Source organism: Saccharothrix coeruleofusca (assembly GCF_014648515.1).
GTDB classification, from domain to species: domain Bacteria; phylum Actinomycetota; class Actinomycetes; order Mycobacteriales; family Pseudonocardiaceae; genus Actinosynnema; species Actinosynnema coeruleofuscum.
This window is the reverse complement of sequence record NZ_BMRG01000014.1, coordinates 57,516-115,186: the sequence shown is the minus strand read 5'-3', so window position 1 is coordinate 115,186 and position 57,671 is coordinate 57,516. Positions and strand designations below refer to the sequence as shown.

The following is a 57,671-nucleotide window of genomic DNA, read 5'->3' as shown; positions in this document are numbered from 1 at the left end:
CGACCTCGCGTCGGAACCGGCGGTGCGGGCGTGGCTGTTCGCCTCCGGACCCGAGTCGCACGTGTTCTTGCTGTCGATGCACCACATCCTGGTTGACGGCTGGTCGATGTCCGTGCTGTCGCGCGACCTCGTCCAGGCCTACACCGCGCGGTGCGCGGGTGCGGCACCGGAGTTCGCGCCGCTCGACCTGCGGTACGCGGACTACGCGCTGTGCCAGCGGGAAGCGCTGGGGTCGGAGGACGATCCGGACAGCGTGATCTCCGCTCAGCTGGCGCACTGGACGTCGAAGCTGCGCGACCTGCCTGCCGAGCTGCGCCTGCCGCTGGACCGGCCGCGTCCGGCGACCGCGTCCTACCGGGGCGCACAGGTGCACTTCACACTGCCCGCCGAAGTGCACGCCGGTCTCGCCGCGCTGGGCAGGTCCAGCGGTGCCAGCATGTTCATGGTGCTGCAGGCGGCGGTGGCCGCGGTGCTGAACAGGTTCGGCGCTGGCGTGGACGTGCCGATCGGCACGGTCGTGGCAGGCCGCACCGACGACGCGCTCAACGACCTGGTCGGGTTCTTCCTCAACACGCTGGTGCTGCGGACCGACGTCTCGGGCGATCCGTCGTTCGAGCAGCTGGTGGCACGGGTGCGCGAGACCGATCTCGACGCGTTCGACCACCAGGAGCTGCCGTTCGAGCGGCTGGTGGACGCGCTGGCACCGGAACGCTCCATGTCGCGGCACCCGCTGTTCCAGGTGTTGTTGTCGCTCAACAACACCACCGATCCGTCCCTGGCCGTGCCCGCGCTGCCGGACGTCGAGGTGGCGCCGTACGAGGCGGCGCTCGGGGTGGCGAAGTTCGACCTGATGTTCGCGTTCGACGAGCTGCCAGGGGGTGGTGTCGCGGGCACGATCGAGTACGCGACCGATCTGTTCGACCAGGGGACCGCGGCTCGGATCGCCGACGGGTTCGGGCGCATCGCCGCCGCGGTGGCCGCCGAGCCGTCGACGACGATCAGCGCGCTGGACTTGCTCGACGCGGACGTGCGCGCCTGGCTGGAGGCCAGCCCGGACGGCGCGCCCGACAGCACCGTGCTCGACCTGTTCGCGGCGCAGGTGGCGCGCACGCCGGACGACGTCGCGGTGTCCGGCGTGCGCGAGCTGACCTACCGGCAGCTCGACGCCGCGGCGAACGCCTTGGCCCGGCGCCTGCTGGCCGAAGGCGCCCGGCCCGACCGCCCGGTGGCGCTGCTGCTGCCGAGGTCGGTCGAGTACGTGGTGGCGGTGCTCGGCGTCCTCAAGGCCGGATCCGCCTACCTGCCGGTGGACGTCAGTGCACCGGAGGACCGCGTGCAGCGGATCCTCGCCGCCGCCGAGCCGGACGTCGTGGTCCGCGAGGTCGACGTGACCGCCGCGGCGGCGGCACCGGACGTGCTGGTCCTGCCCGATCAGCTGGCGTGCCTGATGTTCACCTCCGGATCGACCGGTGAGCCGAAGGGCGTCGGAGTCCGGCACCGCGACATCGCGGCACTGGCAACGGATTCACGGTTCGGCACGGCGCCCGACGTCGTTCCGCTGCACTCGCACGTCGCGTTCGACGCGTCGACCTACGAGCTGTGGGTGCCGTTGAGCCGTGGCGGCCGGGTCGTGGTGGTGCCGGGTGACCTCGATGCCGCCGCGATCGAAAGCCTCGACGTCACGGCGTTGTGGCTCACCGCGGGCCTGTTCCGGGTGATCGCGCAGGAATCTCCGGAATGCCTGCGCGGCGTGCGGGAGGTGTGGACCGGTGGTGACGTCGTGCCCGCCGCCGCGGTGCGGGCCGTGCGCGAGGCCTGTCCGGAGATCACGGTCGTCGACGGCTACGGGCCGACGGAGACCACGACGTTCGCGACGTCGTTCCGCATCGCGCCGGACGATGTCGTGCCGGACCGCGTCCCGATCGGCAAGCCGCTCGACGGCATGGTCACGTACGTGCTGGACGGCTCGCTCGGCGTGGTACCGATCGGTGTCGTCGGCGAGCTGTACGTCGCGGGTGCCGGCCTGGCTCGGGGCTACGTCGGCAAACCCGCCGCCACGGCGGAACGGTTCGTCGCTTCGCCGTTCGGTGGTCGGATGTACCGGACCGGTGACCTGGTGCGCTGGACCGCCGACGGACAGCTGGAGTTCCTGGGCCGTGCCGACGACCAGGTCAAGATCCGCGGGTTCCGGGTGGAACCGGGCGAGATCGAGACCGCGCTGCGGCAGCTGCCGGGGGTCGCGGAGGCGGCGGTCGTGGTCGGCACCGGCGAGCACAAGCGGCTCATCGGGTACGTCGTCGGTGACGTGGACGGGATCGAGACCAGGCAGGCCCTGGCGCGTGTCCTGCCCGGCTACCTGGTGCCGGCGGCGGTCGTCGTGCTGGAGGTCCTGCCGCTGACCGCCAACGGCAAACTCGACCGCAAGGCGTTGCCCGAGCCGAGCTTCACCGCGAAGGCGACCGCGCCGCGTAGCGAACGCGAGGAGCTGCTGTGCCGGCTGTTCGCCGAGGTGCTGGGCCTGGAGGAGGTCGGTGCCGACGACGAGTTCTTCGCGCTCGGCGGCGACAGCATCATGTCGATCCAGCTCGCCAGCCGGGCCCGCCGGGCCGGTCTCGCGCTGACGGCCAAGGACATCTTCGAGCACAACACCCCGCAGGCGCTCGCACTGGTCGCGGAGTCCACTGTGGAGGAGCTGATCGAGGAGCCTTGGTCCGGCGAGGTCGAGCTGACCCCGATCATGAGGCACTTCGTCGAGATCGGTGGTCCGATCGAAAAGCTCAGCCAGTGGCGGGTGGTGCAGGTGCCCGCCGGATGCACCGAGGAGAAGCTGACCAGGACGATCCAGGCCCTGGTCGACCACCACGAGGTGCTGCGGCTGCGGATCGGTCGGGACTGGCGCGCGGAGGTCGTGCCATCGCTGCCCGTGCGGATCACCCGCGTGGAGACCGACGATCCTCGCGAGATGGCCCGGCACGCCACCGCCGCGCGCGACCGGCTGGCACTGGACAACATGATGGAGGCCGTCTGGTTCGACCGAGGTGCCGAACCGGGACGGCTCTTCCTGATCCTGAGCCACTTCGCCGTGGACGGGGTGTCGTGGCGGATCCTGCTGCCGGACCTCGCCGAGGCGTGGGCCGCGATCGACCGCGGTGAGCAACCCGCGCTGCAGCCGGTGCGCACGTCGTTCCGAGGCTGGGCCAAGCGCCTCGCCGAGTGGGGCGCGCGCGTGCAGGACCAGGACTACTGGCGTGAGGTCGTGGCCGTGCCACCGCTGTTCGACCACACGGGCAGGGACACGATCGACGACGCGAAGTCGTTGTCGCTGACGCTGCCCGCCGACGTCACGGCGGCGCTGCTGACGACGGTTCCCGAGGCGTTCTCGGCGCGGATCAACGAGGTGCTGCTCGCGGGTCTCGCGATGGCCGTGCGCGACCTGCGGTCGGTGCCGAGCTTCCTCGTGGACCTCGAAGGCCACGGCCGCCACGACGAGCTCGTCGGCAAGGTCGACACCTCGCGGACGATGGGCTGGTTCACCAGCATGCATCCCGTTCGGCTCGATCCCGGTGTGTTCGACCACCGCGACGCGTGGGCGGGCGGGCCGGCCACCGGCCAGATCCTCAAGCGGGTCAAGGAGACCCTGCGCGGGGTGCCGGACCACGGACTCGGGTACGGGTTCGCCGGCGTGACCGGACGGGCCGAGATCGGGTTCAACTACCTGGGCCGGTTCTCCGAGTCGTCCACCGCGGACGCCGGCGACTGGTCGGTGCTCGGCGACCTGGCCGGAATCTGCGGCCAGGACCCAGGGCTGCGGATGCCGCACCCGATCGAGGTCGCCGCGGCGACCAGGGACCGCGCAGACGGCCCGGTGCTGGTCGCGGAGTGGGTGTGGTCGGGGCGACTGCTGACCGAGGACGAGATGCGCGCGCTCGCCACGAGGTGGTTCGACGCGCTGATGGCGATCGCCAAACACGCGGAGAACCCGGACGCCGGTGGCCACACCCCGTCCGACGTGGCACTGACCGAGCTGAGCCAGGCCGAGATCGATCTGCTCGAGGAGGAGTACTGACATGAGTGGGCTGCAGGACATCCTGCCGCTGTCCCCGCTGCAGGAAGGCATGCTCTTCCACCACGTCTACGACGGAGCCGGGCCGGACGTCTACGCCGTGCAGCTCGTCGTGGAACTCGCGGGCGGGCTGGACGAGACGGCGATGGAGGCGGCGCTGAACGCCCTGCTCGCGAGGCACGACAGCCTGCGCGCCGGGTTCCGGCACGAGGGGCTCAGCCGGCCGGTGCAGGTGATCCCCAACGCGGTCACCGTGCCTTGGCGGGTGGTGGACGTGCCGGACGAGGCCAAGGCGAAGGAGATCGCCGCCGAGGAGCTGGCGGAGCGGTTCGACCTCGCGAAGCCGCCGCTCTTCCGCAGCGCGCTGCTGCGGTTCGACGAGCGGACGCACCACCTGGTGCTGACCTTCCACCACATGCTGGTGGACGGCTGGTCCATGCCGATCGTGCTGCGCGACCTGGTCGCGCTGTACTCCGGCAGGGGTGACCTGCCGCCGGTCCCGGCGTTCCGCGGCTACCTGGAATGGCTGGGCAGGCAGCGCAAGGAGGACTCCGACGCCGTCTGGAGCGCCGCGCTGGACGGGGTCGAGCCGACGATCGTCGCACCGGAACCCGGCACCGCCGCACCGGTGCAGCTGCACCGGGAACTGACCGAGGACACCACGACGGCGTTGACGCGGTGGGCGCGGGCCCAGGGGCTGACGCTCAACACGGTCGTGCTCGGCGCGTGGGCGGTGGTGCTGTCCCGCCTGACCGGCCGCGACGACGTGGTCACCGGCATCACGACGTCGGGGCGTCCTGCCGAGATCCCCGGTGTGGAACGCATGGTCGGGTTGTTCATCAACACCATGCCGATGCGGGCCCGCACCCGCGGCAGGGACACAGTCGCCGAGTACCTGAACCGGTTGCAGGCGGGCCAGCTCGCGTTGCTGGCGCATCAGCACGTGAGCCTCGCCGACGTCCAGCGGCTCGCCGGGCACGGCACGTTGTTCGATACCGGGTTCGTCTTCGAGAACTACCCGACCGGCACCGGCGGCGGGTCCGCGCCGCGGGGCGAGCTGAGGGTGACGGACGTGCGGGGCCGCGACGCCACGCACTACCCTCTCGCGTTCGTGGGCGCGCCGGGCCGGAAGATGGCGCTGCGCCTGGACTACCGGCCGGATGTGTTCACCGCCGAGGCCGCGGAGGACGTGCTCGACCAGATCGAACGGGCGCTGCTCGCGTTCGCTGCGGACCCGGACCAGCGGCTTGCGGACGTGCAGCTGCTGAGCTCTCAGACGCTCGCGCGCTTGGCCGAGTGGGCACGCGGACCGCAGGCGGACGTCACCGCCGGCACGTTCGACCAGCTGTTCGCCGACGTCGTGCAGCGCACGCCGCACGCGCCCGCGGTGGACTTCGCCGGCGCCGTCACGTCGTACGCCGAACTGGACGCACAGGCGAACCAGGTGGCGCACCTGCTGCTCAGCCGCGGGGTGAGCGCGGACGACCTGGTCGCGGTCATGATGCCGAGGTCGACCGGTCGCGTTGTCGCGTCGCTGGGCGTGATGAAGGCCGGTGCGGCGTACGTGCCGGTCGACGGCGACTACCCGCAGAGCCGCATCGACTACATGCTGAACGACGCCCAGCCGCAGTGCGTGCTCACCGAGGCCGATCTCGACGAGGCGGCCTCCCTGCCTGCGACGCCCGTCGCCGTTCCGCAAAGGAGCGACGGACTCGCTTACGTCATCTACACGTCCGGGTCGACCGGGCAGCCCAAGGGCGTCGCGGTGACGCATCGGGGCATCGCGGCACTGGCCCACGCCCAGCACGCCCGGATGAGGACGGGGCAGGACAGCCGGGTGCTGCAGTTCGCCTCGCCCAGCTTCGACGCCGCGTTCTTCGAGATGACCGCCGCGCTGCTGAACGGCGGATGCCTGGTCGTGGGCACGGCTGAGCAGATCGCACCGGGCGAGCCCCTGTCCGAGTTCGTGCGCGAGCACCGGGTCACGCACCTCGTCCTGCCGCCGACCGCGCTGGCCGTGCTGCCGGAACTGCCGCACGGCACGACGATCCTCGTCGCCGGTGAGGCGCCGCCCCCCGGTGTGGTGGAGACGTGGTCACGCGACCACGTGCTGGAGAACGGGTACGGCCCGACCGAGACCACGGTCGCGGCCACCCTCAGCTCGCCGCTGTCCGGGCAGGACGTCCCGCCACCGCTCGGCCCGCCGGTCACCGGCACGACGCTGCACCTGCTGGACGCGAACCTGAAGCCGGTGGCGCCCGGTGTGATCGGTGAGCTGTACGTGTCCGGGCCGGGACTGGCCAGGGGCTACCTCGGTCGTCCCGGTCTGACCGCGCAACGGTTCGTGGCCACGGCGCACGGCCGCATGTACCGCACCGGCGACCTGGCTCGGTGGGACTGCGCCGGGCGGCTGTACTTCGCAGGAAGGGCTGACGACCAGGTCAAGATTCGCGGGTTCCGGGTGGAGCCGGGGGAGGTCGAGACAGCGCTCGGCCGGATCGTGCCGCAGCCCGTCGTGCTGGTGCGCGAGGACGTCCCCGGCGACAAGCGGCTGGTCGCGTACTACGTGGCAGCGGACGAGCCGGCCGAGGTGCGGGCCAGGCTCGCCGAAACGCTGCCACCGCACCTCGTGCCGGACGCGTTCATGCGACTGGCCGAGATGCCGCTGACCCCGAACGGCAAGGTGGACCGCAAGGCGCTACCGGCACCGGTGCGGGCAGCCACCGCGTCACGGACTCCGCGCAGCCCCAGGGAAGAGGCGCTGTGCGGGATGTTCGCGGACGTGCTGGGGGTCGGCCCGGTCGGTATCGACGAGAGCTTCTTCGACCTGGGGGGCCACTCGCTGCTGGCGACGAGGCTCGTCAGCCGGGTGCGGTCGACGCTCGACGCCGAGCTGTCCATCCGCCAGCTCTTCGAACGGCCGACCGTCGCCGCGTTGTCCGAACTGCTCGACCACGCCGGGCCGGGACGTCCCGCGCTCACGCGCCGCGAGCGGCCGGACCGGATCCCCCTGTCCTATGCCCAGCAACGGCTGTGGTTCCTCAACCAGGTGGAGGGCCCGAACCCGACCTACAACATCATCGTGCCGATGCGGTTGTCCGGCACGCTCGACGAGGACGCGTTGCGCGCCGCGCTGGTCGATGTGGCCAACCGGCACGAACCGTTGCGCACCGTGTTCGGAGAAGACGCCGAGGGACCGCACCAGGTCGTGCTGCCGGAGGCGGAGCCGAACCTCACCGTCGCCGACCTGACCGAGGCGGAACTGCCGCAACGCCTCGCGGAGATCGGTGCTCACCGGTTCGACCTCGTTGGGCAGAACCCGTTGCGCACCTACCTGTTGCGGCTCGGCGAACGGGACTTCGTGCTGGTGCTGCTGATGCACCACGTCGTCGGTGACGGCTGGTCGATGCCGTTGCTGGTGCGGGACCTCACGATCGCCTACGCCGCCCGCGTCGGCGGTGAACCCCCGGACTGGGCGCCGTTGCCGGTGCAGTACGCGGACTACACGCTGTGGCAACGGGATCTGCTCGGCACCGAGCTGGACCGGCAGCTGGAGCACTGGCGCACGGCGCTCGCGGGCCTGCCGGAGGAACTGCGGCTGCCCGCGGACCGGCCGCGGCCCGCGGTGTCGACCAACCGCGGCGGTCTGGTCGAGTTCGAAGTTCCCGCGCAGCTGCACACCGCGTTGCTGAACCTCGCCCGTGCGACGAAGGCGACGCCGTTCATGGTGTTGCAGGCCGGTCTGGCGGCCCTGCTGCACCGGTTGGGCGCCGGCACGGACATCCCGATCGGCACGCCGATCGCGGGCCGCACCGACGAGGCGCTGACCGATCTCATCGGCTTCTTCGTGAACTCCCTGGTGCTGCGCACGGACGTCTCGGGCGACCCGAGGTTCCGCGATCTGGTGGCACGGGCCCGCGGTGCGGCGCTCGGCGCCTACGCCAACCAGGACGTGCCGTTCGAGCGGCTCGTCGACACGCTGAACCCCGCGCGCTCGCTGTCGCGCCACCCGCTGTACCAGGTGCAGCTCACGGTCAACAACAACGACGATTCCGCGGCGACCCAGGCACACGGCAAACTCCCAGGGCTCACGGTGACCCGCGAGCAGACCGACCTCACCTCGGCGAAGTTCGACCTCGTGTTCTCGTTCGTCGAGCGACGTCGGGAGGGCAAGCCCGCCGGCATGCTCGCGGCCGTCGAGTACAGCCGCGACCTGTTCGACGAGAGCACCGTGCGGCAACTCGCGGAACGGCTGGTGCGGTTGCTGGACGCGGTGGTGAGCAACCCGAACGTGAAGGTCAGCGGCATCGACCTGCTGGGTACCAGGGAACGTCACCGGGTGCTGACCGAGTGGAACGACACCCGGCGCGACCTGCCGTGGCGTTCGGTGCCGGAGCTGTTCGAGGCCCAGGTGAAGCGGGATCCCGACCGGCTGGCGGTGATCTTCGGTGACACCAGCCTGACCTACGGCGAGGTGAACGCGCGAGCGAACCGGCTGGCGCGTCACCTCATCGCGCAGGGGCTGGGGCCGGAGGACTACGTCGCCGTGGCGTTGCCGCGGTCGCCGGAGCTGATCGTCACCGCACTGGCGGTGTTCAAGTCGGGTGCGGCGTACGTGCCGATCGACGTGAACTACCCGGCCGATCGCGTGCGGTACATGCTCTCCGACGCCAAGCCCGCGATCGTGCTCGACGCCGAACTGCTGGATGGCCTGCGACTCGATCAGCCCAGCGAGGACGTCACGGACGCCGAACGCACGGTGCCGCTGAGGCCGGAGCACCCGTTCTACGTCATCTACACCTCGGGATCGACCGGCAGGCCCAAGGCGGTCGTGCAGACCTCGCGCGGGCCGCTGAACCTGGTGATCTGGCAGGACGAGGTGATTCCCCGGCACGGCCGCAAGGTCACCGCGCAGTTCGCGCCGATCAGCTTCGACGGTTCGATCCAGGAGATCTGCTCGGCGCTGTTGTTCGGCAAGACGCTCGCGGAGTGCCCGGAGGAGACCCGGCGCGACTCCGAGCAGCTGGTGCGCTGGCTGGACCGGCACGGGGTGCAGGAGTTGTACGCGCCGAACCTCGTCGTGGACGCGGTCTGCGACGCGGCGAACGAACGCGGTCTGGTGCTGCCCGCGCTCGTGGACGTCGTGCAGTCCGGTGAGGCGCTGGTGCCGAGCGCGGCGATGCGGGAGTTCTTCGCGAAGGTCCCGCGCCGCCTGCACAACCAGTACGGCCCGACCGAGACGCACGTGATGACGGCCAGGATCCTGCCGGAGAGCCCAGCCTCGTGGCCGGTGCCGCCGCCCATCGGCGGACCCATCGCGAACGCCCGGCTGTACGTGCTTGATCCAGGGCTGAACCCGGTGCCACCCGGTGCGATCGGCGAGCTGTACATCGCGGGTGCCGGGCTGGCCCGCGGTTACCTGCGCAGGCCGGGCATGACCGCGGAACGGTTCGTGGCTTGTCCGTTCGGCGAAGGCCGCATGTACCGCACCGGCGACCTGGTGAGCTGGACGCCGGACGGTGAGCTCAGGTTCGCCGGTCGGGCCGATCACCAGGTCAAGATCCGCGGGTTCCGGATCGAGCCCGGCGAGATCGAGGCGACGATCGCGCGGCATCCGGACGTGGCCCAGGTCGCGGTGCTGGCGCGGGAGAAGCGGCTCGTCGCGTACGTCGTGCCGAAGGGCGATCGGGTCGACGGCCGGGCGCTGGCCAAGCACGTGGGGGAGAGCCTGCCCGACTACATGGTGCCTGCCGCGTTCGTCGCAGTGGAGTCGTTCCCGTTGACACCCAACGGGAAGCTGAACCGCGACCTGCTCCCGGACGCGGAGACCGAGACCACCCGCGGTCCCCGCACGCCGGAGGAAGAGGTCTTGTGCGGCCTGTTCACCGAGTTGCTCGGCCTGCCGGAGGTCGGGATCGACGACGACTTCTTCCGGCTGGGCGGGCACTCCTTCCTCGCGACGAGACTGGTGCGCCGTATCAGGGACGTCTTCGGCGCGGATCTTTCGGTGCGCAGCGTGTTCGAGGCGCCAACCGTGGCCGCGCTGGCCGCGGAACTGGGTTCGGACGTCGAACGAGATCCGTTCGAGTCCCCGTTGCCGCTGCGGCGCACCGGGGACGGCCCACCGCTGTTCTGCGTCCACCCCGGATCGGGCACGAGCTGGTGCTACGCGGGTCTGATGACCTTCGCCGACCAGCCGATGCACGGCCTGCAGGCGCGTGGCCTGGACGGCCGCGGCACGTTGCCGTCGTCGATCGGGGAGATGGCCGACGACTACGTGCGGCAAGTGCTCGCCGTGCAACCGGAAGGGCCCTACCAGCTGCTGGGCTGGTCGTTCGGCGGCCTGGTCGTGCACGCCATGGCGACCCGGCTGGAGCGGCTCGGCCACGAGGTGTCGCGGCTGGTGGTCGTCGACGCGTATCCGCCCGTCGCGGGCCACAGCGACGAGGACGTGCCGGAGCACGAGCTGTTCGCGAGCGCGTTCGTCGCGGACTTCGAGCTGGACCCGGCGGAGCTGCTGGTCGACGCCGATGCCGTCGTGACGCGGTACGTGCGGTATCTGACCGACCACAACCACCGGCTTGCGACACTCGGCGAGGAGCGCATTAAGTCGTCGATGAAGGTGTTCGCGAACAACCATCGGCTGATGCGAACGTTCAACCCGGAGACCTTTGGCGGAGACCTCGTGTTCTTCACCGCCACGCGGCCCACGCCGGGTGTCGTCGTGCCGGAGGAGGTGGCACGCCTCGCGACCGCCGAGGCCTGGCAGCCGCACGTGGCGGGTCACGTCCGCAACCACGACGTCGACGCGACCCACGGCGACATGCTGTCCGACCCGGCCGCGGTCGCCGCCATCGGGCGCGAGCTCGGCAACCACTGAACTGAAGGAGAAACTCCATGTCCACCAATCCGTTCGAGGACAACGACGGCATCTACCACGCGCTGATCAACGAGGAGGGCCAGTACTCCCTCTGGCCGTCGTTCGTGGACGTGCCCGCCGGGTGGACCATCGAACTCGAGTCCGTGTCCCGCCAGCAAGCCCTCGACCACATCGAGGAGAACTGGACCGACATGCGTCCCGCCAGTCTCGTCCGTGCGATGGCCGAAGCAGGCCGCAACTGACCTGGGCGCAGCACGCGAAGGCCGCCTCCGCTGACCGCGCGTCGTGGAGGCGGCCTGCCCGGCAGTCGGATCACACAGGGGAGAGGCAGGGGAATGAGGCGCGTTCTGAAGGTGTGCGCCGTGGTGGTCACGCTGGTCGCCGGGCTCGCAACACCTGTGCACGGCCGTCCGATCGGTACCACGATCCGTTACACCGAACACGGCATCCCGCACATCACCGCGAGCGACCACCTCGGCCTCGGCTACGGCTACGGCTACGCAAGCGCGCAGGACAACCTCTGCGTGCTCGCAGACACCTACCTGACGGTCGAGGGGAAGCGGTCACTCCACCTCGGACCGGACGGTCCGGTGAACTCCGGGGTGGGCTCGGTGAGCACCAACCTCAACAGCGACCTGTACTTCCAGCGGATCAACGGCAGCGGCGTGATCGACGGCTACGCCCGCTCCGTCTCCCCACCGGTGCGGGATCTCGTCCACGGCTACGTCCGCGGCTACAACCGCTACCTGGCCCAGAGCGGGCAAACCTGTAACGGCACGGCCCGGCCCATCGCGGAACGGGACGTCTACCGGCACGTCTACGCGATCACCCTCGTCTCCGGCAGCGGGGCGATGATCGACGGACTGGTGAGCGCCCAGCCACCCGCCGCGGTGACCGGCCAGGCGCCGGTCGAGGCGGCCGCACTGGTCCAGCGCCTCCAGCCCGACTTCAGCCTGGGCAGCAACGCCATCGCAGCCGGCTCGGAGGACGCGGCGAACGGCGGCAGCGTGCTGCTCGCCAACCCGCACTACCCGTGGCAGGGCGTGCGCCGGTTCTGGCAGGCCCACCTCACCATTCCCGGACGCCTCAACGTCTCCGGCGCGTCGCTGCTCGGCATCCCGGTCCTCGCGATCGGCCACAACGAGGATGTCGCGTGGAGCCACACGGTGTCGACCGCGGTGACCGCCGGGCTCTTCGAGGTCCCCACGGTGCCGGGCGCGCCCACCGAATACCTCGTGGACGGCGTGCGGAAGGAGATGACCTCGCAGGAGGTCGTGGTCGAGGTGCGGCGGCCGGACGGTTCGATCGGCGCGGTCACCAGGACGCTGTGGGCCACCGAGTACGGGCCGGTGCTCGCCGGGGTGTCGGGAGTGCCGTTGCCGTGGGGCGCAACCGTCTACGTGCTGCGGGACGCCAACGCGACGAACTTCCGGCTGCTCGACACCTGGGCCGGCCTCAACCGCGCGGGCAGCGTCGGTGACCTCCGCGAGACGCTGTCGAAGACGCTGGGCCTGCCGTGGGTCAACACGCTCGCCGTCGACCGTCGGGGAAACTCCCTGTACGCGGACATCCAGGTCGCGCCGCATGTCACCGACGAGCATGCGAAGAAGTGCAGCACCCCGCTCGGCGCCGTGGTCTTCCCGCAGAGTGGCACGTCCATCCTGGATGGATCACGCGGCGAGTGCGCCTGGGGCTCCGACCCGGATGCCAGGGAACCCGGCCTGCTCGGACCTGGCCGCCTGCCGGTGCTGATCCGCAGGGACACCGTGGCGAACGCGAACAACACCCCGTGGATCGCCAATCCGGACGCGCCGCTGACGGGCTACCCGCGGGTGCTCGGCACGACGGCGACCGAGCTGTCGATGCGCGCGCAGGAGTTGCAGCTCGAGGTTCGCCGGCGGGTCGGTGGAACGGACAGCCTGCCGGGCAGGGGGTTCACCAACGAGACCATGCGCTCGCTGTTGTTCGCCGACCGCAGTCGGGCCGCCGAGGTGGTGCTGGCAGACACCGTGCGGATGTGCGAGGCGTTTCCTGGTGGCAAGGCACCGTCGGGCGCAGGCCCGGTCGACGTCACGGCCGCCTGTGCCGCGCTCGCGCGATGGGACGGCACCTTCCGGCTCGACAGCAGTGGAGCGGCTTTCTTCAGCCGCTTCTGGCTGAGGGTGCGGTCCTCTCCGGGGCTGTGGAAGGTCCCGTTCGACCCGGCCGAGCCGCTCAGCACCCCGAACACACTCGCCGTCGACCTGGCCGAAATCCAGCAGGCGTTCGGTGACGCGGCACAGGAGCTGACCGCCGCAGGGGTCGCCCACGACGCGCCGCTGGGCGCGAGCCAGTACGTGACCCGTGCCGGGCAGCGGATCCCGATCCACGGGAGCCAGCACGAGCTCGGCGTGCTCAACGTGATCACGCCGGTCTGGGGCGACGGCGGCTACACCGACGTGGTCTACGGATCGAGCTTCGTGCAGGTCGTGGAGTTCCGGGCCGGCAGGCCCCCCGAGGCTCACTCGCTGATGACCTACTCGCAGTCCACCGATCCGTCATCACCGCACCACGCCGACCAGACGGCGTTGTTCTCCAGGGGTGACTGGGTGCGGGAACGGTTCACCGAGAAAGACATCCACTCCTCGCCGGCGCTGCGAATCGTCCGGCTCGTCGGAAACCTGAGGTGAGGCATGCCGTTCGCGCCGGTCAACGGGATCCACCTGCACTACAGCGACACCGGCGGCGGTGATCCGGTCCTGCTGCTCATGGGATCGGGCAGCCCCGGCCGGGTGTGGCACGCGCACCAGGTGCCGGCCCTGCTCTCCGCGGGTTACCGCGTGATCACCGTCGACAACCGCGGCATCGAGCCGTCATCGTGCCCGGACTCCTTCACCGTGCACGACATGGTCGGTGACGTCGTCGGGCTGATCGACCACCTCGGGCTCAGCGGCGTGCGGGTCGTCGGCACGTCGCTCGGCGCCTACGTGGCGCAGGAGCTCGCGCTGGCCCGGCCCGACCTCGTGCGCCAGGTGGTGCTGATGGCGAGCCGGGCGCGCAGCGACGCGTTCCGCACCGCCCTCGCCCGCGCCGAGATCGAGCTGTACGACTCCGGCGTGCGGGTCCCCGCCGCGTACCGTGCCGTGATCACCGCGCTGACCTCACTGTCCAGGTCTACATTGGACGACCATGGTGAGATCCGCGACTGGCTCGACCTGTTCGAGCTCGTGCTACCGGACGGACCCGGCGTGCGGGCCCAGCTCGCCCTCGAACCGATGCCGGACCGCACCCCGGCCTACGGCGGAATCCGGGTGCCTTGCCACGTGATCGCGTTCTCGGACGACGTCCTGACACCTCCCGCCCACGGAGAGGAGCTGGCCGGGATCATCCCAGGGGCGACGTTCGAGGTCGTCGCCGGCGCAGGCCACTACGGCTACCTGGAGAGGCCGGAAGCCGTCAACGACAGCATCGTCAAGTTCTTCCACGCATAGGAGCCGGCATGTCCCGATACCTGCTCGCACCCTTCCCACTGCACGGCCACGTGGTCCCGATGACCGCCCTGGCCGCGGAGCTGGTCGGCAGGGGCGGCCACGTCACCGTCGCGATCAGCGCCGCCTTCGCGGACGTCTTCCGCGACCTCGGCTGTGAGATCGTCGAGCTCGACATCATGCCGCGCTCCGCGGTGGCCGAGGAGAGGTCCGTCAAACGCAAGTTCGGCCGGCTGCGCTGGATGCGCGACGTGTACCGCGAACGCGTCCGACTCAGCTCGTTCCTCAAGGCCCGCATCGCAGAGCTGCGCCCGGACGTCGTGGTCACGGACATCATGTCGCTCTGGGGAGTGCACGCGGCCGAGGCGGCGGGCGTGCCCTGCGCGGCGTTCCACGTCACCTACGCGGTCAACGAACAGGTGCTGCTCGATGACGTGCGCCGCCTCGCGGGTCCCAAGATGGCGGCGTTCGTCAAGTGGTCGGGCTTCGCCAAGATCCAGCCGGGGCTTCGCCGCCGAGTGCACCGCAACGCCGCGCTGGCACTGGTGAACGTCATCGAGGAGTTGCAGCCTCACCGCGAGACGTTCGACGAGCGCTTCCACTTCGTGGGCCCCCTTCGTCCTGAGCCCGACAGGGGCGACTCGGATCTCCCCTGGGACCGGATCGAGAACGAGCGCACCCTCTACGTGTCGACCGGCACGTTCTTCACCCGCGGCGCGTGGTTCTTCCGGAAGGTGGCCGAAGCGTTCGCCGGCGACGACTGGTTCGTGGTGATGGCCACCTCGCACACCGACCCGGAGGAGATCGGCCACCTGCCCGCGAACGTGGTGGCGCGCAGGTACGTGCCGCAGTCGGCGGTGCTGGAACACTGCGAGGCGTTCCTGACCCACGCGGGCATGAACTCCGCGATGGAGGGTCTGTTGCTGGGGCTGCCCATGGTGATCGTGCCCAGGGCATCGGATCAGAAGGAGATCGCGCGCAAGCTCGTGGCTCTGGGCACCGGCGTCGTGGTCGATCACCAGGCCGGGCCGGAGGAGTTCCGCAATGCCCTGGACCACGTGGTGAACGACCCGGCGATCAGGACCGCGCTGGCGGAGAACGCGCAGCGGCTGCGGCAGTCCAACGGACCGGCGGCCGCGGCAGACCAACTGGAGAAGTTGATCGTCGGGGGAAGAGCGGCGTGAGGTCCCGGGTTCGCTGGGGCCTGAGCGCCGCCGTGGTGGCCGCGTTCCGCCTCGGAGTGACAGGGACGCCGGACGGCCACGGCTAGGGGATGCGCGGCTGTGGCACGACGGAGGACTGGCGTCGCGCTGCGTGGACTGGTCGCTGCCGTGAGAGTGGTTGGGGTGCGGGGATCTTGCGAGGAGTTGGCGACATGAAGACCTTCGGCCGCAGAACGTTCCTGCGCGGCGCTGCGCTGCTCGGCGCTACCGCGGTGGGAGGGAGCTGGTTGACCTCGACCGCGTCGGCCGGGCCGCCGATCGGGCCGCACGAGGCGATCGTGCGCGACGCCGCGATGGTGTGGCACGAGCTGCCGCTGGAGCAGTGGGCGGGGCCGTTGCTGGGCAACGGGTCGGTGACCACCCAGGTGTTCGGGGACCAGCGCGGCATCGCGTTCACCGACCTGGTCCGGCTCGACCTGGCAGGCACGCCGACCGGCGCACGCTGGCAGCTCGACTTGTGGAACGCCGAGCTGACCGGCACCGTCACCACCACCCGCGGCGCGGTCGAGCTGTCCGCGCTGGTGCACCGGCAGACCGGGGTGCTGATGGTGACCGTGACGCCGAGCGGGGGTGAGGTCGCCGCTCGGTGGGCGGGCAAGGTGGTGGGACGGCACGAGGTGTTCCTCGTCGGCGGCACCGGCGATCCGCAGCACTTGCTCACCACGCACCGCGCGTGGTGGAACCGGCTGTACACCAACAGCTTCGTCTCGTTGCCGGACACCTCTGTGCAGCGGTTCCACGTGATTCAGCAATATCACGCGGCCGCGACCGTGGCGCCCGGCACCGCGCTGTCGTCGGTGCCGTCCATGCTCGCGGGGGCGAACCAGGTGGCGTTGCTCGCGAACGTCGACACCGCGCCGCCGTTGTCGCCCGCCGCGATTCCCGGCACGGGCTCGAAGGGTGGTGCCGCCGAGAACTCCGTGATGGCGTGGAACCTGCCCGCCCTGTGGTCGTTGCACGAACATCGCGGCGACTCACCGGACGCCGCCATTCCCCTGCTGCGCAGGGCGGTCGACTTCTACCGGGCGTTCCTGGTACGGGGCAGCGACGGCTTCCTGCACCTGCCCGTCACGCACTCGCCCGGTCATGGCGACGTCGCGGACTGCACCTACGACCTGGCGCTACTGCGCTGGGCGGCCGGCCTCCTCGGCGAGCACGACCTCGTGCGCGACCTGGTGCCGTACCACATCGGGCCGTCAGGGCTGATGCTCGGCGCCGGTCGGCCGCTCACCCGCTCGCATCGCACGGCCGCTCACCTCGTCGGTCTGTTCCCGTTGCACGACAGCGGCATCTCGCGCGACGTGGCCCAGCGCAGCTACCGACACTGGGCGAGCATGCGCGAGGACTGGACGGTGGACTCCCACGTCGCCGCCGCGTCGCTCGCCGCCCGTGTGCGGGAGCCGAACGCCGCCGCCGGGCACCTGCGCCACGTGCTCGACCTCAACGCCTGGTCGGTGCCGTTCGGCGTCAGCCAGGCCGTGCTGGACCTCGTGGTGCACGGCCGATCCGGTGCCGTCGACGTCTTCCCGTCCATCCCGGACGGCTGGGACGAGGTCTCGGTGGAGTCGCTGCGGGTGCCCGGCGCGTGCCTGATCGACGCCTCGCGCAGCCGCGGCCGCACGGACTGGGTCAGGATCCGGGGGGCAAAGGGCCAGTCGCTGCTCGTCGGGCACGACATCGAGGACGTCCGGGTCACCGACCCGAACGGCACACCATTGCCTGCTGTGGCCGAGGAGGCCGGGATCCGAGTGACGCTGCCACCGTCGGGTGCGGTGGTGCTGAGCCGCCGTGGTCATGTGCCCGACCTCCTTCCTCGTGTCGTCTCGAGGTCACGGACGGCGGACGCCACGAGCAGCAAGGCCTAACCCGGCCACCAGCAACACCGAGCTGACCCCGAGCGCCGCGGCGAGTGCGGGCCACGCGGCTGCGCCGAGCGCGAACCCGCGGGCCGCGTCGACCGCGTAGGTCAGCGGGTTCACCACGGCGACCGCGCGCAACCAGCCAGGCAGGTTGCCCACCGGCACGAACGCGCTGGAGGCGAACATGAGCGGGAACATCGTGGCCATGCCGATGGTCTGCAGCAGTTCGCCGTTCTTCACCCACGCCGCGAGCGCCATGAACACCGCGCCGAGCCCGGTGCCGACGACCAGCGCGAGCACCAGCGCGCCGAGGCTGCCCAGCACCCCGCCCGGCGGGTGGAAGCCGAACAGCAGCATCGCGGCCACCAGCAGCGTCAGCAGTTGCAACGCGCTGCGCGTCAGGTCGAAGAGGCTGCGCGCGGCCACGACCGCGACCATGGTCACCGGCAGCGTCCGGAACCGGGCCAGCACACCGTTCTTGAGGTCGTTGGCCAAGCCGCCGCCCGCCCACACAGCGGCCTGCGCGCCGGTGGTCACCAGGATCGCGGGCATCAGGTAGTCGAGGTACTCGACGCCGGGCGGGAATCCGGGCGCGTCGGCCATGGTCCTGAAGACCTGGCTGAACAGCGTCAGCATGATCATCGGCTGGAGCAGGTTCATCACGATCATCCGCGGATCGCGCAGCCCCAGCAGGGAACGACCGGTCAGCACGCCGACCTGGACGAACGGGCTCGCCGGCATCGTCGTCACTGGAGCACTCCTCGTGGTTGCGCGGCGAGGGCGAGGTAGACGTCGTCCAGGCTCGGCTCGGTGACGGTCAGCGCGGCCAGGTCGACGTCCGCGTCCGTGAGCAGCCGCACGACGACGGCCACCTCGCGGGTCGCGGACACCGGCACGTGCACGGCGTCCAGCTCGCGGCCCACCTCGAACCCGTTGCGGGACAACACCTCGGAGGCGAGTGCCGGATCGGACGGCGTGATGGTGACCGTGCGCCGGCCGAGTCCGGCCTTCAGCTCACCTGCCGTGCCGGACGCGACGACGCGGCCATGCGAGAGCACCGTGATCGCATCGGCCAGCCGGTCGGCCTCCTCCATGTACTGCGTGGTCAGCAGCACCGTCGTGCCCTCCTCGCGGGTGAGCCGTTCGACGGTCTCCCACAGTGCGATCCGGCTCGTCGGGTCGAGACCGGTGGTCGGCTCGTCCAGGAACACCACGTGCGGCCGACCGACCAGGCTCACCGCGAGGTCCAGCCGTCGTTTCATGCCACCGGAGAACTTGCCTGCCTTGCGGTCGGCCGCGTCCACGAGGCCGAACGACTCGAGCAGCTCGGCGGCGTGCCTGCGGGCGTCGCGGGACGAGAGGCCGAGCAGCCGGGCGATCATCACCAGGTTCTGCCTGCCGGTCAGGTCCTCGTCGACCAACGTGTACTGGCCGGTCAGACCGATGCTCGAACGAACCTGGGCGCCCTCGGCGACCACGTCGAAGCCCGCCACCGAGGCCGTGCCGCCATCGGGCGGCAGCACGGTCGTGAGCACGTTGATCAGCGTGGTCTTGCCTGCGCCGTTGTGGCCCAGCAGGCCGAGAACGGTGCCTCGCGGCACCCGCAGCGTCACCCCGTCCAGCGCGGTGTGCGTGCCGAAGGACTTCACGACGTCCTCGGCGTGGATCATCAGGTCAGTTGGCACGATCCCCCCACCACAGGTCCTCCGCCGACACCGCGCCGGCCGAGTACTTCCCGAGCGCGCTGACGAGCAGGCGCAGCTCCAGTTCCAGGCACCGCACGAGGTTCTCGAGCCCGTGCACGGGATCCGTGTCCGCCGCGAGCAGTGCCGCCCGGCCGAGACCGGCCGCCCGCGCGCCCAGCGCCAGGCACTTCACCACTCGGGTGCCCTCCCACATCCGCCCGGAGACGAGCAGGTCGCCCGCGGATTCGCCGAGGCGGCGCAGGCATTCGGCGAGCGGCAGGCCGACGTGGGCGAGGAACCCGGTCGGTGCCCAGCCCGTCCCGCCCTCGGCGCCGTCGACCGCCACCGCATCCGCACCGGCCTCCCACGCGGTCCGCGCTGCGTCGGCCACGTCCCTCGCAGGTGGCAGCTTCACCCACACCTTGGCGCGGGGGTAGTTGTTGCGCATCAGGCGGATCTGCTGCCTCAGGATCTCCTGCGTGAACGTGCCGGGGCTGGCGCAGCGCAGCACCTCGTCCGTGCCGAAGACCGTGTCGACGTGGAACCGGTCGGCCACCGCCGAGGTGCTGTCCAGCACCGACATCCCGCCCAGGCCGGGCTTCGCACCCTGGCCGGTCTTCAGCTCCAGGCCCAGCCGCCCGGTGTCGAGCAGCGGCTGGGTGGCCGGGTCGCTGTAGACGAGGTTCCACACCTCCGCGTCGGCGTCCTCCGTGGACTGCTGCACGACGACGCCACCGCTGTGCTCGCCCAGTTCCTCACCATAGGCGCGAATCCGGGCCAGCAATGACTTCTCGGTGGCGCCATCGATCCGGCCGTAGCCGTTGACGGGCACGACGTTCTCACCGATCACCAGCGGGATCCCGAGTCGTCCCGCCTGCCTCGCCGCGGCCACACCGAGATCGTCCGACGCCACCCTGGTGGAGCCGAACGCCGAGACGTAGAGCGGCAGTGCGGACTGGAAGCCGCCGACGGACGTGGTGAGGTCCACCGCGTCGTACATCGGTTCGCGGCCCAGTTCGATGAGCTTCTCCAGCCGCCGCGGCATGAAGGACGGCGGCACCAGCCGTGCGGAGTCCAGCCGGTCACCGGACTCCGCGACCGCGCCGAACAACGTGGTCCCGTACTCCGTCAACTCGGGGAAGATCGCGGCCGGGCCGTGGGTGGCCCGCACGCGCACGTCCTGCTCGGGGAAACCCGGCGCTCGCAGCGTCACGGCGACGCCACCCCCGGCAGTTTGGGGTAGGCCGATGCCTGCCAGACGTTCTCCAAGCCGCACAGGTAGCGGGTGAGCCGCTCCAGCCCGATCCCGAACCCGGCGCTGCTCGGGATGCCTTCGCGGACCATGTCGAGGTACCAGCCGTACTTGACCGGGTTCTCCCCGGTCTCCCGCATCCGGGTGACGATCTCGGCGTACCGGTGTTCGCGCTCGCTGCCGCTGCACAGCTCACCGAAGCCCTCCGGCGCGATCAGGTCGAAGTTGCGCAGCACACCGGGATTCTCGGCGGACTCGCGGTCGTAGAAGCCGCGCGAACCCTTGGGGTAGGAGGTGATGAAGAACGGCTGCGTGGCGCGCGAGGACAGCAGCACCTCGGCCTGCCAGTCGATCTCGCCGTCCGGATTCTGCTCGTGCCCCAGCGAGTGCAGTTCGGTGACGACCGACGCGTGCGTCCGGCGCCCGAACGCGCCGTTCGGCACCGCGTTCAGCGTGTCGACGTCCCGGCGGAGGAGGACCAGCTCCGGCATCGTGACCACGGACTTCACCACGTGCGGCAGGAGGTTCTCAGCCAGGTCCATGGCCTCGCCCACGCCCGCACCGGCGATCTCCACGTCGATCTGGTGGAACTCGGCGAGGTGTCGGGCGGTGGTCGAGGTCTCCGGTGGCTCGAGTCGCACGTTCGGCGCGATGCAGAAGATCCGGTCGAACGCGGTCAGCGATGCCTGCTTGTACAGGATCGCGCTCGTCATCAGCTTGTAGCGGTGGCCGTAGTAGTCCACGTCGACCTGTTTGGCACCGCGCGCACCCGGATCGGTGACCGGGCCGATGACGGGCGGCAGCAGTTCGGTGAAACCCTGCGCCGACAAGAACTCCCTGGTCGCGGCGAGTACCGCGTTCTGCACCCGCAGCACCGCCCTGGTGACTGGTGAGCTCAGATGTTCCCTGGGACTGGACGGTGTGCTGTCCAACGCGATCCTCCTCAATTCGTGTCGCACCGTCGCTCCATGTAGGACAATGCGGCCAGCAGGTCGGATGAGGTCATGTCCCGGCGGTGCGCCGAGGGTCCGCCGATGGGTAACGAACCGGTGGCGGACCAGCGCAGCTGGCCGTCCTGGTCGAGGTAGCTGCGGGCCCGGCCCGCGTTGTCCGGGTGCAGGCAGAACGGCACATCCAGGTAGCCCGCGGAGAAGCCCTTGTCGAGCGCGATGCCGACGTCCGCGTCGAGGTCCAGGACGGCGTCGATCATCGCCCGCGCCTCCGCGTAGGTCTCGGTGTCACGGCCGTCGGCGGGAGCGGGCGTGCACAACGCGGCGACGTCGCCCGCGTGCTCCAGCGCCGCCACGTTCTCCGCCACGGACGGGATGCGGTGCACCTCGGCCTCGGTCTTGACGATCAGCCGCGCCGCGCCGGTCGTGACCGCGAGCCGTGCGGCTTCGGCCATCAGCCGCCGGGCGCCCGCCGGGGTGCGGGGGAAGACGCCCATGTACGCGTAGATCACCACATGCCAGTCCACATCGGGTAGTAGTTCGCCCGCCAGGCTCGTCAGCGCGGCCACGGCCTCGACGTCCTGCGCCGGGCTGGTCTGCTGCGCGTAGCTCAGCGAGATGCTGCGCAACCCGCGCTGACGGAAGAACAACGCCTCCAGCACGGTGATCGCGACCAGCACGCTCGGCGGGCACAGCTGACCCATCATGCAGCCGCCGAACGTCTCCATGTGGTGGTCCGGCACCGCGGCCAGCCGTTCGGACGCGCGAGTCCAGTTCTCCACCGAGTCGCGCAACGGGAGCCGGCTGTACGGCAGGCAGTACGACACCGGCCCGCCCTCCGTCGCGTGCATCCCCGCTGCGACCAGCGCGGACACGATGTCGCCTGGCATCGCGGAGCCGTGCCGCACCTGGACCGGGAACCCCAGACCGTGCAGCACCCGGCGGGTTGTTCGCCTGCTGTGCGCTGTGATCGGGTAGCCGTTCATCGCCGAGCCGCGGGCCAGGGCCAGCGCCGCGCCGGTGTTGTCACCGACGCGGGTGTAGCTGTCGACGGTGATCGTGCCCACCGTGGTCGCCGCCGCGTCGCGGGTCGCGAGCAGTCCGGCGCGCATCGTCGCCGGGTCGCTCATCCCCATCCGCGGTTGCACGACGAGCCGGCCTCGGGCTCTGGCCGCGCGGACGAAGCCGCCGAACGAGATCATCGGCGCACCAGGACCAGTGAGTCGAGGAACCCGCGGAACCTGGCCAGCTCCGGATCGTCCTCGAACAGGGCGTCGTACCCCGCTTCGAGCAGCTCGCCGTGCACCCCGGCGGTGCCGCAGATGCCGAGCTTGCCGCCGATGACCACCGGCAGTCCGCGCAGGTCGTCGCACGAGCGCAGCGCGGTGATCAACCGCAGGCCGTCGGTGAACCCGTGCCCGTTGACACTGCTGACGACCAGCAGGTCGGGCCGCCGCCTCAGGCACTCGTCGACGACCTCGTCGTCGGGCACGCAAGCACCGAGGTTGTGGACCCGGTGCCCGGCCTCTTCGATCGTGAGCTGCAGGTACACCAGGTTCCACGTGTGGGAGTCCGACGCCGTGCTGGTCACCACGACGTCGAGCTGCTCAGGAGACCGAGCGGCGCGCATCAGGCGTCTCCCCGGTCGCGTTCGGCTCGATGCCCCTGCTGTTCAACAGCGCGAGCCCCAGCGGAGTCAGCGAGTGCAGCACGGTGTTCTGCTTGCGCCGCGTGATGATCAGACCGGCTTCGCGCAGCACGGCGGTGTGCTGGCTCGCGGCCGCTGCCGAAACGCCGACCCGCAGGCCGAGCTCACCGGTGTTGTGGCTGTCGACCAGAGTGCGCAGCACCTTCGCCCGCGTCCGGCCGACCAGCGCTCCCAGCGCCTTGTCGGTTGAGGGAGCCAGCTGCCACAACGAGTTCGCCGTCGTGCCGTTGACCGGCACCGGGTAGACGAGCACCGGGGGGGCGTCGGGCCGCGACGCCGGCGGCTTGATGACGGTGACCTGGTCGAACAGGAACAGCGAGGGCACGATCAACAAACCCCGGTTGTTCAGGTGGATCTCCGGTCCGGTGGGGCTCGCGGTCTCCAGGACCGGTGCGTTCCAGGTGATCATGGGTTGCAGGCTGCGCAGCATGCCCTCGACACCGTCGTTGAGGATGACGCGGCCCCGGTAGGAGCGCTCGGCCTCGAGGTAGCCGCGAATCCCGTTCCAGTACGGCACGATCGCGAGCGGGTAGAAGTGGTTGGTGATGTAGGCGATGTCCTCGCGCTGGTAACCCGCCTTGACCAGGGACAGCCCGAAGTGGCCACCGGCTGCGCTGGAGGTGAAGAAGTCCGAGGAGAGTTGGGCTGAGCGGAACAACCGCTGCTGTGCGGAAGGTGGCGCTCCGAGCCGGCTGCGCACCGCCGTCTGCCACCTGCGGAACGACTGACCTCCTCCACCGTTGCCGAGCAGCCTCATCGCGAGCAGGGTTTCCGCGGTGGGCGTGTCCACGGTGCAGAACTTTGTTCGCGCCAGGTCCTCTACCGAAAAATGAATGCGTGTCACTTGCTCCCCCATGGAGTGGGCACGATGCGACCCAGAAGACGAATCCGGTGAGCGGAAGGGATGCCGACGGCCCCTCACGAGACCGGGAAGACCTTCGACGAGCGACCGGCTGGTGCCGGTGCGGTGAACGACGGCCGACGCCGCCCAGCACGGGGCAACGCTGCCGGTCACGGCACTAGAAGCGCAGGCCGGGGGATTGGAAGGCGGGACCGAGCACGGCGTCCGCCTCGGTCGGGGCCGGAGTGTCGTACAGGGCCTTGGCCTGCAACTGGATCTGGTACATCAGGCCGACCGTGTTGTCGAACTCCTCCGGGTGGCCGTTGAACAACCGGTTGAGCGCGGTGAGCAGGTTCGTGTACGACTCGTCGCAGGCCTCGGACGCCCGGCGCGGCTGGCCGCCCGCCGGGAGCCGGAACGTGTCGGCGTCGTCCACCACCTGGTAGACGCCCTCGGGGTCGAACGGGATCTCCGGCCCCTCGTACTTCCACTCCCCGCTGGGGGTGCGCACGAGCTGACGGCCCTCGACGATCTCGGCGAACCGGTAGTAGTGGCCCAGTTCGTCCGGATCGGCGAGGTCGTCGCCGTCGAGGTCGTGCGGGCTGCCCTCGCCCTGCTCGACGATCTGGTAGATCGCGAGCAGCGCGGACCTCTTGTCCGTGACGCGGTAGAGCACGCCCGGCGCGTCCGGCCAGCTCACCTGCAGGTTCGGGTCACCGGTGAAGAGCTGGCCCTCGCGGTCCAGCTTCGAGATGCCGCGTGCGATCCGGTCGTAGAACCAGCCGATCGTCATCGGCGTGTACTCGGCCTTGTTGAACCAGTCCTCAAGCGCGCGGATGTCACTCGCGGGCACCGATTTCACGTTTCCCGCGTTGTCTAGCTGGACGTTCTCCGGCTTGATGACCGCGCCCTTGAACTCCTTGCCGTCGACGGTCGGGTGGTCGGGCTGCTCGATCGCCATGAAGCAGTTGCGGACGTGCTCGATCGACAGGCGGCGCAACCGCACGACGACGTCCGGCATGACCGGTCCAGGCAGCTTGCCGGGGTAGGTCGGCACGAGCGCCGGCCTGCCGATCTGCGGCTTGCCGCCGACCGCGTTGAGGATGTTGCACACCTGGGCCAGGTGCTGCATCTCCTCGATCACGACACCGCGGATCAGCTCGGCGATCTTCACGTTATGGCCGGGTTTGATCGAAAACAGCGTCGCGAGGTACGGTGGGATCGTCGCCAGCTCCACCAGCAGCGCCTGCTGCAGCGCGCCGCGGAGGTCCTCGACGGTCTCGATCTCGAGGATCGGTGGAGCCGGCTTGGTGTCCAGCCACTCGACGATCATGTCACGCCTTCCTGGTGAGAGATCACGCGTGACCGGCATGTGGTTCGGCGATTCCGGTGGTGCCAGCATGGTCCGCCGGATGTAGGTCTGGTGCCGGATGACGTGGTTGTAGTTGCCGAGATCCAGGATGGCGTTCATGGAGGGGTAGAGGTTCGAGTACTGCTGGAGGATCGGTTGAACGTCGCGAACCCAGGTCGGCTTCGCCGGGCGCGGGCACGGGTCGAAGATGCGCACCGCGAGCTGCCCCTCCGGCTCCTGTCCGTTGGCCGTGAAGCCGTAGGGGCACTCGACGGCCACGCCGTCGACCCATTTGCGCGGGTTGCCGGGGTCCTCGCCGCTCAACGAGATCAGCGCTCTGCCGTCGGCCCCGGTCGTCACCTTCTCCGGGTAGCCGAACGCTGCGGGCTCCTTGCCTGTGCCCAGGAATACCTCGACCCCGGCGGCGGGTCCGCCGAACTTCGTGGCGTGCACGACGGTGGTGGCGGTCGCCTGCGACTTGCCGGGGTGCAAGCGGAAGACGACCTGCTCGCAGCGCAGGTAGGTCGCGTCGGCGTTCTCGGCGAGCAGGGTCTCGCCGGTGCCCGCCTTGCGGATCGCGAGAGGGGTCTTCTTCGCGATCTCGAGCTGTTCTCGAGTGAGCTTGGCGACCGCGATGCCCGCGGTGCGCTCGTACGCGGCCGGTTCGGTGCCGGTCAGCGGCGCCAGCACCACCGGGTCTCCACCCCGTGCCACGAGATTGAGCGGGCCCAGGTCGACGAGCGGTCCGCCGCGCGCAGTCGTCGGGGTGCTGTTGCCCAGATCGACGAACACCGCCGACGCGGCCTCGTCCACCCGGCACGGGGCGGGGTTGAGCGGGCTGCCGGCGGTCTTGCGCAGGCGCCGTCCGGCGACGAACTGGCAGGGTTCACCGGCCAGGTGCGGGCCGATCGAACCGACGAGCCTGCCGTAGGTCACGTTGTCCGGCCAGTGCTCGACGCCGTCCTCGACGCTGTCCATGACGAGTTTGACGGACAGCACGTCGTCGGTGGTCGTTGCGCGGATCGCCTGCAGGGCGGGTGATCGGACCTCGCCCCACACCAGCCCGGTGAGGACGGACTGGTAGCTGCCCGAGGGGTCGCCGCGGCCGGACGGAAGCCGGGCTCGCAACCACACGTCATCCACGGGGGAGGGGGCGAAGTCGCCGCGCAGCACCTCGTTGCCCTCGCTGTCGAGGATGCGCATCCGCAGGCCGTACAGCTCGGACACCATCTGGTTCTGCGGGTCGAGGTCGACGAACTTGCCGTGCGCGCGCAGGTCGTCGTCGGTGACTCGGCAGCCGACGAGGGGGTCCTGCGCCCTGGTGGTCAGCAGCGTCCCGTCCGGCAGACTGCCGCTGGTGATCCGCAGGTCGGTCAGTCTGATCGCGTTGCTGCCCTTGGGATGCCACAGGCCGTTGTAGTCGGGCATGCTCATCCGCCACTGGAACCGCGGCTCGAACATGTTGTTGTCGTAGTACGGCGGGATGTTGTTCACCGTGCAGATGTCGGACTGGAACGTGCCGGCGAAGTTGAGCCGCGGAAAACCCAGATAGGACACGAGTGCTCCCCCAGGCGGAACCTGACGTGGTCGATCGCGAGTTTGGCACCGGCTGACGGAGTTGATCCAGGTGTTAAAGAAGCCGTTCAACAGTCCGAAGTAGACGCACGATTCAGTTCGTGCTTAAACACGAAGGACCCGGCGCCGCGAGGAGGGGAGTCCTCCGCGGCGCCGGGTCCCGGTCGGTGAGCACCTCATGGGGGGTGAGGGTCACCTGGCCTCTCTGGCGGCCTGCAACGCGAGCCTGGCGGGCAGCACGCTGGCGATCAGTGCCAGCAGGAGGCAGATCGTGACCACTGAGAAGATCACACCCCACGGCATCGTCATGGAGACCGTCGTGCCGAGCTGCTGGGACAGTCCGGTCTTGATGCCGAACAGTGCGATCACCGCGACCGTCAAGCCCAGCAGGGTACCGATCCCGACGACCAGCACGGACTCCGCCGCGACGGTCTTCAGCACCTGCCTGTTGGTGGCACCGGTCAGGCGCAGCACCGCGAAGTCGCGCTTGCGGTCCGCCGTGGCCATCATCAGCGTGTTGGCGATCGCCAGTGCGGTGTAGCCGAGCGACATGCCGATGAGCATGATGATGAAGATCCGGACCAGCCGGTCCTCCTCGGCGTCGACCGCCGCGGCGTACGTGGCCATGTCCATCACCTCGGCGCCGAGCTCGGCACCGATCTGCGAGGGAGCCGATCCGACGATGTACACCGCCGAGGTGAGCGCGGACGGGTCGTGCTCGCGGACGGTCTGGCGGGGCAGCAGTGCCTGTGTGGCCGCCGAATTGTCCGTGATCACCGCGACCACCTTCAAGTCGACCGTCTTGCCGTCCTCGAACGTGAGCGGGGTGGATTGTCCGGTCTGGACGTTCAGCCGCTTCGCCGTGGACTCGTTGAGCACCACGCTCTCGCTGCCCTTGAGGTCGTCGAGGGAACCGGAGAGAACGGTGAGCCTGCTGCGTGCCTTGGTGAACTCCTCCGGCGTGACACCGATCGCGCCGAAGTGCGAAGCCTCCGGACCGTAGAGCTCGGTCGGCAGCAACGAGGTGCCGGGGATCGCCTGCACCGCCGCCGCGCTCAGGCCGGGCGTGCCCTGCGGGACCACCACGGAGTCGGCTCGCGTCGACACCGCCTCGTCCAGTGCGTACCCACTCGCCCTGGTCTCGAACATGCCGGCGATGAGCACCGCGAGGCCGACCGTGACCAGCACCGGAGCCGCAGTGGAGGCGGTGCGCCGCACCGCGGCCAGAGAACCCTCGCGGACCAGCATGCCGACCGCGCCGTCGCGCCTGGCGAGCGGCAGGGTGAACGTCCGGACGACCGGCGGGATGATCACCGGTGCGAGCAGGGTCATGCCCACGATCAGCGCCATCGCCGAGTAGAGCGCGTTGGTGATCATGTCCTCGGACGAGGACAGCATGGTGACCAGCAGCAGCAGGACACCGATGCCCGAGACCGCACCACCGGCGATCCAGCGAGCACGGGTCATCGGCTTCTTGTCGACCGCGGCCTCACGCAACGCTTCCAGCGGACGGATCTGCGAGGCGCGTCGACCCGCCGCCCAGACACCGGCGACAGCGACGGCCAGACCGGCGACGAACGATCCCAGCAGAGGAGCGGCCTGCGTCTTCACCGCGAAGTTCGCCGGCTGCAGACCCGCCGAGACCAGGAGGTTGCCCAGCAAAGGTGCCATGGCGGTGCCCAGGATCATACCCGCGATGCCCGCCACCACGCCGATGGCGATGGCCTCACCGAACATCATTCGCTTGACCTGCTTCGGCGTGGCGCCGATCGTGCGGAGCAACCCCAGTTCCCGGCGGCGCTGCACGACGCTGAACGCGAACGTCGAGGCGACGACGAAGATCGAGACGAAGCCGCCGAGGCTGCCCATCGCGACCAGGATCTGCTGCCCGATCCAGCGGACCCGCTCGTCACCCTTCAGTTCGAGTCCGGTGCGTGCGGCACCGGCGAGGACTCGGCCGTCCGTGCCCTGAGCGGCCTTGGCCGCGGATTCCACGGCAGCGAGGTCGGCGTCCGGTGCCGTCACGAGACCGATGATCCGCACACCGCTGGCCAGCTTGGCCGCGGTCGCGTCGGTGACGTAGAAACCAGGCGCGTCAACCGTTCCGGTGACGGTGAAGTCCTTCGGACCGTCGCCGGTGAGCAACGAGATCTTCGAGCCGGGGGAGACCCCCAGGGACTTCTCGACGACCACGTCGTCCTGCTTGCTCGGTGGGTTGCCCTCGCTGATCGAGTACGGCGCGAGTGCCGCGCTGGACCACGAGTGGCCCTGCGGGTTACCGGAGTCCTGGTCACCGACGGGCTTCCCGTCGATGACCGCCTGGGCGTAGAAGTTGCGGTCCGGCACGGCCTTCTGCACGCCGGGGATGGCTTCGAAGGCCTTGACCAGTTCGGCGGTCCGCTCCGGGGACCACGGCTTGGTGTCGGTGAACGTGCCGTCTTCCTGGCCGACGGCGGCGCTCTGGGCGTAGACCTGGGTGCCTGCGTACCGCTCGGGGATCTCCGGCTGGGCCGACATCAGCACCAGGCCGGTCATGGAAAGAATTGCCACGCCCAGGAAAACGGCGACGAAGGTGCCTGCGAAGCTGGTCCAGCGGGACTTGAGGGTGGCGATGCTCAGCACGGCTGCTCCTGACGGTTCGCCATGGCGGTGGCGATGGACTCGGCCGTGAACGGGCCGTAGAGCTCGTCGGTGACCCGCCCGTCGGCCATCAGCAGGACGCGGTCGGCGTACGCGGCGGCGGAGGGGTCGTGGGTCACCATGATCACGGTCTGCTGGTGGCGGTCGACGATGTTGCGCAGAAGCGCGAGGACGTCGCGGGAGGTCTTGGTGTCGAGCGCACCGGTCGGCTCGTCCGCGAACACGGCGGCGGGCCTGCTGATCAGGGCCCTGGCGACGGCGACGCGTTGCTGCTCACCGCCGGAGAGCTCGCTGGGCCGGTGGCCGCCGCGCCGGGCGAGACCGACCTCGGCGAGCGCGGCGTTGACCTGTTCGCGGCTGGGCGCCTTGCCTGCCAGGCGGCCCGGCAGCGCCACGTTCTGCTCCGCGGTCAGCGCCGAGACGAGGTTGAAGGACTGGAAGACGAACCCGATGCGATCGCGGCGCAGCAGGGTCAGCTGCGTCTCGTCGAGGGTGCTCAGGTCGACATCACCGACGAGGATCTTTCCGCTGGTGGGTCGGTCGAGGCCGGCGGCGCAGTGCAGCAGGGTCGACTTGCCCGAACCAGACGGCCCCATCACCGCGGTGAAGGTGCCTGCCCGGAAGGAGGTCGTCATGTTGTTCAGGGCAGTCACCGACTGCGCTCCGGAACCGTAAACCTTGGAGACTGACCACATTTGGACGCTGTCTGTCGTTGGCATGGCACAAATTCAACCGGCTGGCGGGGCCACCAGCAATCGTGCTGAAACGACATTCCGGGGTATACCCAGCACTACCGTCGTACGGCGCCGGGCCGCTACTGTCGATGCGTGTCCGATCGCACCGCGCTCACCGCGCTAGCCAAGAGACCACTGAGTTTCCTCACGTCAGGGTGGCCTTGGAGGTCCATCGCCTACCTGTTGTCGAGTGCCGTGCTGGGCTCCGTCGCGCTCACCGTGGTGGCCGCCGCGGTGGTCGATACCGCATTGCCCACCGGTGTCGCGGTCGGTGCCGCGGTGGTGTTCGCACTGTTGTTCTGCTGGCTCGTCGCTCCGCATTTCGAATTGTTCAGAACGCGGCTGGTGGATTTAGACCTGGCCGGTGATGCGCGCAGAATGCGCCACGGCCGCGTGACCGTTCGCGAACTCGGATATGCGCTCGGTTCGTTGCTGGCGCTGTGGTGGATGGACCTGGGCGTCGTGGCCGTCGCCCTGGGCGTGCCTGCCGCGTTGCTGACCGCGCCGCTGCAGCCGACCGTCGTGCCCGCGATCGCCTACACCTTCGCGGCGGGCGGCCTCATGCTCATTCCCGTCGCCGCCTACCCGATCACGGCGTGGGCGGGTGCACGGGCCGTGGTGGCCAGGGCGATCCTGGCGCCACCCAAGGTGACGCTCGGTGAAGTCGTGCAGTCCCGTGCGCGGCTCGTCGACGCGTTCGAGGCGGAACGGCGGCGCATCGAACGGGATCTGCACGACGGCGCGCAGCAACGGCTGGTGGCGCTCAGCATGAAGCTCGGTTTGGCCTCGATGGACGCGCCGGACGGACCGTTGCGCAGGGATCTGGAGGAGGCGCACGAGCTGGCGAAGCTCGCGTTGACGGAGCTGCGCGAACTGATTCGCGGCATCTACCCGCAGGTGCTGACCGACCGCGGCCTGGGCGCCGCCATCCGCGACGTGGCGGGCCGCTCGACCGTCCCCGTCGACGTTGATTTCGTCCTGGACGAACGATTTCCCGCCACCATCGAGGTCGCGGCATACTACGTCGTGTCCGAGGCGCTCACCAACGTCGCCAAGCACAGCGGTGCGGCTAAGGCCATGGTGCGCGGCTCGAAGTCCGGCGAACTGCTGGTGATCGAGATCGTCGACGACGGGGTCGGCGGCGCGGACATCAACGGCGGCAGCGGCCTGCAGGGGCTGGCCGACCGCCTCGCCGTCGTGGACGGCACACTGTCGATATCGAGTCCGGCCGGTGGGCCGACCCTGCTTCGAGTGGAGATCCCGTGCCTGCAGACCGTCACCTCCGAGTAGCCATCGCCGATGACGCGGTGCTACTGAGAGAAGGGCTTGTGGGCCTGCTGCAACGGTTCGGCCACACCGTGGTCGCCTCGGTGGGTGATCCGGACGCCCTGCTGGAGGCCGTGCCTCCGGGTTCTGCGGACATCGTGGTCACCGACGTGCGCATGCCGCCGACCTTCACCGACGAGGGCATGCAGGCGGCGCTGAAGCTGCGCCGCGCGCAGCCTGGCCTGCCGGTTCTCGTGCTGTCGCAGTACGTCGAGCAGACCTACGCCGCCGAACTGCTCGACTCCGACCGCGGCGCGGGCATCGGTTATCTGCTCAAGGACCGGGTCGGTGACGTGGCGCAGTTCGCCGACGCCGTGAGCCGGGTCGCGGAGGGCGGCACGGTGATCGACCCGGAAGTGGTGCGGCAGCTGGTGTCGCAGACGAAACAACCGCTGGACCGGCTGACGCCGAGGGAGCTCGAGGTGCTCGGGCTCATGGCGGAGGGCCGGGCCAACGGCGCGATCGCCGCGGCGATGTTCGTCAGCGAGGCAGCGGTGGCCAAGCACATCGCGTCGATCCTGACGAAGCTGGATCTGCCGCAGGGCAAGGACACCCACCGGCGCGTGCTCGCGGTGCTGGCCTACCTGCGCGACCCCCGCACCCGGTGACCCGTGGCCGGCGTGGCGTCCGGCGCCACGCCGGCAGTCGTCAGCCGCACGTCACGGGCAGGGTCTTGAGGAAGCGGAAGTTGATGCTGTCCATCCAGTCCGGATCGTCGTTGACGAGCTCCAGTCGCGGGTAGCGGGTGATCAGCTCGGACAGCGCGATCTCCATCTCGGCAACAGCCAGCGAGGCGCCCAGGCAGTAGTGGACGCCGTGCCCGAAGCTCAGGTGGTCGCTCGCCTTCCTGGTCACGTCGAGCCGGTCGGGATCGGGGTAGCGCAACGGGTCTCGGTTGCCCGCGCCGAGCACGAGCGTCACCGAGTCGCCCCGGCTGATCCGCTGCCCGGCCACGGTGAAGTCGTCGAGCGCCATCCTCGTCGTGAACTGCACTGAGCTGTCGTACCGGATCAGCTCGTCCACGGCGTTGCGCGTCAGCGAGGGATCGGCGCGCAGCAACGCGAGCTGCGCGGGGTCGCGCAGCAGGGCGAGCACGGCGTTGCCGATCATGTGCGTGGTGGTCGCCTGGCCTGCGTCGATCAGCAGCAGGAAGTTCGCGAACACCTCGTCGTCGGTGAATGAGTCGCGTTGCAGCTGGTCACTGATGATCTCGCTGAACAGGTCGTCGCTGGTGCCCGCGCGGCGCCGCCGCGAGTTCTCGTCGAACGCCTCGCGCAACTCCTGGATGCGCCGGGTCTGTGCGCTGGACTGCGTGAAGAACTCGTGCAGCAGGCCCTGCCAGTCCTCCAGCAGGTGCACGGCGTCGGGACCGACACCGGCGATGCGGGCGATCACAGTTCGGGACAGGGGTTCCGACAGGTCGCCGATCACGTCCAGGGCGGAACCGGCGCGGTCGAGCAGATCGGTGGTGACCGCGAGGATCTCCTCGCGCATCGACCGGATCAGCCTGGGGGTGAGACCGGGACGGATCAGCTTGCGCAGCCTGGTGTGCCGTGGCGGCTCGTTGAACAACATCATGTCCGCCAACGCCTTCGCGAGAGGCGCCATGCGGCCCTGGGACTCCGCAGGCAGCTGCCGGTGGAACTCGTCGATACGGGCGCCGGACAGCTGTTCGTGCTTGGACAGCGCGGCCACGTGCTCGTGGCTCAGCACCACCCAGGTGCGCATGTAGTCGTCCCACAGCACGGGACCGCGGTCACGCAGCACCCGATAGAGCGCATAGGGGTCGTTGGACCACTCCGGCTGGAAGAGATCGAGCAGGCTCGAGGGTTCCATGCAGCGGAGTGTGGCACGGGCGCGTGAGGGGGAGGAGTATCTGCAAGCTCGGCTAAAAAGGTCCTATGTGCACCTCGTAGTGTTTGCGCCACAACTGAATGAGGATGACCTCAGCAGCGGACGTTCCTAGCCTGAACTGGTCGGGTTGCTTCCGAGGCACGAGATGAGGACCCAGATGGCCGATGTGCTGACGCCACCACTGCTGGACATGAGCACCAACGCCTCGCCGATCTTCACGCTGTTCGAGAGCGAGGTCGTCGACGAGATCACGGCCGACCACCTCCTGCGACTCGCGTCGGGCGTGCTCGGCGCGGTGAGGGTGCGCGGCTTCGGCACGGCCGAGCAGTGCGCCCGGATCATGTCGGCGCTGGACGACCACCCGATGGGGGGCTATGACGAGGCGGTCGTCTATCCGCCGGTCGCGAAGCTCGGTCCGGCGGCGTACGACTTCTACGGCGCGCATGAGCTCAACGCGGACTACTGGCAGCAGGCCGCCGAGGCCGCGAGGATCCGTTCGACCCTGCTCGGCGGCGCGGACCCGCTCGATCACGCGATCAGCGAGCTGGGCAAGGCGTGGCGCGGACCGATGACGGCCGCGACCTCGGGCGGGCGACCGCTGTTCGCCGGCATGATCCGCGAGACCACGACCGGCATGAAGATGCACTTCGACGAGATCGAGCGGGAGCTGCCCGGCGCGCTCGACCTGCGGCCGGTCTGCCAGCTCGCGTTCAACTGGTACGTCTCGATGCCCGACGGCGGCGGCGACACGTTCGTCTACCGGCGCCGCTGGACGCCCTCCGACGAGGCGCACCGGGACGGTTACGGGTGGGCCGAGAGCATGGTCGACGGGGTGCCGTTCGCGACGGCGCGGCCGGAAACCGGCGATGTGATCATCTTCGACCCCCGCAACTACCACGTCGTGCGGCCCAACACGGGTGACGGCCGCCGAGTCAGCCTGTCCTTCTTCCTCGGCGTCACCGGCCGCGGGGAACTCGTCTACTGGTCGTGACCGACCACTGGAGGTATCAGCCGTGCGGCTCACCGAGCAACAGATCGACCAGTACCGCGGAGACGGTTACCTGGTCGTGGAGTCACTCTTCAGCCAGTCCGAGGTAGACGACCTGGTCGACGCGCTGCACCGCGACGCTGCCGATCCCGGCCCGCACCGCGTGCTGGAGGACGACGGGCGGTTGCGTGCGATCTACGCCTCGCACCAGCGCTCGGCGGAGTTCGCGGGCCTGGTCCGGTCGCCGCGCCTGCTCGACCCGGTGCGGCAGCTGCTCACCGACGACGTCTACGTCTACCAGTTCAAGATCAACGCCAAGCCGGCGTTCGGTGGCGGCAGGTGGGCGTGGCACCAGGACTACATCGCCTGGAAGATCGCGGACAACCTGCCCCACCCCGCGCTCGTGAACGTCGGCCTCTTCATCGACGACGTCACCGAGTTCAACGGCCCGCTCATCTTCGTGCCCGGATCGCACCGCTACGGCCAGTTCCGCGAGGACCGCGCCGACCAGGCGGCGTCCGAGCAGCACCTCGACCCGGACGACATCGCGCTCAAGCCTGCGCAGATGACCGCGCTGGTACACGAGCACGGCATGGTCTCGCCCAAGGCGAAGGCCGGCTCCGTCGTGTTCTTCCACCCCGAGATCGTGCACGGCTCGGCGCCGAACATGTCCCCGTTCCCGCGCCGGCTGCTGATCGCCACCTACAACGACGTGACCAACGAGCCGCGCCCGGTCGGTGACCCGCGACCGGAGTACGTCGTGGGCCGGGACACCACACCGCTGCGCCCGCTCGGCCCCGCACTCGAACAGGTGCCGGCATGACCACCGGCCGTGCCGTCGTGCTCGAACGGTTCGGCGCCCCGCTCGAGCTGCGGTCGTTCCCGGTGCCGGAGGCGGGACCGGGCGAGATGGTCGTCGCCTCGCGCTACGGCGGCATCTGCGGTACGGATCTCCACCTGCACCAGGGTCACCTGGACATCCCGACCCCGCTCGTGCTGGGCCACGAGGGTCTCGGTGTGGTCCACTCGCTCGGCGTCGGGACCGACTCCCAGGGCACGCCGCTGGAAGCAGGCGACACCGTCATGTGGGCCTCGTCCATCGCATGCGGACAGTGCGTGCCGTGCCGTGCCCACCGCGAACCGACGTTGTGCGAGAACCGGCAGACCTACGGCGTGAACCGCCCGGTCTCGGCCGGTCCGCCGCTGTCGGGCTCCTGGGCCGACTACATCGTGCTGCGGCCGGGAACCGTCGTGGTGAAGGTGCCTGCAGGCATCGACCCGCTGGCCGCGATGTCGCTCGCCTGCGCCGGTCCGACGATGATCCACGCGCTGTTCGAACGACGCCCGGTGCGCCTCGGTGAAACCGTTGTCGTGCAGGGTGCAGGCCCGGTCGGGCTGGCCGCCGCCGCACTGGCGCAGCTCTCCGGCGCCGCCAGGGTGGTCGTCGTCGGCGGCCCCGCCGACCGACTCGCGGCGGCGAAGGCGGCGGGCATCGGGGACGAGCACGTCGACATCGCCGAGGACGGCTTCCTCGACCGCGCGCAGGCGATCGGTGCCGACCTCGTGATCGAGTGCACCGGCGTGCCCGCGGCGGTCGCGCAGGGCGTGCGGTTGCCCAGGCGCGGCGGCTCCTACCTGATCGTCGGCCAGTACACCGATGCCGGTGACACGCCGATCAACCCGCACCAGATCGTGTACCGGCAGCTGGACATCGTCGGCTCCTGGGCGTTCACCGGGGCACACCTCGTCGAGTACGTGCGACTGCTGCCCGCACTGGTGCGCCGGTTCGACCTGAGGTCGCTGACCACGCCGTACCCGCTGGCGTCGTACGCCGTGGCCATGTCGGCGGTCGCGAACGGCGCGGTGCTGAAGGCCGTGCTGGTGAGTGCGTCGTGACGACCGGGGTCTGGCTGATCGGCGCTCGCGGTTCGCTCGCGACCACCGTCGCGTGTGGACTCCTGGGACTGCGGCGCGGGCTCGTCGCACCCACCGGCTGTACGACGTCGGCGCTCGACCTCGGTGAGGTGTTCCCGAACTGGGACGACCTGGTTCTGGGCGGGCACGACGTGGTGACCACACCGCTCGAGAAGCGAGCCGAGCAGCTCGTCGACGGCGGCGTGGTGCCGCAGCACGTGTTCGCCGCGGTGCGTGCGGAGCTGGCCGAGGTGGAACGCGCGCTGCGACCGGGCTACGACCCGCTGACCTGGCCGGGTTCGCAGGCGGACGCCGTCGCACGACTGGCGGCGGACATCGAGGGGTTCCGGGTGGAGCACGACCTGGACCGCGTGGTGGTCGTCAACGTGTCGTCCACGGAGGCCCCGGTCGTGCCACGCCCGGAGCACGCTGACCTGGCCGCGCTGGACCACCTGCTCGCCGACCCCGGCGAGCGGGTACTGCCACCGAGTTCGATCGCGGCGTACGCGGCCTTGCACGCAGGGTGCGCCTATGTCGACTTCACGCCGTCGACCGGCATCCGGATCCCGGCGCTCACCGATCTGGCTCTGCGCGAGGGACTGCCGTACGCCGGATCGGACGGCAAGACCGGGCAGACGCTCGTGCGCAGCGTGCTGGCCCCGATGTTCGAGGCCCGTGCGTTGCGGGTGCGATCCTGGGCGGGCACGAACCTGCTCGGCGGCGGCGATGGCGCGTCGCTCGCCGCACCGGACAGGGCCGCGGCGAAGCTCGCCTCCAAGTCGGGTGTGCTGGCGCCGGACATCGAGGCACCACTGCACATCGACAACGTGCCATCGCTGGGCGAACGCAAGATCGCTTGGGACCACGTGGCTTTCGAGGGGTTCCTCGGCGCGCGGATGAGCCTGCAGTTCACCTGGGAGGGCTACGACTCCGGGCTGGCCGCCCCGCTCGTGCTCGACCTCGCCCGGCTCGTGGCGGGTGCGCACGCGGCGGGCGAGGCGGGTCCGCTGAGCCGGCTGGGTTTCTTCTTCAAGGACCCGCTCGGCGGCACCGGGCACAACCTCTTCGCGCAGGCCCGTGAACTGGCGGAGTGGGCGGAATCGCTGGAAGGAGGGGGAGACAGGTGCTGAGGGCGGTGGCAGAACCGGCGCTCGGTGACACGGTCGCCGGTTCGGCCACCGCAGGCCTTCCGCTGGCGGGGCGGGCGGCTCGTGCTGCCGCTCGCCCCGGTGGCGTTCCACTGAGCCGGCATGGCGCTGAACGACTGGGCGGACCGCGAGCTCGACGCGGACGAACGCCCCGAGCGGCCCCCTGCCGTCCGGACGCATCCAGCCAGGCCAGGCGCCGGGTGCTGCGACCGGCCTGACCGCGGCGGGCCTCGGCCTGCCGGTGCTCGGTGGCGGACGCGGCGCGCCGAGGACCGCGGTGCCGCTGGCCGCAGCCATCTGGGTGTACGACCTGCTGACCGGGATCGCCGGAGCTCGGCCGGGTACGGAGCCGTCTCGCATGAAACCACTCGTCCTCGTCGACGTCGGTCTCACGCCCCGCTTGCTCGGCCACATGCCAAACCTGACCGCCCTGGCGCGCAAGGGCCGGCAGTCGAACCTCAGCGACCTCGGAGAGATCCACCTGTAGCGCCGGCACGACGCGCTCGTGCGGGGCGACAAGCTTTGGGACGGCCTGAAGGTCGCGAACCTATGCTGGTGGTACGCCATGGCACGTCCTGCGCGCCGAACGCCCCGACCTCACGCGTCCACCTGCCGCACCTCGACTACGACCTGCAGCGGCACAGCTCGCACTCCGCGGAGGCCGTGAGGGCGGCCGGACAGGTCGACGTCGACGTCGCGCCGCTGCTCGCCGAAGCCGAGTCGACCGGGGCGACCGTCGTGGTGCTGAGCGAGTACGGCATCACCCCGGTTAGCCGCCCTGGCGACCTCAACCGCGTGCTGCGCGCGGCGGGGTTGCTGGAGTTCTGCACCCAGGGCGGCATGGAATACCCGGACCCGTGGACCTCCTGGGCGTTCGCCGTCGTCGATCACCAGGTCGCGCACGTCCACGTCCGGGACGAGACCGGCCTTCCGCGCGTGCGCGACCCCCTCGAGTCGACACCGCTAGGTCCTCGGGAGGGGCCGACCAGGCACATCACGGTCTCGACCACGACCGTTCGGGGAAGTTGGTGATCACTGCGGACCCCGACTCCTGGTTCACGCACTACTACTGACTTGACGACGACCGGGCACCGGACTTCGCCCGGACCATCGAGATCCACCGCAAGCTGGGCTACGACCCGGCGGAGCTGATCCACGACGACCCGGCGAGGGGGTGCCTGAAGGCAGCGATGGCGCCAGCGCGCAGGAAGGACGGCCTCCGCTGCACGATGGGCGTCGTACCGCTGGCCCCCTCGCGCGTGCGTGAGTCCCACTGCGGGATCCCGGAGAGCCCGCTCGACGGGCCCGTGCTCCTGTGCTCCGACCCGGCCGCCCCCGGCTGGGCCGAAGCGCGCAACGGCCTGCGTGCCACCGATGTCCGGCCCTTGGTCGAGCAACTCCTGCGCGTGCCGCAAAAATACCGGGCGGTCGGTTTTCAGTTCTTGACAAAACCGACCGCCCGGTTTTGTATGAGAGCTGGCGGGCACCCGCCACGGACGCAGGGGGAGTCGAGATGGACATCAACGTCTTAGGGCCGCTGACAGCGAGCATGAACGGCATGTCGATCACACCGACCGCCCCGAAGCCCCGCAAGGTGCTCGCCACGCTCGCCGTCTACGCCAACGAGATCGTGCCCGTGGCGATGTTCCTCGAAGAACTCTGGGGCGAGGACATCCCGCGCAGCGCGACCACCACTCTGCAGACCTACGTGTTCCACCTGCGCAACCTGATCGGGCTCGGGTGCGGCGACCCGAAGGACGTGCTGCAGACGCAACCGGGCGGCTACCTGCTGCGCACCGATGGCGGTGAGGTGGACGCGCTCGAGTTCGAACGGCTGGCCGCCGCCGGTCACCGCGCCAGGGAGGCGGGTGACTTCCACGGTGCGGCCGACAGGTTCCGCGAGGCGCTGGGGTGCTGGAACGGCCCGGCGCTCGTCGACGTGCAGCAGGGCGACGTCCTCGAGGTGGAGGCGCAACGGTTGAGCGAAGCGCGGCTCAGCGTGCTGGACCGCCGCATCGACGCGGATCTGAGGCTCGGCCGCCACCACGAGATGGTCGGCGAACTCACCGCGCTGGTCGCTCGCAACCGCACTCACGAGGGGCTGTGCGGGCACCTGATGGTCGCGCTCTACCGCTCAGGACGTCGTGGCGAAGCCGCGGACGTCTACCGCAGGACGCGTGCCTGCCTGGTGAACGAGCTGGGGCTCGAACCATCACCGGCGCTGCACCGGCTCCAACGCCTGGTGCTCGCTGCCGACCAGAACCTGGCGGCGGCCGACGACGCCGACTGGCTCCTGAATGCGGGATAGCAGATGACCAAGCAAGTGAGATCCGAACACACTCGCGCCCGGCTCGTGCGCTCGGCGGCGGAGTTGTTCGACCAGCACGGGTTCGCGGGCACGAACATCAGTGACATCACCAGGGTGGCCGGGGTGACCAAGGGAGCTCTGTACTTCCACTTCCAGGCCAAGGAAGAGCTGGTGGAAGCCATCCAGGAGCAGAGCTGCGCGAAGCTCGGCACCGCGGTCGCCGCACTGGAGGGCGAGTCCGCGGTGCAGGCACTGATCGACCTGACCCACACGCTCGAAGGCTGGCTCGCCACGGATCCCATGGTGCGCGCGAGCTTCCGCGTCGCCCGCGAGTGCGCCGACCGGGGCGCGCCGTTCCTGGACTTCTCCGTGTCCTGGTCGGCCGCGGCGACCAGCCTGCTCACCAAGGCCGCCCGCGACGGTCAGCTGGCCGAGGACATCTCGGTCCCGCTCGTCGTGGTCACCGTCCTGGCGCTGTCGGTGGGCGCGGAATCGCTGTGCTCGTCAGGTTTGCCCGGCATGGACAGCACGACGTTGCTCGCCGACGTCTGGCGGCTGTTCCTGCCGGGGCTGGTCGGTGAGACGCGGGTGGCCGAATTCGTGCCGGAGGGCTCGTTCAGGCCAATCCCTCAGGACTGAACCTGGCCCGCCGCCGCGGCGGCACCAGGCCGGGCAGGATGATGCGCCACATCGTCGTGACGCGCTGCGTGACGTCCTTGCGCTGGGCCAGCACCTCGGAGCTCACCTGCACGCCGGTGAACGAACCGATGACGTAGGTGGCGACCTCGTTGGCGTCGAGACCGTCGATCAGGTCGCCCTTCGCCTGTGCCTTCACCAGGCACGACTCCACGACGTTGATCCACTGCAGGTAGGTCTTCGGAGCGGGGTCGGCGAACGTGCCCTGCTCGATCACCAGCCGGATGCTGGCCCGCACCCGGACGTCCTCCTGGAGCCTGCGCGCCATCGCGTGGGTCAGGTCGATCACGGTTTGCAGACCGATGTCCGGGAGGTCGCTCAGAGGTTGCCAGACGGCGAACTGCTCGTCGATCAGAGCGTGCGCGATCTGTTCCTTCGACTGGAAGTGGAAGTACAGCGCACCTTTCGTCACGTTGGCGTGCAGGAGGATGTCAGAGAGCGTGGCGCCGTTGAAGCCGTGATCGTCGAACACCTTGGCTGCGGCGTCGAGGATGGCGGCCCGAGTGCGCTCCGCACGTTCCTGCTTGGCCAACGGTGGTTCCTCCGATCGGACGGACGGTTTCGAACCTGAAGCATAACTTCAGGAAAAACCCTCGAAAAAAAACCGGGCGGTTAGTATGTTCTTGTCGTCAGGATGCCACCACCCGCCGGGCAAGTTCCACTTGGAGGTAGAAGATTGTGCTGACCGGCCGTACCACCCTCACTGTTGCGGAAGAGCTGCCTGTTGACCCGCCGAGTCGCGGACAAGTCCTCTACGACCAGACCGTTCCCCGCCACCTGGTTCACCGGGCCGCTGTGTCCGAGGTGTTCCTCACCGATCTGAGAGTCATCGACGACACGACCTTCAGCGTCGGGGCCCAGTGGCCCCGCGACCACAGCTTCTACCGGTTACCCACACCGCACCGGCACGACCCGATGCTGCTCGCCGAGACGATCCGGCAAGCCGCACTGGTGATCGCGCACCAGGTGTTCGGCGTTCCGCTCGACTGGAAGTTCATGTCCCACGAGACGAGCTACCAGATCACCACCGCAGGGCTCGCGCTCGGCGCGCGTCCCGCGGACATCCTGCTCTCCGTCACCTGCCGCGACATCAAGCGGCGCGGCAACCGGGTGGCAGGCATGAGCATGGACATCACGTGTCACCGGGACGGGCGCCAGATCGGCTCGGGCTCCGTCAACTGGAGCTGCGTCACCTCCGCCGCCTACCAGCGGTTGAGGGCGGGCAAGATCGAGCAGGGCGCGGTGCCGGAGGAGCCACCGCCTCCGGTCGCCAAGGTGCAAGTCGGCCGGGACCGCTCACGCGATGTCGTGCTGTCGCCGCTCGACAGGGCAGGCAGCTGGTTGCTGCGGGTCGACCGGCACCACCCGGTCCTCTTCGACCACCCGGTCGACCACGTGCCGGGGATGGTCCTGCACGAGGCCGCCCGGCAGGCGGCCGCACTGCTGATCAACTGGCCGGGGCTCGTCCCGGTCGCCTGCCGCTTCACGTTCGACAAGTACGTCGAGTTCACCTGCCCGGTCGTCGTGACGCCGGTCCGGTGCGCGCCGACGACGAGCGGTGCTCTCGGCGTGGGAGTGAAGATCGAACAGGACGGTCAGACCGTCGCGCACGGCCTCATGGACATGAGGATCGTCGACTGATGTCGGCGCCTGGGGGCAACTGGGGTTTTCGCACTGGGGTGAATGACTTCTGGGGGGAAGATCATGGTAGGAAGACGATCGGGAAAACGATCCTGGTGACCGGGGGCACCGGTTTCATCGGCGGCGCGGCCCTGCGCGCACTGGCCGATTCGGAGCCCGGCACCAACATCCGGGTGCTGTCCCGGCAACCGCTACCGGAATCCCTGCGGACTGGCGAAGTTCTGCACGTGCACGGGGACCTGACCGATCCGTCCTCGCTGCGAGGGGTGTGCGAGGGTGTTTCGACGGTGTTGCACCTCGCCTCTCACGTCGGCCGGGATCCTGAACTGTGCGATGTGGTGAACCGGCACGGCACGACGGCTCTGCTCGCCGATGCACGCAGGCACGGCGTCTCGCGGGTGGCCTACATGAGCACCACGGCCGTCTACGGACACGGCGTCCACAGAGGACTGACCGAGACAGGCGTGAATCCGCTGCCCGTCTCACCGGCCTCCCGCAGCCGGCTGTTCGCGGAGCAGGCGGTGCGCGGGTTTGGTGGGATCGTGCTGCGGCCACACCTGGTGTACGGAGTCGGTGATGTGTGGTTCATCCCCACGTTGCTGAGGCTGCTGAACAGGGTGCCGTCCTGGATCCAGGACGGTGCGGCCAGGGTGTCCGTGGTCTGCGTCGACATGCTCGGAGAAGTGCTGTCGGGACTGACGAGGATTCCGTGGCGCGGAGGAGAGACCTACCACGTCAGCCATCCGCGATCGACCAGCTTCCGGTCGATCGTGCGAACGGTGTGCTCCACGCTGCGCCTCGACCTCCCATCGCGGTCGTTGCCTGTCGCCGAACATCGGGAGATCTCTCGCGGGATGATGCCGGAGCTGACCGACCACCAGCACGAGCTGCTCGCGTCGGACCACTGGTACGACAGCAGCCGGATCTGGAGGAAGGTCAGGCAGTGTCCCGGTCCGGGCTTCTCCAGCAGGTTCGCTCGGGCGGCCGACTGGTACCGGGACCTGCTGCCGATCGGGTAGTCCTGTTCGGACAGCCGGTCCGGTGAGAGCGGTCCGGTGAGGTGGAGTTCGTTGATCCGACTTGCGCGGATCAACGGACTCCACCTCGCACGCCGCCGATCAGCGGCTGAAACCGGTGCAGCCAGGGGTGACGTGAGCGTTGCGAGCGCGTTGCGGGTGGTGGCCGGCCGGTGCGGAGACGACCCGTCCGGCCAGTGCCGAGTGCCGAGTGCCGAGTGCCGTTTGTGCGCCGTGACGAGCGGGGCCTGCTACGGGCGGGTGTGTCAAACGAGCGGCTCTGGCCAGCGGTCGGTGTGAGCAGGGCGGCGAAGCCGTGCACCAGACTGGCGAGTGCGGTCATCTCCGGGCAGGCCGCGACGATCTTCTCCGGCAGGGCCGTGTCCTTCGTGCGCGGGTTGTCGGGTTTGGTGAGCAGGAGTCGGCTGGCGTGATGTGAGGTGGTGACGGGGCGCTGGCCTTCGGCGCTGCCCTGGTTCGGGATAGCGGACCAGCAGGGTGGCCCTGCCGGTGTAACCCGGCTCCCGGATCTCGGCGAGCCGGCAGGGTGACGGGGACCGCGGGGTCGGCGGCGCGGCGGGCACGGCTGGTGGTCGCGGTAGGGGTTCGACCAGCGTCGGGCGGTAGGTGGGGGGCGATGCGCGAGGTGTGGGGTTCGGGCATGCGGGCGTAGTGCGTGCCGGTGTTCAGGACTATGCCCAGGCGACGCGAGCAGTCCAGTGAACCGACGCCCTGGCCGAGCAGATCGTGGATCTTGATTCAGCGTTCGCGGATGGTCTATTCGTGAACTCCGCCTGGGTGGGGTGGGTTGACCGTGGCGCAGCATCCGGTGTGCGCGCGGACTTCGAGCAGGACCTTGTCGCGGAGGTTGCGCCACAGGTGCCATCGATCACTGACCTGCACCGCGTCGGGCAGGGCGCGTCAACCGGTCTCGGCTCGATGACAACCGTGGCGTAGCGGTGGTGGCGGCGCAGGGCGAAGTCGTCCACGCCGATCACCCGCGGAACCGACTGCTCGGGCAGTGGCAGGCGCCGTAGACGGCGCAACGTGGTGCTGCGGGACACCAGCACGGCCAACGAGCCAGCCAGGCGCGCGGCCGCCCGACCGCATAACTCCCGTGCCACGTGGGATATCCGTTGGACGAGCCGCACCGTGTGGCGCTGGTGGCAGTCCGGGGGTCTGTTCCCGGAAGGTCTGCCGCGCGCAGTTCCGAACCGGGCGGACCAGCGCCGACAATCCGGAGAACACCGTTCTCACAAGGGAGTCGACATCCATCGCAAGATCGCGATCATGACCGGTTGCTCGACGCCACAGCCGACTGCGGGACAGAGCCGCTCGTTCTGCAGTCCCCGGAGGAGCGATTTGCAGTCCCTTTGAGCATGGGCGACTCGTCTGAAACTGCCTGCGATCGCGTCAATATTGTCCTTTCCGCTTTGGGGTGATCGTTCTGCTGGCTCATTTCTGCAGCTTTCATGACGGTTGACCACTGCTGGTGACGCTTTTCCTGGTGTAGTTGACCGCTGGCGTCGGTGCCTGGCTCGGTGGCGGTGGCGGTGGCGCGGCGCGACTCGCGGAGGGGCGGCTTGCGCATAGGTCGATGACCGGTATATACCGTTAGTGTGACTGCTGCTTTGCGGGAACCCACGTTCCTGATACTCACCGCGCTTGCCGAGGAGCCCCGGCATGGCTACGGGATCCTGCGCGATGTCGAGCGGATCTCCGGGGGGCGGGTGCGGCTGCGGGCGGGCACCCTCTACACCGCGCTCGACCGGCTGACCTCGGACAAGTGGGTGGCCATCGACCGGGAAGAGGTGGTCGAGGGCAGGCTGCGGCGGTACTACCGCCTGACCGACCGGGGGGCGGCCAGGCTGGCGGAGGAGATCGAGCGGGTGCGGGCCACCACCCGTGTCGCGGAAACACGTCTGCGCGCACGGCTCATCGGAGGGACGGCGTGAGCGAACTGGAGAAGCGGTACCGGTGGTTGCTGGGCTTCTACCCGCGCGAGCACCGCGAACAGCACGGCGAGGAGATGCTCGGCGTGCTGATCGCCGACGCGGGCGAGCGGACGACCCCTGGCTGGCGGGACACCGCCGACCTGCTGTGGGGTGCGTTCCGGTTGCACGTACGGCGTCTGCTCGCGGCCGACGTGCTGGCGATCGTCGGCCTGCTGGGGCCGATCGCGGTCCTGGCGGGTGCGACCACGAGCCTGCACGAGCTGGCCTGGTGGATCCGGGCGGGCTCGGTGCCGCCGTTCCAGCAGCTGCCCGACGCGCCGGTGTGGTTGGTCTGGCTCGCGGTCGCGATCCTTGCCGTGGCGGGCAAACGCAGCGCGGCCGCGGTCGGCGCCTGGGTGGCCACCGCCGGGCTGATCGTGGTCATGCAGCTGCCGTTCGCGGGCTGGCAGTGGTTCACCGACAAAGCGGGCTGGGTGCTGCTCAGCGCGGTCACGGCCTTCGCGCTGTCGGTGTCGGACGGGCGCGGGGTCAGGGGCAGGTCCGCGATCGTCACCATGGCCGTGACGGTTCTGGTCACCGTGGGGCTGGGGGTGTTCGGCCACCGGGAGGTGATCGCCGAGTACGCGGCGCTGGTCGTCCTGTTCGCCGGTGCGGCGCTGGCCGCCGGCATCAGGTCCGCCGCCGGGCGGCGGGCCGCGCTGGTGCTCTCGGCGCCGGTCGCGACCGCGTTGCTCGCGCGGCTGGTGGACGCCGTGCACCAGGGACCGATCAACGACACGGTCTCCGCGCTGATCTTCTTCGGCGCACCGCTGGTGTTCCTGGTCGCCGTCGGCGGGCTGGTGCGCCTGCCCCGGCGCACGAGCGCCAGCTAACGCCCACGCCGATGCCCGTCATCGAGCGGCCCTCCGGCTCGTCGGATCTCTCGGTGACGGCGCGGTCGGTGACGGCGCGATCGCGGCCGAGCACCGCGTCGCCGGGGTAGCCCGGCAGGAACGACAGCGGGATCGACACGAGACCCGGATCGCTCAGCGGGAACAGGTGGAAACCGATGCCATCGATGATCGGGTCCGGGCCGCTGGGAACACTGGCAAGGACACGATCGGCAGCAGGCACGAGCCCGCCGTAGATGAAGAACAGCGACCCGGTCGCGTTGAACCTCCGCCAGAACAACGTGTGGAGGATCGTCGGCAGGTTCGCCGAGGCGAGTACCTTCCGCGCAGAGATGAGCAAGTGTGAACACGTGGCCCGGTGTTTCCGTACGACTTGGTCGGCTCGGAAGCGGTCGGTGGCCGCGCCACTTGATCACTTCTCCGCCTGGAGGGTGCGATCGGTCGGCGGCATGAGCGGACGTTGGCGTCCGGACGGCTGTCGGGCTGGTTGCCGTGGCATCCAGGGGGTAATACCCGTTGTCCCCCCTGAGAGCTACACGAGTTGTTGTCCCCAGCGGGATTCCATGGCTGGCCTGCCCTCTTAATCTCTGCGTCGCACAAGGAGATCACCGCAGAGAGGACGAGGGAAATGGTTCAGTCGAGGGAAGTGGGGCAGCTGCGCAGGTATCGGTTCCCCGTGCTGCTGGTCACGTTCACCATCGTGATGCTGGCGAACGCGGTCATCATGCAGCTGGTGTCGCCCGTTGCGCTGCTCGCCCTGCCGTTGGGGATCGGCTCCGCGATCGCTGTTGCGGCCGGTTATCGCAAGCTGTCGCAGGTCGTGGAGCAGCGGGCGGATATCCCCGAACTCGCCAAGGTGCGGATGTGGTCCCAACTGCGCAGTGGGGCGTTGCTCGGGTCCGGGCTGTTTGTCCTGCTGATCCTGCTGATCGGGGTGTTCGGCGGCTGGCAGGACATGTCGTGGGGTTCGATCTGGGGCTGCCTGAGCACTGCCGGGCTGGTGGCGAGCGTCGCGGTCACCGAAGAGGTGCTGTTCCGCGGTGTGCTGTTCCGGATCATGGAGGAGCGCACCGGGACGATGGCCGCGCTGATCCTGTCGTCGCTGATCTTCGGTCTGACGCACTCGATCAACGCCAACGCGACGCTCTGGGGCGTGCTGTCGATCGCCCTGACGGGCGGGGTGCTGACGACCGCCGCCTATGTCGCGACCCGTTCGCTGTGGCTGTCGATCGGCGTGCACTTCGCCTGGAACTTCACCCAGGCCGGCATCTTCGGCGTCGCGATCTCCGGCTCGGCCGAGGCGTCGCACGGGCTGCTGCAGACCACGCTGTCCGGTCCGGCCGTGCTGACCGGTGGCATCTTCGGACCCGAGGCGAGCCTGATCGCGCTGCTGGTCTGCGTTGTGCCCACCGTTGCCCTGTTGCGCCGCGCTGCCCGCACCGGCCAGATCCAGCGCCGTGTCGAAGCCGCGGCCTGACCAGTACGCTCGCGCGGTGCTCCTGTGGTGGCAGAGACTATCCCCGTCCACTAGGGATAGTGCGTTCGCACTGACCCTCGTGGCCCTGGCGTTCGTGCCGACCGTGTCGACCATCGGCCCTCAGCTCGGCGACCTGCCGAAACGCCCGGTTGACGCGCTCGCGCTTGTGCTGGTCATCGCGCAGGCCGCGCCGCTGGCGGTCAGACGGCGCTGGCCTGCCGGCTGTCTGGCGGTCATCGGTATCGCCTTCGCGCTGCACCAGTCGTTCGGATACCCGGACACCATCGCCGGCATCGGGTTCTACCTGGCGCTCTTCGCGGTCGGGGCGCACCAGGTCCGGTACCGCCGGGTCACAGCGGCGACAGCGACCGCGGGCTACACCGGGCTGGCGGTCACGTTGCACCTGCTGGGTTCGCCCAGTCAGCTCCAAGTCCTCGTTGTGTTCTACCTGACGCTGGTGGTGATGTGGATGGCAGGGACCGCGGTGCGCCGGTGGCGAGCCGAGGAGGCGGAGAACCGTCGGCTGAGTGTCGAGGTGGCGACCGCCGGAGAGCGGGCCCGTATCGCACGGGACCTGCACGACGTGGTGACCCACCACGTGACCGCGATGGTCGTCCAGGCGGACGCGGCGCAGTTCCTGCTCGACGGGCCGCCCGAACACGTGGGGAAGGGGCTCAACGCGATCAGCGACACGGGCCGTCGGGCGTTGACGGAACTGCGTCACCTGCTCGGCGTGCTCGAGGCGACGGGTGACTCGGCGACGGTCGACCGGTCGCCTGCCCTGGGCCGGGTCAGTGACCTCGTCGAGCAGGCTCGGTTGTCCGGTCAGCCGGTCGAGCTGAACAGGCGGGGCGACCAGCGTGAGCACGCGGTCGACATCGAGCTGGCGGCGTACCGGGTGGTGCAGGAGGCGCTGACCAACGCGATGAAGTACGCGACGGGACACAGGACCCTGGTCGAGATCGACGATCACGACGACCGGATCGAGATCGAGGTGACGACGGATGGGACCGCCGCGGGCGCGCCTGCGCTCGGGTCGGGTGGGCGCGGCCTGAGTGGGCTGCGGGAGCGGGTGCGGATGCTCGGTGGTGAACTGGTGGCCGAGGCCCGGCCCGAAGGCGGGTTCCGGGTGCACGTTCTCATCCCGTCACGGAGGTAGGCATGACTGTCCGGGTTCTGGTGTGCGAGGACCAGGAACTGGTGCGCGCCGGGTACACCACGATCTTCTCGGCGCAACCGGACATGGAGGTCGTCGGCGAGGCCGCGGACGGCAGGCAGGCTGTCGAGGAGACGCTGCGGTTGCGCCCGGACGTCGTGGTGATGGACATCCGCATGCCCATCCTCGACGGTATCGAGGCCACTCGCCTGCTGGCCGGGCCCGGCGTGGACAACCCGGCGAAAGTGTTGGTGGTCACCACTTTCAACGTCGACGAATACGTCTACGAGGCGCTCAAAGCCGGCGCCAGCGGGTTCCTGCTCAAGGACGCGCCACCGGCGGAACTGGTCAAGGGCGTGCGCACTGTCGCCGCCGGGGAATCGCTGGTGGCCCCAGCCGTCACCCGCACCTTGATCGGCCACTTCGCCGAGCGCCTGCGCCCCACCGACACCGCCCGACCTGGCCGGGACCACGTTCGGCAGACCCTCGCTCGCCGGGAACTCGAAGTGCTCGAACAGCTCGCCGCGGGCCTGTCGAACGCGGAGATCGCCGAGGAGCTGTGCATCGCCACGGAAACCGTGAAGACCTACGTCTCCCGAATCCTGACCAAACTCGATCTGCGTGACCGCGTGCAGGCGGTTGTCCTTGCCTACCGGGTGGGGCTGGTCGTCGCCGAGTGAAGCCCGCACACTTCGAGCAGGCCGTGAACCGCGCCGCGGCTGGGTCGGCGATCAGCGTGACGCCGGTCAGGGCGGGGATCAGTTCGCGGCCGGTGGTCCGCATCGGGGCGGCGGCGCCGGTCAGCCTGCCGTCCGGGCCGACCTTGTACGCGCCGAGCAGCGTGGGGGTCGGTGCGCCCTCGATGTAGCGCGGGTCGATGTCCGGGTCGGCGCACCACACCCAGCCGTCCGGGTTCCGCCGCGCCTCTTGGCGCATCGCGTCGGTGACCGGCGGCAGGCCGGGGTGCCCGCTCAGGTCGTCGACCTGGCCTGTGGCCAGGTAGTCCTGCACCGGTTGCGGCAGCACGTAGACGCGGTCGCCGGTCGGAGTCACCGCTGTCACGACGTTCCACATGCCCTTGAGCCGGTAGCGGTGGAACGGGTCGTCCGGGGCGGTCTCCTTCGTCTTCGTGCCCGCGTTGTCCGCGGCCGCCGCGGCCTTCCTCGGCCTCGCCACCTGCATCGCTACCGCACGCCCGACGATTTGTTAGGGCCTCTCAGGCGGATCCACCCGGCGCGGGTGGTGCGTCCGGTCCGGAGGCGTGATGTCGCTTTCGCGGTGCGGCCGGCTGCTGGCGGATCAAGAAGGCGGTCGCGGCGATCACGACACCGACCACAGCCAACGCCGGACCGCCGGGGAGTCCGATCAACGCCACCGCTGACACGAGCACGGCGGTGGTGAGGAGCCAGGTGGCCCTTCGGCTGCCCGTGCGGTCCAGGGCGCGGAAGCGCTCGGCGAACTCGGGGTCCTCGGCCGCCAGTCGTTTCTCGATCGCCCGGAAGAGGTGCTGCTCCTGGTCGGTCAGCACGGCGGCCTCGGTGTGGACCGCAGCGTGCGAGTCTCGCGGCTGTGCCCCGGTCCTGCGGTTGAGACACCGTGCACCGTACCCGGCGGTGAAGAGCCCTGTGGCGACGGCAGTGGCCCCTACCGGGGTCCGGGTGAGCGGGACGACCAGCAGTCCGATCAGCACGAGCCACAGTGACCACCGCATGTCGGCTCCTCCCGTCAGCCGCAGTTCGGACGTCGGTACTCGTCGGCGTCCGCTCTCCGATGCTCGTCCGGCTCCACGGTCCGCGAAAGAGGCGAAGAAGGTCGGGTCTGGGTCCGGTTGGTTGCCGAACCCCGGCAAGCAACGCTGGTTCATCTCCGATCCGGAAGGCGACGCCGTCAGACGACGTACGTGGCCGGACGGGCTGTGGGCCGTGAAGACTGCGAACGAGGGGTTCACGCCTCCGCACCGACGGGTACGATCCTCACCGGTGTGCCGGGAAGCCTGGTCGGCGTGGGTTCGTCGCCGTCATGGATCGGGAGCCACTCATGGCCGGGCACATCATCACCATCGGCTGCGGCACGACCGCTCGACTCGGCGACCTCGTTCGTGATCGCCGTCTGAGGCCGGTGGGCCGTGCTCCGGCTGCTCGCGCTCGGTGCCGTCCCGTCCGGACCGGGAAGTGCCGATCTGTCAGGAGTAGCTGGTGATGGCGAACAAGGCGGCGGGAACGGCGGTCGGGCCCATGGTGATCGCGGCCGTGGAACAGCACCGCTCACGCGGGCAGCGCTTGCTCGACGACCCGTTGGCGGTCCGCGTGCTGCCACCGTTGTCGAGGTGGCTGGCGGCGCTGGCGCGGCGACCAGTTGTCCGCGAGGCGCTCATCAAGGCGTCGGAGCGAACCGCTCCTGGCGTCTGGGGTGGCGTTGCCTGCCGCAAGCGCTACATCGACGATCAATTCACCCGCGCGCTGGAGGACGGCGTCAAGTCCGTGGTGGTCCTCGGTGCGGGGCTCGACACCCGTGCTCACCGGTTGGCGGTGCCCGCGGGCGCGTCGGTGTTCGAGGTGGACCTGCCGGTCAACGTCGAGCGCAAGCGCAAGCGCCTGCCCGCTGACGAACGGGTGGTGCGAGTGCCGATCGACTTCGACACCGAGGACCTGCGCGCGGTGCTGACCGCGCACGGCTACCACTCCGGTGACCGGTGCCTGGTCGTGTGGGAAGGGGTGACCCAGTACCTGACCGAGGACGGCGTGCGCCGGACCTTCGACTTCCTGGCGGGTGAGGCGCCTGGCAGCCGACTGGTGTTCACCTACGTGCGGAAGGACTTCCTGGACGGCACGGAGCTGTACGGCTCTGAGGCGCTGCACCGGCGGTTCGTGGTGGGGCAGCGCCTGTGGCGGTTCGGGCTGCACCCGCACGAGGTGGGCGCGTTCCTGGCCGAGCGCGGGTGGCGCGAGATCGAGCAGCTGGGACCGCCGGAATTCGACGCGCGTTACGTGCGCGGCACCGGGCGGGTCGTGCCGATTTCACCCCTGGAGCGGACCGTGCTCGCCGAGAAGTCCTGTGCCGGGTAACACCTCGGCTTCCGCCCGACTCGGCGGACCAGGTCGCCAGGGGCATCGTGCGCGGTGTCCCCGTGATTGCCAGACTCGGCCACATGGCGCGAAGTAGAAGGGTGGCACCCGCGGCAGGGGACAGGGCCGACCCGCTGGCCGAAGCCGCCGAGCGGGCAGGCCGCGACGCGCGCGGCGTGCCCGCCGAGCTCCTCGTGGGATACCTGGAGGGCCTGGACGAGGTCAGCTCGACGCGGCGGCGGTTGCGGGCGGACCAGCTCCGGGTCCGGCGCGAGGCGGGTGCGCGGGCGGCCGAACGGGGCGTGTCCCTGCACGGGGTGATCGACCTGCACTTGAGCGCCACCTGGCTGGCGTGGCCGTCGTTGTCCGGTGTGCGGGAGGCACCCGACGGGGATGCCGTCCGCGCCGCGGGGGAGGCGGTGTTCAGAGCCGCCGACGCGGCGGTCATGGCGGTGGCGCAGGGCTACGAGGAGGCGCAGCGCTGGTCGGTGCGCCAGGAGGAGTCCTTCCGGCGGGAGTTCGTCGACGACCTGCTCGACGGGCGCAACCTCGGTCAGCTGGCCGAGCGCGCCGAGCGGTTCGGGCTGCGGCTGGCGGGCAGCAACGTGGTGGCTGTCGTGCGCGCCGCGCAGCCGGTGGTCGACGGCGGCGAGGTGGCCAGGGCGGTGGAGAGTTCGCTGCACCTGCGGTCGGGCTCGCGCGACGTCCTGGTCACCACCAAGAACGACCTGCTCGTCTGCGTCGTGCCCGAGTCCATGTCCGGGGCCCTCGACGAGTTCGTGCGCCAGGTGGCGGCCGCCCTGGGGACCGATCCGACGTGGTTGGTCGGGGTCGGTCGCCCCCAGTCGGGACCGGGCGGTGTGGTGCGCTCCTTCGAGCAGTCCAGGCACGCGGTGGACATCGCCGACCGCCTCGGGCTTCCCGGCCGCGTGCACCGGGCCGAGGACCTGCTGGTGTACCAGGTGTTGCTGCGCGACAGCGCCGCCTTGGCGGATCTGGTGTCGGTGGTGCTGGAGCCCCTGCGCGGTGTGCGCGGTGGCGCCGGACCGCTGCTGGAGACGCTGACGGCCTACTTCGCCAACGGTCAGGTGGCGACCGCTTGCGCTCGCGAGCTGCACGTGGGCGTCCGGACGGTGACTTACCGCCTCCAGCGCGTCAAGGAGTTGACGGGCTACTCGGTGGAAGACCCGTCGCAGGCGCTCTCGCTGCACGTCGCCGTCCTCGGCGCGAAACTGCTCGGTTTGCCGCTGTCCTCGCACCAGACCTCGTAGCCACTCCGGTTGCCGAACCCCGGCAACGGCGGTGGTGCCATGGCCACCGGGTTCCCACATTGTTCCGATCGATGCGGCGGGGAAGCATTGAGGCAGGTCAAGGGGCTGAAGACGAGGGTGTGCCTGCCGGGGAGGAGCGTTGCGTGGACGCTTGGCCGGGCTGGTCGCTCCTCGCGTTGTCGCTGGGAGTGGTCGAGGTCTTCACTCTCACAGTCGCGCTGGGCATCCTCGGAGGGGCGGCACTGCTGGCCGCCGGGGCCGCCGGTGTCGGGGCGTCGCTCCCGGCGCAGTTCGCGGTGTTCGCCGCCGTCTCCGTCCTGGGGCTGCTGCTGGTCCGTCCCCTCGCCCAGAACCGCCTGCGCAAGCCGCAGGCGGTGAGGTTCGGGGTGGACGCGCTGGTCGGAGAGCCCGGTTGTGTGGTGCGCGAGGTGACGCGGCACGGCGGTCGGGTGCGGATCGCGGGGCAGGAGTGGACGGCGCGCCCGTTCGACGACGCCCTGGTGATTCCCGAGGGCGTCACTGTGGAGGTCCTGCGGATCAGCGGCAGCACCGCGTTCGTCTACCCGTGGAGTGGGTCGTGGAAGCTTCAGTGATCGTCGCCGCGGTCATCGCGCTGCTGGTGGTGCTGGTCGTGTTGAGCGCGGTGCGGATCGTGCCGCAGGCCCGTGCGCGCAACGTGGAGCGGCTGGGCCGGTTCCAGCGCACGCTGCAACCGGGGCTGAACGTGGTGATCCCGTTCATCGACCGGGTGTACCCGGCGATCGACCTGCGCGAGCAGGTGGTGTCGTTCCAGCCGCAGCCGGTCATCACCGAGGACAACCTCGTGATCAAGGACGCGATGGAGAAGCAGATGCGCGCCGAGCGGGACAAGCGCGCCGCCGTCCTCACCGCGGAAGGGCAGCGGCAGTCGCAGATCCTGACCGCCGAGGGTGACAAGCAGGCCGCGGTGCTGCGCGCCGAGGGCGAACGGGCGGCGGAGATCCTCAAGGCGGAAGGGCAGTCGCGGGCGATCGACCAGGTGTTCCGGGCCGTGCACCGCAACGACCCGGACCCGAAGCTGTTGGCCTACCAGTACTTGTAGATGCTGCCGCAACTGGCGCAGGGGCCCGGCAACACGTTCTGGGTTACTCCCAGCGAGGTCACCTCGGCCCTGCAGGGCGTCTCCCGCGCCTTCACCGACGCGCTGCCCGGGGTTCCGGCCGCCGAACCCGCCGCCACCTCCGACGACGCCGCCCGCGCGGCCGACGACGCCAACCGGGCCGCGGAAGCAGCGGCCGAAGCGGTCGCCGACGCCGAAACCGCACGCCGGGTGAGCACGCCCGCCTGACCGATCCCCGTCCAGGGGCGGTCCCCGCACGGGGGCCGATCACCGCACCGGAGCGCTGCCGAACAGGGCGTGCTCCGGTGCGCGCGTCCGGTGCCGGGACGAGCACGGCGGGCACCACCCACCGGTCGCCCGTCCGCTCCCCGGAAATTCGAAGTGAGAGACAGGGAGTCCCCCATGACCGACCAGCGCCGGCTTGCGGTCGTGATCACCGGAGCCGGTTCGGGTATCGGATCACGCGCGGCCCGGCAGTTGGCCGAGGGCGGGCACCGGGTGTTCGCCCTCTGCCGTGATCGGCGACGGGGCGAGGAGGCGCTGGCCCGGATCAACGCGACCGCGCGCGAACCGGTGCGGCTGGTGCTCGCCGACATGGCGGAGCTGGACGGCTTGGACGATGTCGCGGCCTCGGTGGCCGAGCACGTCGACCACCTCGACGCGGTGATCCACAACGCGGCGAACTTCGACCAGTCGCCGCGCGGGCCCCGCCGCACCCCGGCCGGGCACGAGCTGATCTGGGCGACCAACCACCTGGGGCCCTTCCGGCTGACGGCCGCGCTCAGCGGGCTGCTGCGAGCCGCGCCCCGCCCGAAGGTGATCACCGTGGCCAGCAAGGGGCTGGTCACCACGCCCCGCATCAGGATCCGCTTCGACCACTTGGACGGCGCGGGCTGGTACACCCCCACCAAGGCCTACTACCACTCGAAGCTGGCTCAGGTCATGTTCAGCTTGGAACTGGCGTCGCGGACCGCGGGCCGAGTGGAGGTGACGTGCGTCCGGGTGCCCGCGGTGCGGTTGGATGCCGACCGGCTGGCAGGCATGTCGCGGCTGCTGCGCGTGCTGTACGCGCCCAAGAACCGACTGGCCGCCTCACCGGAGGACTTGGCCGCCGCATACGTGCGCATCACGGAGGGTGGGGGTGAACGTGCGGACGGGACTGTCCACGGCGTCTACGTCGACGAGCGCGGACGGCCCGTGAAGGCGCCCCCGTCCGCCTACGACCCGGCGGCCCGCGAACGCCTGTGGGCGGTCACCCAGGCCCTCACCGGCAATCCGTCGTGGGCGTGGTGGGACGACAACCCGTGACGGGTGATGAGGGGTGCTTCCGGGCCGGAGGGCATGTCCTAGTCCTCTGGTGCGTCCTCTGGTGCCAGGGCCGCGAACGCCTCGTCGACCAGTGAGCGGAGGTCGTCGGAGCCCTCGCCCTCGACCCACGAGGTCAGGGCGGTGGTGAGGGCCGCGGTGGCCGCTGCGGCGATGACGCGCAACCGCAGGTCGACCGGTCGCCCCGCGCGATCGGCGAGGGCGGCGGCGAGCAGGTCGCCGGTGGCGGCGGTGTTGTGCCACTGGCGCGCTCGCAGGGCGGGGGTGGTGACGATGAGCCGGGTGCGGGTGTAGACGGCGTCGCGGTCGGTGTCCAGCACCGCGTCCAGGCCGGTGCGCAGGGCGGCGCGCAGCGCCTCCAGGGGGCTCTCCCCGGTGGGGCGGGCGCGGATCAGGTCGGCGATGAGCGGGTCGTAGTCGTCGTCCTCGACCACGGCTTCCTTGGTGGGGAAGTAGCGGAAGAAGGTCATGTGCGACACCCCCACCGCGGCGGCGATCTGCTCGACCGTGGTCTGCTCGTAGCCCTGGTCGAGGAACAGTCGCAGTGCGTGCTCCTGGATCGCGCGGCGGGTGCGCGCCTTGCGCTGCTCGCGCAACCCGCCCCGGCCTGCCTGGTTCGTCACCGGTCAAGCATGACCGCCAGCGCTCGGCCCAGTGCGGCGGGTTCCGGGGTGCCGCGCCATGCGAGGTGGCCGTCCGGGCGCACCAGCAGCGCGTCGCCGTCGCGGCGCGTCCACCGGACGTCGCCGAGCGCGTCGCGGGCGATCGCGGCGCAGCCGTCGTCGCGTGGTGCGGCGAGGGTCCAGCCGAACCGGCCGGTCGCCGCGAACTCCGGCACCCGGTCGCCGACCCTGGGCCGCTTGCCGAAAGGCGAGCGGGCGTAGCTGGTGCGCAGCTGCGACGCCCGCTCCCAGATCAGCCGCTCCACCGCTGGCAAGCTCATCAGGGGGAACAGCACGCGGTCGCGCACCAGCCGGGCCAGGCGCGACTCGCCCAGCACCAGACCGGTGAGGCCGCTGGTGGCGCCCAGCACTTCTTCGGCGACGGGGCGGCGTTCGTCCTGGTAGCCGTCCAGCAGCCGCTCGCCCGCGCGGCCCGAGGACACCAGGGCCAGCCGCCAGGCCAGGTTCTCGGCGTCACCGAGACCGGTGTTCATGCCCTGTCCGCCGAACGGGCTGTGGATGTGCGCGGCATCGCCAGCCAGCAGCACGCGGCCGCGCCGGTAGGTCTCGGCCAGGCGACGGTGGATGCGGAACACCGAGGTCCACGCCCACTCCTGGCCCGGCTGGACGCGCACGCCCGCGTGCCGTTGCGCGGCGCGGGTCAGGAACGCCGGAACGTCCCGCACCGAGGTACCAGGGGCAGGGGCCATGAACCGCCACACGCCTCCCGGCAGTGGGAAGGCGGAGAACATCTCCTCGCCGAGCACCCACACCCCGACCGCGTCGCGGGGCAGCGGCAGTTCGGCCCGCACGTCGCCGAGGACGAAGCCCTCGACCAGCGGGACGCCGGGGAATCCGATGCCCGCGGCCTTGCGGACCGCGCTGTGCGCGCCGTCGCAGCCGACCACCCAGTCGGCCCGCACCGGACCGGCCGGGGTGGACAGCACCGCGCTGTGCCCGTCCTGGGCGATGTCGGCGACCGGGTGCCCCACTCCACCCGGACTCCCAGGTCCGCCAGGCGTGCCCGCAGTCCGGCTTCCACCTCGGCCTGCGACACGAGCAGGCCGGGGCGGCGGACCAGCGCGGTGGGGCGGCCGACCCGCAGCTCGCCGGAGCGGCGACCGCCGACGTGGACCACCACCCGGCGGATGCCGACCGACCGGGACGGCAGGTCGCCCAGCGCGCCGAGCCGTTCCAGCACCTCGCTGCCACGCGGTTGCAGGCCCAGGGCCCGCGAGGTGGTCGCGGACCCTGGTGCCGCGTCCACCACCCGCACCCGCACGCCGTGCAGGCGCAGCGCGCACGCCGCCGCCAGACCGGTGGGACCCGCGCCGACCACCACTACGACCATGAGCCGTAGTGTTAGTCACTAACATAAGTTAGTCAATAACATTTTGTTGGTGGACGTCCGGGACGCCGTCGTGGTCCGCGTCGCGGGTCTCCTCCTCGTGGATGCGTCGGTAGACGCGGTTGCGCGCGCGCAGGATCACCGTGGCCACCAGCGCGGACAGCAGCGAGCCGAGCAGAATGCCGATCTTGGCGTCGTCGTAGGGGCGGCTGCCCTCGCCGAAGGCGAGTTCACCCACCAGCAGTGAGACGGTGAACCCGATACCGCCCAGCACCGCCAGGCCGACCACGTCCACCCAGGCCA

The 57,671-nt window shown here is 70.1% G+C and carries 45 protein-coding genes and 4 pseudogenes (1 of these 49 only partly in view); 30 read left to right on the top strand and 19 right to left on the bottom strand.

Annotated elements, in window-relative coordinates; translation table 11 throughout:
• The 7 genes from IEZ00_RS27275 to IEZ00_RS27245 all read left to right on the top strand — a co-directional run.
• Positions 1–4,066 carry the 3' portion of a non-ribosomal peptide synthase/polyketide synthase gene (locus IEZ00_RS27275; protein ID WP_189226194.1) on the top strand. 15,506 nt of this gene lie to the left of the window's left edge, so only the last 4,066 of its 19,572 coding nucleotides appear in the window; the start codon falls outside the window, past its left edge; it ends in the stop codon at positions 4,064–4,066.
• Between the two features lies 1 nt (position 4,067).
• Positions 4,068–10,943, top strand: a complete 6,876-nt coding sequence (locus IEZ00_RS27270; protein ID WP_189226193.1) for a non-ribosomal peptide synthetase — start codon at positions 4,068–4,070, stop codon at positions 10,941–10,943.
• A gap of 17 nt (positions 10,944–10,960) precedes the next feature.
• On the top strand, positions 10,961–11,185 hold the full coding sequence (locus tag IEZ00_RS27265; RefSeq protein ID WP_189226192.1) for an MbtH family protein: 225 nt from the start codon (positions 10,961–10,963) through the stop codon (positions 11,183–11,185).
• A gap of 93 nt (positions 11,186–11,278) precedes the next feature.
• The gene (locus tag IEZ00_RS27260) at positions 11,279–13,612 is read left to right on the top strand and encodes a penicillin acylase family protein (protein WP_189226191.1); all 2,334 of its coding nucleotides are present in this window, start codon (positions 11,279–11,281) and stop codon (positions 13,610–13,612) included.
• 3 nt (positions 13,613–13,615) lie between these two features.
• Positions 13,616–14,413, top strand: a complete 798-nt coding sequence (locus IEZ00_RS27255) for an alpha/beta fold hydrolase (RefSeq protein ID WP_189226190.1) — start codon at positions 13,616–13,618, stop codon at positions 14,411–14,413.
• Positions 14,414–14,421: 8 nt separating this feature from the next.
• The gene (locus IEZ00_RS27250) at positions 14,422–15,594 is read left to right on the top strand and encodes a nucleotide disphospho-sugar-binding domain-containing protein (protein WP_189226189.1); all 1,173 of its coding nucleotides are present in this window, start codon (positions 14,422–14,424) and stop codon (positions 15,592–15,594) included.
• A gap of 191 nt (positions 15,595–15,785) precedes the next feature.
• Positions 15,786–17,498 (top strand): hypothetical protein, encoded by a 1,713-nt coding sequence (locus tag IEZ00_RS27245; RefSeq protein WP_189226188.1) that lies wholly within the window; start codon positions 15,786–15,788, stop codon positions 17,496–17,498.
• Here IEZ00_RS27245 and IEZ00_RS27240 read toward each other — a convergent pair.
• The 10 genes from IEZ00_RS27240 to IEZ00_RS27195 all read right to left on the bottom strand — a co-directional run bounded on the left by IEZ00_RS27240 (position 17,463) and on the right by IEZ00_RS27195 (position 30,213).
• On the bottom strand, positions 17,463–18,233 hold the full coding sequence (locus IEZ00_RS27240; protein ID WP_189226241.1) for an ABC transporter permease: 771 nt from the start codon (positions 18,231–18,233) through the stop codon (positions 17,463–17,465). The two genes, IEZ00_RS27245 and IEZ00_RS27240, sit on opposite strands and share 36 nt — an antisense overlap.
• 5 nt (positions 18,234–18,238) lie before the next feature.
• Positions 18,239–19,162 carry an ATP-binding cassette domain-containing protein gene (locus IEZ00_RS27235; RefSeq protein ID WP_189226240.1) on the bottom strand — a complete coding sequence of 308 codons (924 nt, stop codon included), beginning with the start codon at positions 19,160–19,162 and terminating at the stop codon, positions 18,239–18,241.
• Positions 19,163–19,166: 4 nt separating this feature from the next.
• Entirely contained in the window at positions 19,167–20,390 is a 1,224-nt protein-coding gene (locus IEZ00_RS27230) for a glutamate synthase-related protein (protein ID WP_189226187.1), read from the bottom strand.
• Complete coding sequence (locus IEZ00_RS27225) at positions 20,387–21,361, bottom strand: asparagine synthetase A (protein ID WP_229796140.1); 975 nt, start codon at positions 21,359–21,361, stop codon at positions 20,387–20,389. The genes IEZ00_RS27230 and IEZ00_RS27225 overlap by 4 nt, the downstream gene beginning before the upstream one ends.
• A gap of 11 nt (positions 21,362–21,372) precedes the next feature.
• Entirely contained in the window at positions 21,373–22,581 is a 1,209-nt protein-coding gene (locus tag IEZ00_RS27220; protein ID WP_189226186.1) for a methylaspartate mutase, read from the bottom strand.
• Positions 22,578–23,009: a cobalamin B12-binding domain-containing protein gene (locus tag IEZ00_RS27215; RefSeq protein WP_189226185.1), complete on the bottom strand. Its 432-nt coding sequence runs from the start codon at positions 23,007–23,009 to the stop codon at positions 22,578–22,580. Before IEZ00_RS27215 ends, IEZ00_RS27220 begins: the two co-directional genes overlap by 4 nt.
• Positions 22,987–24,102: an ArsR/SmtB family transcription factor gene (locus tag IEZ00_RS27210; protein WP_189226184.1), complete on the bottom strand. Its 1,116-nt coding sequence runs from the start codon at positions 24,100–24,102 to the stop codon at positions 22,987–22,989. The genes IEZ00_RS27215 and IEZ00_RS27210 overlap by 23 nt, the downstream gene beginning before the upstream one ends.
• A 4-nt stretch (positions 24,103–24,106) precedes the next feature.
• Positions 24,107–26,836 carry a ferritin-like domain-containing protein gene (locus IEZ00_RS27205; RefSeq protein ID WP_189226183.1) on the bottom strand — a complete coding sequence of 910 codons (2,730 nt, stop codon included), beginning with the start codon at positions 26,834–26,836 and terminating at the stop codon, positions 24,107–24,109.
• Positions 26,837–27,046: 210 nt separating this feature from the next.
• The gene (locus tag IEZ00_RS27200) at positions 27,047–29,476 is read right to left on the bottom strand and encodes an FtsX-like permease family protein (protein ID WP_229796139.1); all 2,430 of its coding nucleotides are present in this window, start codon (positions 29,474–29,476) and stop codon (positions 27,047–27,049) included.
• The gene (locus IEZ00_RS27195; protein WP_189226182.1) at positions 29,470–30,213 is read right to left on the bottom strand and encodes an ABC transporter ATP-binding protein; all 744 of its coding nucleotides are present in this window, start codon (positions 30,211–30,213) and stop codon (positions 29,470–29,472) included. Before IEZ00_RS27195 ends, IEZ00_RS27200 begins: the two co-directional genes overlap by 7 nt.
• 108 nt (positions 30,214–30,321) lie before the next feature.
• Here IEZ00_RS27195 and IEZ00_RS27190 point away from each other — a divergent pair, with 108 nt between their 5' ends.
• A complete protein-coding gene (locus IEZ00_RS27190) occupies positions 30,322–31,518 on the top strand; it encodes a sensor histidine kinase (protein WP_189226181.1) in 1,197 nt (398 codons plus the stop codon).
• Between the two features lie 38 nt (positions 31,519–31,556).
• Entirely contained in the window at positions 31,557–32,162 is a 606-nt protein-coding gene (locus tag IEZ00_RS27185; protein ID WP_229796138.1) for a LuxR C-terminal-related transcriptional regulator, read from the top strand.
• Between the two features lie 40 nt (positions 32,163–32,202).
• On the opposite strand, the gene IEZ00_RS27180 is transcribed toward IEZ00_RS27185, so the two are convergent.
• A complete protein-coding gene (locus tag IEZ00_RS27180) occupies positions 32,203–33,390 on the bottom strand; it encodes a cytochrome P450 (protein WP_189226179.1) in 1,188 nt (395 codons plus the stop codon).
• A 175-nt stretch (positions 33,391–33,565) separates the two neighbouring features.
• On the opposite strand from IEZ00_RS27180, the gene IEZ00_RS27175 reads away from it, so the two are divergent.
• From IEZ00_RS27175 to IEZ00_RS27145, 8 genes are all read left to right on the top strand, one after another.
• Complete coding sequence (locus IEZ00_RS27175) at positions 33,566–34,399, top strand: 2OG-Fe(II)-dependent halogenase WelO5 family protein (RefSeq protein WP_189226178.1); 834 nt, start codon at positions 33,566–33,568, stop codon at positions 34,397–34,399.
• A 22-nt stretch (positions 34,400–34,421) separates the two neighbouring features.
• Positions 34,422–35,219, top strand: a complete 798-nt coding sequence (locus IEZ00_RS27170) for a phytanoyl-CoA dioxygenase family protein (RefSeq protein ID WP_189226177.1) — start codon at positions 34,422–34,424, stop codon at positions 35,217–35,219.
• Positions 35,216–36,292: a zinc-binding dehydrogenase gene (locus tag IEZ00_RS27165; protein ID WP_189226176.1), complete on the top strand. Its 1,077-nt coding sequence runs from the start codon at positions 35,216–35,218 to the stop codon at positions 36,290–36,292. The genes IEZ00_RS27170 and IEZ00_RS27165 overlap by 4 nt, the downstream gene beginning before the upstream one ends.
• Positions 36,289–37,440 carry an inositol-3-phosphate synthase gene (locus IEZ00_RS27160; protein WP_189226175.1) on the top strand — a complete coding sequence of 384 codons (1,152 nt, stop codon included), beginning with the start codon at positions 36,289–36,291 and terminating at the stop codon, positions 37,438–37,440. The genes IEZ00_RS27165 and IEZ00_RS27160 overlap by 4 nt, the downstream gene beginning before the upstream one ends.
• A 295-nt stretch (positions 37,441–37,735) precedes the next feature.
• Positions 37,736–37,945 carry a hypothetical protein gene (locus IEZ00_RS38185; protein ID WP_373293206.1) on the top strand — a complete coding sequence of 70 codons (210 nt, stop codon included), beginning with the start codon at positions 37,736–37,738 and terminating at the stop codon, positions 37,943–37,945.
• Positions 37,946–38,007: 62 nt separating this feature from the next.
• On the top strand, positions 38,008–38,490 hold the full coding sequence (locus IEZ00_RS38030; protein ID WP_306344701.1) for an alkaline phosphatase family protein: 483 nt from the start codon (positions 38,008–38,010) through the stop codon (positions 38,488–38,490).
• 481 nt (positions 38,491–38,971) lie between these two features.
• A complete protein-coding gene (locus tag IEZ00_RS27150; RefSeq protein WP_189226174.1) occupies positions 38,972–39,766 on the top strand; it encodes an AfsR/SARP family transcriptional regulator in 795 nt (264 codons plus the stop codon).
• Between the two features lie 3 nt (positions 39,767–39,769).
• Positions 39,770–40,405 (top strand): ScbR family autoregulator-binding transcription factor, encoded by a 636-nt coding sequence (locus tag IEZ00_RS27145; protein WP_189226173.1) that lies wholly within the window; start codon positions 39,770–39,772, stop codon positions 40,403–40,405.
• Here IEZ00_RS27145 and IEZ00_RS27140 read toward each other — a convergent pair.
• The gene (locus IEZ00_RS27140; protein ID WP_189226172.1) at positions 40,383–40,994 is read right to left on the bottom strand and encodes a ScbR family autoregulator-binding transcription factor; all 612 of its coding nucleotides are present in this window, start codon (positions 40,992–40,994) and stop codon (positions 40,383–40,385) included. The two genes, IEZ00_RS27145 and IEZ00_RS27140, sit on opposite strands and share 23 nt — an antisense overlap.
• A gap of 146 nt (positions 40,995–41,140) precedes the next feature.
• On the opposite strand from IEZ00_RS27140, the gene IEZ00_RS27135 reads away from it, so the two are divergent.
• Positions 41,141–42,103, top strand: a complete 963-nt coding sequence (locus IEZ00_RS27135; RefSeq protein WP_189226171.1) for a ScbA/BarX family gamma-butyrolactone biosynthesis protein — start codon at positions 41,141–41,143, stop codon at positions 42,101–42,103.
• Positions 42,104–42,141: 38 nt separating this feature from the next.
• Positions 42,142–43,122, top strand: a complete 981-nt coding sequence (locus tag IEZ00_RS27130; RefSeq protein WP_209616422.1) for an NAD-dependent epimerase/dehydratase family protein — start codon at positions 42,142–42,144, stop codon at positions 43,120–43,122.
• A 279-nt stretch (positions 43,123–43,401) separates the two neighbouring features.
• On the opposite strand, the pseudogene IEZ00_RS38345 reads toward IEZ00_RS27130, so the two are convergent.
• Positions 43,402–44,040: pseudogene (locus tag IEZ00_RS38345) on the bottom strand (ISL3 family transposase); the annotation flags it as partial.
• Positions 44,041–44,062: 22 nt separating this feature from the next.
• Positions 44,063–44,282, bottom strand: a pseudogene (locus tag IEZ00_RS38340) (ISL3 family transposase); the annotation flags it as partial.
• A gap of 456 nt (positions 44,283–44,738) precedes the next feature.
• On the opposite strand from IEZ00_RS38340, the gene IEZ00_RS27125 reads away from it, so the two are divergent.
• The 5 genes from IEZ00_RS27125 (at position 44,739) to IEZ00_RS27105 (ending at position 49,277) form a co-directional block, all read left to right on the top strand.
• On the top strand, positions 44,739–45,074 hold the full coding sequence (locus IEZ00_RS27125) for a PadR family transcriptional regulator (protein WP_229796137.1): 336 nt from the start codon (positions 44,739–44,741) through the stop codon (positions 45,072–45,074).
• Complete coding sequence (locus tag IEZ00_RS27120) at positions 45,071–45,946, top strand: hypothetical protein (protein ID WP_189226169.1); 876 nt, start codon at positions 45,071–45,073, stop codon at positions 45,944–45,946. Before IEZ00_RS27125 ends, IEZ00_RS27120 begins: the two co-directional genes overlap by 4 nt.
• A gap of 694 nt (positions 45,947–46,640) precedes the next feature.
• A complete protein-coding gene (locus IEZ00_RS27115) occupies positions 46,641–47,441 on the top strand; it encodes a CPBP family intramembrane glutamic endopeptidase (RefSeq protein ID WP_189226168.1) in 801 nt (266 codons plus the stop codon).
• Positions 47,422–48,600, top strand: coding sequence for a sensor histidine kinase (locus tag IEZ00_RS27110; RefSeq protein WP_444544479.1), 1,179 nt, complete (start codon positions 47,422–47,424; stop codon positions 48,598–48,600). The genes IEZ00_RS27115 and IEZ00_RS27110 overlap by 20 nt, the downstream gene beginning before the upstream one ends.
• Before the next feature lie 2 nt (positions 48,601–48,602).
• Entirely contained in the window at positions 48,603–49,277 is a 675-nt protein-coding gene (locus IEZ00_RS27105; protein WP_189226166.1) for a response regulator, read from the top strand.
• Positions 49,278–49,813: 536 nt separating this feature from the next.
• Here IEZ00_RS27105 and IEZ00_RS27100 read toward each other — a convergent pair.
• Positions 49,814–50,308: a DUF3040 domain-containing protein gene (locus IEZ00_RS27100; protein WP_189226165.1), complete on the bottom strand. Its 495-nt coding sequence runs from the start codon at positions 50,306–50,308 to the stop codon at positions 49,814–49,816.
• Positions 50,309–50,795: 487 nt separating this feature from the next.
• Between IEZ00_RS27100 and IEZ00_RS27095 the strand changes: the two genes are divergently transcribed.
• From IEZ00_RS27095 to IEZ00_RS27075, 6 genes and pseudogenes are all read left to right on the top strand, one after another.
• Complete coding sequence (locus tag IEZ00_RS27095; RefSeq protein WP_189226236.1) at positions 50,796–51,662, top strand: SAM-dependent methyltransferase; 867 nt, start codon at positions 50,796–50,798, stop codon at positions 51,660–51,662.
• Between the two features lie 101 nt (positions 51,663–51,763).
• On the top strand, positions 51,764–52,933 hold the full coding sequence (locus IEZ00_RS27090) for a PucR family transcriptional regulator (RefSeq protein WP_229796135.1): 1,170 nt from the start codon (positions 51,764–51,766) through the stop codon (positions 52,931–52,933).
• Between the two features lie 143 nt (positions 52,934–53,076).
• Positions 53,077–53,526, top strand: a complete 450-nt coding sequence (locus IEZ00_RS27085; RefSeq protein WP_189226163.1) for an NfeD family protein — start codon at positions 53,077–53,079, stop codon at positions 53,524–53,526.
• A gap of 23 nt (positions 53,527–53,549) precedes the next feature.
• A pseudogene (locus tag IEZ00_RS27080) lies at positions 53,550–54,011 on the top strand (SPFH domain-containing protein); the annotation flags it as partial.
• A gap of 3 nt (positions 54,012–54,014) precedes the next feature.
• Positions 54,015–54,260, top strand: a complete 246-nt coding sequence (locus tag IEZ00_RS38025; protein ID WP_306344698.1) for a hypothetical protein — start codon at positions 54,015–54,017, stop codon at positions 54,258–54,260.
• A 174-nt stretch (positions 54,261–54,434) separates the two neighbouring features.
• Complete coding sequence (locus IEZ00_RS27075) at positions 54,435–55,340, top strand: SDR family NAD(P)-dependent oxidoreductase (protein WP_189226162.1); 906 nt, start codon at positions 54,435–54,437, stop codon at positions 55,338–55,340.
• A 38-nt stretch (positions 55,341–55,378) separates the two neighbouring features.
• Here the strand turns inward: IEZ00_RS27075 and IEZ00_RS27070 are convergent, their stop codons facing one another.
• The 4 genes and pseudogenes from IEZ00_RS27070 to IEZ00_RS37200 form a co-directional block, all read right to left on the bottom strand.
• Complete coding sequence (locus IEZ00_RS27070; protein WP_189226161.1) at positions 55,379–55,981, bottom strand: acyl-CoA-like ligand-binding transcription factor; 603 nt, start codon at positions 55,979–55,981, stop codon at positions 55,379–55,381.
• Positions 55,978–57,012, bottom strand: coding sequence for an FAD-dependent monooxygenase (locus IEZ00_RS27065; RefSeq protein WP_229796145.1), 1,035 nt, complete (start codon positions 57,010–57,012; stop codon positions 55,978–55,980). The genes IEZ00_RS27070 and IEZ00_RS27065 overlap by 4 nt, the downstream gene beginning before the upstream one ends.
• Before the next feature lie 44 nt (positions 57,013–57,056).
• A pseudogene (locus tag IEZ00_RS37205) lies at positions 57,057–57,371 on the bottom strand (FAD-dependent oxidoreductase); the annotation flags it as partial.
• A gap of 28 nt (positions 57,372–57,399) precedes the next feature.
• A partial coding sequence (locus tag IEZ00_RS37200) for a Na+/H+ antiporter NhaA (RefSeq protein WP_229796134.1) occupies positions 57,400–57,671 on the bottom strand: 272 nt, incomplete at its 5' end.

What these genes read in the sequence shown, in the direction of transcription:
- IEZ00_RS27240 (WP_189226241.1), bottom strand. Translation starts at nt 18,233, where the DNA reads ATGCCGGCGAGCCCGTTCGTCCAGGTCGGCGTGCTGACCGGTCGTTCC.
- IEZ00_RS27180 (WP_189226179.1), bottom strand. Translation starts at nt 33,390, where the DNA reads ATGGAACCCTCGAGCCTGCTCGATCTCTTCCAGCCGGAGTGGTCCAAC.
- IEZ00_RS27220 (WP_189226186.1), bottom strand. Translation starts at nt 22,581, where the DNA reads ATGATCTCGTTCGGCGGCTTCGTCCGCGCGGCCAGAGCCCGAGGCCGG.
- IEZ00_RS27255 (WP_189226190.1), top strand. Translation starts at nt 13,616, where the DNA reads ATGCCGTTCGCGCCGGTCAACGGGATCCACCTGCACTACAGCGACACC.
- IEZ00_RS27245 (WP_189226188.1), top strand. Translation starts at nt 15,786, where the DNA reads ATGAAGACCTTCGGCCGCAGAACGTTCCTGCGCGGCGCTGCGCTGCTC.
- IEZ00_RS27270 (WP_189226193.1), top strand. Translation starts at nt 4,068, where the DNA reads ATGAGTGGGCTGCAGGACATCCTGCCGCTGTCCCCGCTGCAGGAAGGC.
- IEZ00_RS38025 (WP_306344698.1), top strand. Translation starts at nt 54,015, where the DNA reads ATGCTGCCGCAACTGGCGCAGGGGCCCGGCAACACGTTCTGGGTTACT.
- IEZ00_RS27165 (WP_189226176.1), top strand. Translation starts at nt 35,216, where the DNA reads ATGACCACCGGCCGTGCCGTCGTGCTCGAACGGTTCGGCGCCCCGCTC.
- IEZ00_RS27095 (WP_189226236.1), top strand. Translation starts at nt 50,796, where the DNA reads ATGGCGAACAAGGCGGCGGGAACGGCGGTCGGGCCCATGGTGATCGCG.
- IEZ00_RS27145 (WP_189226173.1), top strand. Translation starts at nt 39,770, where the DNA reads ATGACCAAGCAAGTGAGATCCGAACACACTCGCGCCCGGCTCGTGCGC.
- IEZ00_RS27195 (WP_189226182.1), bottom strand. Translation starts at nt 30,213, where the DNA reads ATGCCAACGACAGACAGCGTCCAAATGTGGTCAGTCTCCAAGGTTTAC.
- IEZ00_RS27265 (WP_189226192.1), top strand. Translation starts at nt 10,961, where the DNA reads ATGTCCACCAATCCGTTCGAGGACAACGACGGCATCTACCACGCGCTG.
- IEZ00_RS27250 (WP_189226189.1), top strand. Translation starts at nt 14,422, where the DNA reads ATGTCCCGATACCTGCTCGCACCCTTCCCACTGCACGGCCACGTGGTC.
- IEZ00_RS27150 (WP_189226174.1), top strand. Translation starts at nt 38,972, where the DNA reads ATGGACATCAACGTCTTAGGGCCGCTGACAGCGAGCATGAACGGCATG.
- IEZ00_RS27105 (WP_189226166.1), top strand. Translation starts at nt 48,603, where the DNA reads ATGACTGTCCGGGTTCTGGTGTGCGAGGACCAGGAACTGGTGCGCGCC.
- IEZ00_RS27235 (WP_189226240.1), bottom strand. Translation starts at nt 19,162, where the DNA reads ATGATCCACGCCGAGGACGTCGTGAAGTCCTTCGGCACGCACACCGCG.
- IEZ00_RS38030 (WP_306344701.1), top strand. Translation starts at nt 38,008, where the DNA reads ATGCTGGTGGTACGCCATGGCACGTCCTGCGCGCCGAACGCCCCGACC.
- IEZ00_RS27100 (WP_189226165.1), bottom strand. Translation starts at nt 50,308, where the DNA reads ATGCGGTGGTCACTGTGGCTCGTGCTGATCGGACTGCTGGTCGTCCCG.
- IEZ00_RS27175 (WP_189226178.1), top strand. Translation starts at nt 33,566, where the DNA reads ATGGCCGATGTGCTGACGCCACCACTGCTGGACATGAGCACCAACGCC.
- IEZ00_RS27215 (WP_189226185.1), bottom strand. Translation starts at nt 23,009, where the DNA reads ATGCGCGCCGCTCGGTCTCCTGAGCAGCTCGACGTCGTGGTGACCAGC.
- IEZ00_RS27260 (WP_189226191.1), top strand. Translation starts at nt 11,279, where the DNA reads ATGAGGCGCGTTCTGAAGGTGTGCGCCGTGGTGGTCACGCTGGTCGCC.
- IEZ00_RS27075 (WP_189226162.1), top strand. Translation starts at nt 54,435, where the DNA reads ATGACCGACCAGCGCCGGCTTGCGGTCGTGATCACCGGAGCCGGTTCG.